Source organism: Runella sp. R5_40 (assembly GCF_057652295.1).
The window spans coordinates 57,672-114,685 of record NZ_JBYFCH010000021.1 but is presented as its reverse complement, the minus strand read 5'-3'; the positions used below and the strand labels follow the sequence as shown (position 1 = coordinate 114,685).

Below are 57,014 nucleotides of genomic sequence, written 5' to 3'. Positions count from 1 at the left end.
AACAGTGAGTTTAACAAGTCTTTGGTATCGAAAAGGGTATCCAAATGAGCTGTATAGAGTAGATTTTGCTCGTCATTAGACAGTGATTCCCATAGTTCAGGGTCATTGATAGAAGCATTTATCACATATTTACTTGGGTCGAGCGGTTCTTCACCGTCAGCAATGTAAAGCGGCTGAATAGCTACGTTGATTCGTTCGGCCCCGTACCTTTTTGTTAGGTCATTAAGAGATAACATCATCAATTGTTATGGATTAGCAGTTGAAAAATGGCTCAACTTATTTTTCAATCACAAAGTAAGTTAAGTCATTTTAATAAAACAAATTATTTATTTTTACCTTTATGATTAAATATATATTGAAAATAATCTTATTTTTATTTCCAATAATAACCAACGCCCAAGCAGTGTTAGATAGTATTCTGCACTCAGAAAGGTCATTAATAATCAAATTACAGCAATTATCTCATGCCGAGATTATTCGTCAATTTCCTTATTTTTTTGAATCAAATCCAGTTGTGGCTTTTACCATTCCTTGCCTACCACCTGTTGGTTTTTGGGAGGGAAACCGAATTTCTTCGGGATTCGGCTGGCGTAAACACCCATTGAAGGGCAAGTTTCAGCACCATAGCGGAATTGACATTGCAGGAAACTATCAATATGTCCGAACGACAGCAACAGGTTTAGTAGAGCAAGTGGGCTATGATAACGCCCTCGGTTTATTCGTTATTGTTAATCATGGTAACTCATATCAGACCATTTACGGCCATCTGGCTGATATTCAGGTGAAAAAAAATCAATTTTTAAACGTTGGCGAAAAGATTGGAATATTAGGGAATACAGGTCATTCCACGGGGAAACACTTACATTATGCCATCAAGAAAAACAGTATTTATGTAAATCCCGCTGAATACTTGACACTCGGGATTCGATTTTTGGAAGGTTATTTTCGAAAACAATAATCTATCTCTCTTTTAGGTTATCACAAATCTCGGTAAAGCAATTTTGATTTGCTTACACCGAGATTTGTAAGCAAATCAGAAAAACAAATCCTTCAATTCTTCGCTCGTATATTTATCACTTTGCAGCAATTGATAATAAGAATACGCCTTATTGATGAGCGTATCGGTATATTGTAGCGAAATAAAATTGACTCCATTTTCGTACAAAAATGACTGATATTGCAACAAATTCTTGGCATTCCCCCGACCTGAGTACATGTTTTTAAAATTATGATACTCAATTCCCACAGTCTCCGCTAACTGCTTTAGGTTCATTTTTTTGATTGACTCAAGGGTAGTAGTATCAGCTCTGTCAAAAATAGCATCTGTCATTTTACGATTTTTATACACAAAAAAAGAATACGTAAAAACCAGCTTCCAATAATACTCACTTGCTTCCGTATTTTCCTTGATAGTTGCTAATTTGGCTTGTAACTCGGCCTGTTCTTCAGGCTGTTCTGAAGAAATCTGTAACGTTTTTAGCACATCTTCGCCAACCAAAATCGGATTGTAGTTTCCTTTTTCGTCGGCAGCTAACTTAGGTCTTCCTCTTGGATTCATTGTATTTTACTTTTTCAAGGTAAACCGCTTGAGCGGTGGTTAGATTAGTTACTTTTTAGTGGGTATGGTTATTTGGTATTCCGCCATTTCGTACTCTATGAGTAGCGAAATATCTTGTTTCACTCGATGATAATGTTCTTGTAGGAGTTTATTCTTATAAGAAACCTTTTCAGGCTCGGTAAGGGCATAGTAATCTATCTCGTACTTCTTCTCTACCAACCTCCCTAAATCGTTGATTTTAGGTAACTTCTCCGATTTTTGAAGTTGGTCTTTTTCTACGCTCACAAATGCTTTGAACGTCTTCAAATCAAACTCTTCGCCAAAATTATCCACAAACTGCCCCACAAACTCTCCTTGTTTTAAGGTAGAAATTTTTGAGGCAGGTATTACATCCGCTTGCTGTGTCGATACATTGATGGTAGTATCATTTTTAGAGTACGTTATCGACTCTTTCTCTTGGTTTGTTTTACCAAATCGACGAGCCAACTTTTCGGCAGTTTCAAAAACTACCGTCCCTGAGAAAATATTACCTACAATATTGATAATTACTTTAGCCTCCCTTTCGCCATAGTCGCGAACTAGCTGTTCAAAATCTTGCAATCCTAACCATGTCGCTACTTTATTACTCCGTGCAGTAGCAATGAGCATGTCTATTCCTTTGATAAACATCGTCGGCAACTCATCCCAAAAAAGTGCTGATTTTAGTTTACCCTTCTTGTTCACCAATTTCATCATGCGAGACGTGTAAAGCGAAAAGGCGGTTCCATACACGCTGACACGCTCAGGATTATTTCCCGTACATAGTATTTTAGGTTCGTCGGGGTTATTAATATCTAAGCTAAAATCATTGCCTGTCATCACCCAGTACAACGTTGGCGACGAAAGCCGCGCCATCGGAATACGAACTGATGAAATCTGTCCTTCCAACTGTTCCATTGCCCCTCCTGCTTTAGCATCAATAAAAGGACGTACATAAATCTCGACTTCGGGGTACTGTTCCATTACTTGGAATGTTTCATCATAACGTCGATTTGTAAATTCCAGCGTATGGGGGAACGTACAAATTTGTCCCAGTCGCTTAAAGTCTTGTAACAATTTGGGACTTTGTTCACCTTCCCCCTTCTGCTTCTCTTGTTCGTACAATTCCTGATATTTCATACTTACAGTGCGTAGATACCAGATAACAGAGGTCAAAAAATTAATCGCTGACTCGGGAAAAAACTCACCTTGTTTCTGCGCCCAAGTACGGTTCAAGTTCAACATGATTGTTTGAGCAGACTCATAGGCGTCCATAACATCGGTCATCAACTCGGGTAAAAGCGGATTGCAACGATGTGAGTACTCTATATCATCAAAATTAATGACATAGAATTGGGGAATGAGCGGATCGCCATTGGCTTTCTTTCCCCATGCAAAGCTGTTTTCCCTTAGTGTTTTTAGGTAGGCATTGTAGGCTTCTTCGGTTAAGTCAGGAAACTTAAAGTCATAAATGTAAGCAGTATATCCTTTATATATAGACTGCCAAAGCGCAGGTATCAAAATTGCATACGATTTACCCGACCCAGGTACTCCCAATACCATTGTGGAACGGAACGGGTTAACAATATTTATCAGCCCTTCTCTCCATTTACCTCGAAAATGGTACGTTGTTTTAAAATGGACAGAAAACTCATTTGTTACCAGTGCTTCGTTTTGGGGAAACTCTTCATTCGTTTCATTAAAGATGTCATTTTCAGGCTGAACAAAAAGCAAACGAGAAAGATATTGGCCTGATTTGACCAAAAACAACGTACCTACCAATGTTACGATAATATAAAGCGTATCAATCAAGATAGGAGAAAAGGCTGTTTTGAGGTAGAGCAAAAAAATTGAACCCATGAATAAAGTAGTCCCCATTGCAGCATCAATCATTATTTTCTGCCTTTTCACGTTGGGGTCAATCTTTCCTTTTGAGCCAAGTGAATATAAAAAAATCAAAAAGTAAGTCAGAATTTTGGACAGAATAGGTGTGTCAAACAATCCAAATTGTCGATGAAACTTAGTCAAAAACGTATAAATAAAGCCTCGAATAGGCAGACTTTCAGCTAAAATTTCATGGCAAAACCACAAAAAATGAAATACTAACAACAGTATGGCAATAATCAATAGTAGCTCAACCCCCTGAGCATATCCCTCTTTTTCCTTGCTCGAAAGCCCCGACATTGAACAATCAATTTAATTTGGGGCTTAAAATAATAAAAATATTTAATTTAATACACTAATCGGTATTTTAGTGTATTAAATTGACAAAGGTATAGGTATACTAATTATGCTACTTTTCAAATTTTCGCCGAAGCTCGGCTGCTTTAAAACTCTTTTCTTCGTCTTCAATCATTCGTTCTTTCAACTGTTGATAATAGAGATACACTTTGTAGTCGTTGGTGTGTTTGTAGTAAATCAACGATCCGACCAATGAGCCAGCCACAATTCCCATGAAATTATCCACTGAGTCTTGTACCATGTAGTAGGTCAAAAACCCAATGATGAGCGTCAAGCTCCAAATTAAGATTAGACGAACAAACCTCACCTGAATCAATGCCCAAAAGGTCACCGCAGCAACGAAGAATGTCAGTAAACCGTACGACCAATGCAAATCATATACCTTACAGACTTTGTACCCTGCATAAATACCAATAGCCAGTGCTTCATAATCTAAAATACCAATCGGGTACTCAATTTCTGAGTGATGTTTTTCGTATTCCCACCTCATCCTCTACATGTTCTTAAAATGCTCAATTAAGATTTGAGCTACCATATCTTTAATATTAATATCTTGCTCAACCGCTTTAAGTTTAATTTTCTTCATCAAGGAAGAAGGTATCTTGACATTAAATTGGGTAATTTCATCCTCTGGCTCTTTTACCGTTTTAGGAGTTACAGCCTGAACAGGCTCCACTTTTTGCATCGGCAACTCAGCTGGCTCTTTTTTGAGTTTTGTCTCCAATTTACCAAGCCGCTCTTTAAATTTGTCATCTACTGCCATTTTGTATTACTCTTTTAAAGTTGTTCAACTATCTCCTCCGCTAACGCCATCATTTCTTCACGGGCTTTTTCATCCTCAATGTTCCCTACCCCATTTGCTACAACTGAACGTATGTAACTCACTCGTTCCATTACCTTTGTTTTTAGGGTTGGAATAGAATAGCTATCCAAAATTCCCTTTATATCAGCATTCACACTTGTTCGATATTTAACCATATTTAAGACAATACCTGCTTTCATATCGGGGTTTTTCTTTTGCGCTTCTGCAATCAAGGCAATGGTTGCTTTAATTGCCATCACGTCTAAGTAACTCACTTTCGTTGGTACCAAAACAAAGTCTGAAACTTCAAACAAAGTGGAAAGTTGATCAGTCAAATAAGGTGGCGTATCAATTATCAGAATATCTAATTCGGGTACTTCTCCCGTTTCCAAAGCTTCCCTCGGTACAAGTGTTACTCCCTCCAGTAACTCACCCAAGCCAACGACACTCCCTTGTAAATCGGTATCAAGAATACCTACCTTGAGTGTATCCTTAAACAAAAAAGAAAGATTGAGTGCCAATGTCGTCTTGCCAACTCCTCCTTTTTGATGCGCTACGGTGATTACTTTCATTGCGATTATGTGCTTTTTTCTGCCACAAATGAATCAATAAATAGGAAAATATCAAAATAAAGATATACTAGAATATAAAAATATTAAAATATCTTTATATAAACTACGCACTTGTATTTGTACATTTCTACCCTAAATCAACACATGAATAATGATACATTTTGAGTTTTAAATAAATAATATTTTTTATTTTAATTGACATTATAATTATTTTGTCATTTACTTTGCACATCAAATTAGTAACAAGCCCAAATAATTCATGTATTTATGAAAAGGAAAAATTGCTACTTGTACACGCTTCTGTTATCGACAGTAGTCCTAAAACAAGTCAATGCACAAAACGCAGGTGTTCAAAGAGGAGCCCAAGTGATAGAGCAACAAGCAGCTGCTTTACAAGCTTATTTTACACCAGTAACTACCATTATTTACGTCATTGCAGCTATTGTTGGCTTAGTCGGAGGGTTCAGGATATACAGCAAATGGCAAAACGGAGACCAAGATACCCAAAAAGCCGCAGTTGGTTGGATGGGTGCCATTTTGTTCATTTTGGCCATTGCAGCTACGCTACAAGCTGTGTTCTTTTAAGCCAATGAAACGACTTCAATATATCGTTTCTTCATTTTTGCTGGCTACACTAATGAATGAATATACATTTGCTCAATCAGTAGATTTGACTAAAAAAGGTGGATTTTCGAGGGTGGGAATTGGTGAACAGTTTACCGAACCACTACACAATAATCTTTCTATGTTCATCACTTTTACGTATTTGGTTTGTGGATTCATGGGTTTGATTGGAGGGCTTCGGATTTATACCCGCTGGCAATTAGGTGAAAGCGACCGCATTACCACTGAAATTTGGCGGTGGGCAGCCGCAATACTTGCTGTGATTGCTATCACTACGGGTCTGAGTGCTTATGTTTCAGAAATGGAAGTTGGTTCTCCGCGGGTTACTCAACAAGATTTTGGCATTAACCCTTAATTATGGATTCATTCTACGCCATAGCCCGAAATACCTGCCTATCACTGGCGGCAGCCGCTGCGGTCATTGCAGGATTACGGCTCTTTCAAAAATGGAACCGAGGTGAAGAAGTAGAAGGTATGATTTTTATTTGGCTAATCGGAATCTTATTTGCTGGTGGCATCGTAGTCATGGTGGATAATTTCATAGTAGGTGGCGCTTATGTCTTTTTTACGGGAATTTCAGGAACGGCAGAAGGTCTTTCCATTGAAATCTACCAAGCTTCATTGCTACTCGGTATCGTCATTACAATTGTAGGAGTCATCAAAATCTACCGAAAATTTCAAAATGGAGAAGAGGACATTTACGAGTATATGCTCAAATGGTTCGGCTCATTGTTGTTTTTATTCAGTATGGGTTATTTAATCAGTGCAATTCTATGAAGTCTTTTCCTGTATTTAGGGGCGTTGACAATGAAATTGAGTTTCGAGGACTACGAGGCAAACATTTCTACTACGCTGCCGTCGGCATCATTGCGAGTATTTTCCTAACGCTGTTTTTGTATATCATCGGTTTGAACACCCTGATTGCTATTTCGGTATTGCTGATTAGCGCAGGAAGTACGCTTTTTTATACTTATGATGCCAATAAACGGCACGGACGCTGGGGCGAAATCAAATTGGCTGTCAAAAATCATAAGCCTTTTTTTGTTTACCAAAACCGTTCTTTTGCCCGATTGATTGAAATACGAACTTTATCCAAACGCAAGTGAAAAATATCAACCAAAATAAGGCAAAAAACCTTGAAACGATATTCCCTATTTTGGCAGTGGATGCTGAAACGGACATTATCGTTTCCAAAAATGCTGATTTGACGGTAGCTTTTGAAATGAAAGTCCCCGAAATATTCGCCATCTCAGATAGCGAATACGATACGCTACACGACGTGTTGGTTCGAGCAATCAAGATTCTGCCCATTGGCTACATGATTCACAAGCAGGACATGTTTATTGAGGACGAATACAACCCAAATTTTGAGAGTGTCTATCTACAATCCAACAATTATGTGGCTTGGGAAAATGAACGACACTTTGCAGAACGTCCCTATCTACGGCATCGTTGCTATTTGTACATTACTCGGCCTGCTTCTTCGCCTTTGAAACGAACGAGTCAACAATCCTCGCTACTCAAACGTCATTTGGTACCAAAGGAAATCCAAGATCCGAAAACATGGATTGAGTTTACGGACATTGTGAATCAATTCGAGGCAACTTTCAACGATTCCGGAAAGGTAAAGCTGAATAGGTTAAACAAAGATGAAATTCTCGGTACAAAAACTGAAACGGGGCTTTTTCAAAAATACTTTTCGCTTTCATTTGATGACGAAGCGTTGTATGATCTCGAAACAAAAGACGGTTTGAAAGTGGCAGGTAATACTACTTATACCTACGCTATTACCGAACTCAACGATTTTCCGAACGATTTACAAAATTCCGCTCGGCTCGAACAGTTTTCCACCGACAGCAGCCACTTCCCCATTTCAACGGGTTCGACACTGGGAATGATGCTCTCCTGCAATCACGTATATAATCAAGCGTTAGTGGTTTGCGACGGTGATGCCATGGTAAACGACATGGTCGGAGAAGTTCGCCGACATTATTCTTTTTCGGCATGGTCGAAGGAAAACGAAGTAAGTATTTCAGCCAAAGATGCCTTTATGGCAGAAGTGAAAGCCAACAATAGAAAGGTCGTAAAAGCACACTTCAATGTAATGGTTTTTCACCGAGATTCTGAAATTGCTGATAACTACCGTTCATTGGCTGCGGCGGCAATTTCTAAGTTAGGCTTCAAACCAAAGTTAGCCACTTGGGATGCTGAAACGTTGTTCTGGGCTTGTATCCCTGGAAATATTTCTGAAATCGGAACGGATAACTTGGCTACCTGTTTTTTGGAAGAAGCTACGAGCATTTGGAACTTAGAAACCAACTACCAAGACGGTTTTTTCAACAAAAATGGAATTCTACTGACCGATCGCTTTGGGCGTCCATGTATGGTTGACCCATTCTTTGCCCCGTTGGAAAAAGGGTTGATTTCCAACCGAAATTTTATGGTCATTGGCCCATCAGGGTCGGGTAAGTCGTTTACAATGAACAACATCATTTACTACTTACTTTCCCATGGCGTACACATCAGCATGGTGGACGTCGGACACTCGTACAAACGACTGTGCAAACTCATGGGAGGAAGGTACATTACCTACGAAACAGATAACCCCATTAATTTCAATCCCTTCTACATGAAGGACTTGAACCCTGATGAAGAGACCAAAGATGCTTTGGCGAATCTGTTGATGGCTCTTTGGAAAAAAGACGGGGAACGCTCATCCAAATCCGAAGAAGTAACAATTTCGAGTATTGTTCACGAATACTACGTGGCTCTGCGTCGCAATCGAAATGACGGGAATGATATTTTTCCATGTTTCGATAGCTTTTATGAGTTCACTCAAAATGACTATCCTGACATCTTTAAGCAAAACCAGGGGCGTTCAGAAAAGGAATTTGACTTACAAAACTTTCTATACGTTTTACGTCCCTACTACAAAGGAGGGCAATATGACTACTTGCTCAATTCTCGGCAAAACATTGACCTCATGGATTTACCTTTCGTAATCTATGAGTTAGATAATATCAAAGACCACCCAGTACTTTTTCCCGTGACAACCATTATGATTATGAACACCTACGTTCGTAAACTATTCAGTGTCAAAGGGGTGTTGAAAATGTTGGTCATCGAAGAAGCGTGGAAAGCTTTGGCAAAAGACAGTTTTTCTGACTTCTTACGCTGGTGTTCAAAGACCGTTAGGAAGCATTACGGCTCATTGGGGGTTGTTACACAGGAAGTAGATGATTTGGTTGGAAATGCCATCGTCAAAGATGCTATTATCAACAATTCGCCGATTAAGTTTCTGCTTGACCAAAGCAATTATGAGAAACGTTTTGGCGAAATCATGCAGACACTGGCACTCTCCGAAAAGCAAGCGAACATCATTTTAAGTATCAATAAAGGCAAAGACCCAAATCGCCCACCGTACAAAGAATTGGCGTTGTTACTGGGGGACTATTGCAAAGTTTATGGGGTTGAAGTTTCCAAAACGGCCTATGGAACTTTTACCACTGAACGACGAGAGGTGGAGGAAATTCAAGATTTAGCCCAAAACAACTACAACGGCAACCTTGAAAGTGCCGTAAAAGCGTGGGCAAACGGTGAACGCACAACTGTTTTTCAACCTTAATACTTACTCCCATGTTACGTTTAAAACCCTTAAAATTACTCACTCTGATAGGTTTCTTGACCTTTTTTCAATTGAAAGCCAATGCACAGTTTGTGGTATCTGACCCTCTGCATACGGCAGTTACACAGCTCATCAAACTGCTGCAAGACCCTTCATTTAAAACCTTGGTCAAAAATGTCGAAAAGTTGAAAAAAGTAGCCAGTGGAGTACAACAATTTCACAGGGGAACCCAGTTGGTTTCAACCATTACCCAAACGACTTCGATGCTCAATCAAATGGCTAATTCAATTGGAAAGGATGGGCATATTTATCCTGCCGAGTACCAGCTAATTATTCAGGATTTTCAAGGTTTAACCAAAGCAGGAACAGATATTTTGAAAGATATGAGGCAATCTACCTCACAAAATATCCTTGAAATGAATGATTCCGAACGAATGAACTGGCTCAACATGGCGCACGAACGAGCGGGAAAATTTCAAAATCTGGTACAAGCATACTACAATCGAATCCGAGCTATGTCCATGAGGAGAGCTGGAAATTTACGAGATCGACAGGCTACGGCCAAGCTCTATGACATTGCCTTAGCAAACGTTACAAGCAACCCATTAGGGGGGAATTTTAACTTTAACAATGGCAACGAACAAGCTTATGATGCTTTTTACCCAGAAGGAACTTCTGTTTTGGACAACTACACCGAAACCGAGGATGCTGTCAAAATGCGTCAGGCACAAGAGGATTTTAACAAACGTCTTTTAAATTATCAAGATGAATTACAAATCGCCGAAATGAAGGCACAGCGCATAGCTTTATCCATGAAAATTGCAGAAGGATACCGACCGATTGAAAACTGGGCTGGGACAAAAACGGTAGGTTGGGCAACCCCTGACGGTAAAGAGATTTCTAAAGAAGAATTTGAGGTGATTGTCAAGATACTCGGACGGGAATTACTGGTTCCGATGCGAGAAGAACTGACCAAAAAATACCGAATTGACGAAGGTATCAAACTGAAATAGCATGAATTTCGATATTCTAAAAACGCTCGAATACGTCTATCAAAGTACCCTCACCAGTTCTAATGGTGCAGCGGAAAAAATAGAGGTCAGCATACGGGCAGTGGCGGGGATTGGTGCGTTGGTCTATATATTTTCGAGATTGATTGGGCAAATTTCCCGTAACGAACCGATTGACTTTTTCCCGTATCTACGTCCGTTTCTCATGGTGTTACTTATTGCTTCCGCTCCCAAAATGTGTGACGTGATGGACGCTTTTGGCAAGAAAACAGTAAGTTTGGTCAACGCATCAAACGGAGATTTGTACGAAAAGGTCAAGAAGAACACCGAAATGGTACAAAAGAAAATTCGGGAGAAGTGGGACGAAATTGGTACCAATCCTCAACGATACAAAGAAATTTTTGGTGGTGACTTAAACGAAGACCGTGAAGCATTCATGGGTTTGGGTAGTGTAGGCGTTGATTTCAAAATTGGATTCCAACGTTTTTCAGAGGAATTTAAGTTTCAGATTTTGTCTGCCCTTCAAGATATTTTAATGGCAATCATGCACTTGGCCGAAGCCATTTTATTCTTGATTTCCATCTGTTACCGCCTCGTACTAAGAATGGGCGCCCCCATTGCGTTTGTATTAGCGATATTTCCTGGCTTTACTCAAAATATAGCCAGTTGGTTTGGTAGTTACATCAACTACACACTTATGCCCACCGTTGCGGCTTTGTACAGCAGCATTGCCTTTGCCGCTTCTGATGCCTACCTGAATGCCTATGACCCTGCGGTTGCCGTACAGTCGGGAGGAGCTGAAGCTCAGCAACCTGAGTATTTAGGATTAGCCTACATCGCCTTACTCGTCATGTTTCTGATTGGCTATTTTCAAGTTCCTTCTATGACCAATATGCTCGTAACCGTAGGCGGGGTCGGGGCAATGGTACAAGGAGCTACTCGCATGGTTAATCAAACGCTTGGTAGTGCAGCCTCATCAGTGGCCAAAGGAACGGCTGGTGCTGGTACTCGAATATTGAGAGATACGAGCAAAGCTTCACTTGATGGTTTAGTAAACATTCCCAAGAACGTTTCAACAGGTGTCCAACAAGGTTCTAACAAAGGTGCAAGCTATGGTTCACAAGGGAAAGTAGTTGGTGGGGTAATTGGCGGAGTGGGTGGCTTGGCAAAATCTACGGTTGGAGCAACAGCCCTCGGAGCCTTAAATGCGACAAAACAGGAAGGTAAACGCCAAAAGAATCGCTTGAATCGTAAAATTAACCGTCTGTAAACACATGCTTTTAAAATCATTTCAATACCGAAATAACCTACTGTACCGCCACCGAAAAACTCTCAATTTCAATCTTGGAGCGTTGGGACTATTGGCCTTCATGACGATTGCAATAGTAATTTGGTCATTCAAAAAATACCAACGCAACACAGCTAAAACCTATGTTTTTCATCAAAAAGGGGCATCCATTGAAATTTACGACGACAAAAAATGAAAGAATTATTGCAATTAGAAAAGGACTTCCAGCGAGGTAGGCTGCTGGTCATCGTGGCATTTGCCTGTTCATTTCTCATCTCTATTACGGCAGTGGTACTGGCGTTCAAATACAGTAATGATTTCTCAAAACGCATCTATCTGGTCAATCGAGGTGAAGCCATCGAAGTAACCTGCGGAGACGTAACCGACAATCGCCCAGCCGAAGCCCGTCACCATGTAAGTCGTTTTCACGAACTATTCTTCAATGTTTCGCCTGACCCGAAATCCATTGACGACAACATGAAAAAAGCGTTATTTCTCTGTGATGAGTCTGCAAAGAAGCTACATGATAACCTCAGCGAGCAGAATTTTTATCGTGAAATGATTCAAGGGAACGTAACCCAACGAGTTAAAGTAGATTCTGTTTTAACGGATTTACGAATGTATCCTTACCGAACCATCACGTACGCAACACTTATTCAAGAACGAGCTACTGCTATTTCAGAAAGGCAACTTATTACGCAAACGTATTTGGTGGACATCAATCGTTCTGATAATTCACCCAACGGTTTTTTGATGCGTGATTTCCAAATTCTTACTTCCAAAATCGTGCGGGAACGTTCAAAATAACCATGCGCTCATTATTCAGAAAAACCCAAAAAGAGGAAGAACATCCTGCCTTTCAGGTGGGCGAACAAGTAGGAAAATGGTTTTCGGAACTGACTATTAAAATAGCAAACTACCTAAATAGCTGGCAACACCGAGTAGGCTTTCGGCTAAGAAACGTACTGATTTTAAGCGTTTTGCTTTTACTTTTCGCATGGTTCATTTGGCAAATAAGGAATGTTTTTAATTAAATTTTTCACTACCAATGCACATGAATAACAACTCAAATCCGCACCATGTGCCCATGACGGCAGGGGCTGAAACGGCTAAAAAATTGAGTTTTAATAAAAAACAGTTAGCCATGTTTCTAATCCCAATTGCTTGTTTAATCGGAATAGGAATTTTTGGAGTGATGGGTGGATTTATCTCAACTGGTCAAAGTAATTCTGCTGATAGTACTCACCTCGACTTAGCCCCACCCGAAGCAAAACTAAAAAATGTGAAGGATGACGACAAGTATGACAAAGACTTTACCCCTTCCGACCTTAGCCCTAATCGTTCAGGTACAAATGCCCTCGATCAACACGCTGCTCAAAATACCGAAATGCTCACGGGGCAGAACCCGACGCAACGCCTGGGCACGAATGAATACTTGACTGAAAATGATTTGCAAGCAATTGAACGGAGGAATAATCAACTACAATACGCTTCACCTACTGAGCAAAAAGCATTTCAAAAGCGTCAGTTTACCCAGCAAAACCAACGACAACTAAGGGAGCAGCAACGGGTGTTGAAGACGATGTACCGCAGCCCAAAAAGTAAGGAGCAATTAAGCGAGGAAAGTCAAGACCGAGCCGACCGTGATTTTAATCGTCGTGCGACCGAAACTGTTTTACGGCAAATAGAAATGGCGAATCAAAGGAATATGGGTGGCCAAACCGAAGGTGGAACCTCCCCTACCCTATCTGCCGATCCATTAATGACCAAAGAATACTTGACCCTCAAAAAAGCCTACGGTGGCCAATTACCCGCTGAGTACCGCACATTGTTCAAAAAGGAAATAGAAGCGGAGAACAAGGGGCTACTCAAAAATGAAGCCGAAGAGCCTAATACTATGATTTTGACGGAAACTGAAAAGAGAACGACTAACGGTTTCTACGGCGCTAACAGTGCAAAAACCAACTCCAAATCAACCCGCACTAACAACACCGCCATCGAAGCAGTAATACACGGCGACGGTGACAAAGTGGTAGTAGAAAATGGAAGTACCCTAAAAATTCGATTGACTGAAACCGTACAATTGCTGTTAAATAGTGAACGAGTAACTTTACCTGTTCACACACTTCTGGCAGGAACTTGTCAGATTAACGGAGAAAGGATTAGTGTTACAATCATTAGCATTAGACTCGGCGTCACCCTCTATCAAACCAATCTCACGGTATATGACTTGGATGGCCGTGCAGGGCTTTATGTTCCTAAAATTCGAGAGAAAAACATCATCGCCAATAGTTTGGGGCAATCAGCACAAACAGCAGTAGCTTCACCTTCTTTCTTTATTCAGCAAGGCAGTTTAGGACAACAGGTAGGTACACAAATGGCCTTACAAGCTGGGAATTCGATTTTTTCGGGCGTGAGAGCATACGCCCAAGCGAAAATTGCGAATGTGAAAGTAACCGTAAAACCCAATTACAAAATCTTACTCAAACCCACCGAACGGGGTAGTTCGTTCGGAACAATCAACGAATAACAAACTATCTTGATATGAAAATATTTTTCTATCCGACAGTATTTGTCGGTCTCAGCTTGTCACTTTCAAGTTATGCCCAGAAAGAAGGTGTTTCAATCGCCAATCCAATACTGACGCAATCAGTGAATAGCACGCCTTATATTTTACCAATTGATAAAGGCTCAGTAAAAGGAAGTTACCCAATTGGAGTTTCCAATCGAAAAACAATACACATCATTTTCCCTGCCAAAATCAGAGAATTTGACGCTGGTACAGGCGATGTAATTGCCCAAATTCCCGAAACAGTACCGAATATACTGCGTGTAAAAGCCAAAGAAAAAGCCGATTTCTGCGAAACTAATATGACGGTTATTACGGAAGAAGGCGGTTTTTACAGTTTCTTGGTTCGTTTTCAAGAAGACCCCGAAATCTTAAACATCAACATAGCCAATAATTTGTTAGCCGACAATTTTACGTCTGACCAAAAAGGAATGAACCACAGTCCTATTATTTCATTCGTGGATAAACCCAATGAGAAAAACGAAAACGAGATACTAACCGAATGTCAGAAGGTTCAGAAGCTGACTTCGTACATTAGAAACATCGGTGCTTCTAAGATGAAACTGACCTGCTTGCTCACGAGCCTGTACGTGAAAAATAAAACGATTTACTTTCAATTGAACGTTAGAAACGATTCTGAGATTGATTACGAAATTGATTTTTTTAAGTTTTATCTGAGAGACAAAGACGTACTCAAACGCATGGCAGCCCAAGAAGTAGAAATAAAACCTTTCGCCAATTATCCTAAAACTTTGACTACCATCCGCAGTAATACCGAGTACACCACAGTGTATGCCCTCCCCTTGCGAACTTTCCCAGAAGATAAAGTAATTGAAGTAGAGCTGTACGAAAAAGACGGCGGTCGCCACTTGCGTTTCCAAGTAGAAAGCGACATCATGCTACAAGCTAAGAATCTATAATCCTTTGATTTTGAGTTAAAAATGAAGAATACTAAACTATCAAAATATCTTTCTATTCAAATAGTTGCTGTTTGGCTCGTCTTTGGGCTTGCAGCAAATGCTCAAAACCACTTAAAAGGGCAACGGTTTTTTGAAGGTTATTTGGGAACAGTGGACGGTTTTCGCCCCCTTAGTGGTGCCCAAATACTGCTTTCAACTGGAAAATACAACCGCCATTACAACGCCTGGAAATCCACTGCAAGTTACCAACGTAAAACCTCCGCATTAGTTGATTCAACCAATATCCCACAAGAACAATTTATCTTGGGATATGGCTACGAATTCATCTTACACCGCAATGCCACCCGTACCTTTTTTGTGCGGGGATTGGCTCAACCCTTTGCAGGTTATGAGTCCATCAACCATGACCAAGTTATTTCTGAAACCGCAATGCAGCGTTCCACGTTTCTGGTAGGCTTGGACGCTGGCCTCGAAGTGGAAATAAATCCCGTTGTTTTCGGTTTCCGCCAACGATGGAACCCTACATCATCAGTACAAGCGTTTCACTCAACGGTGTTTGTGGGAGTGAGGTGGCATGGGAGGTGAGCAACTTCACCCTGTTCTATGGGTAGTGTTTTGTGAAATTTAATTGTGCCGAATTCCTATTTAAACAACTAAATATTAAAATATCTTTCTATCTAAATACTTAACTATTATATCCTTTCAATCCTCCCCATCAACACCTTAGCATATTCCGCCTTCATCTCATCCGGCAAAAAACTCTGCCCAATCAGCTCTAACATGGCAGTTTGTTTCTTTACAAACTTAGCATAAACCCGTTCGGAAGATTTGGCAGGAATACCCAACTTTGCAGCTAATTCATCAAAATCGGCTCGTTTGAGTCGGTTTTTCTTGCCGTTTATGGTTAAAGCTGATTCTTCCAGGTCTTCGGGCATAGCCAATTTAGTAGAAACCAAATCGTAGGCGGGAGATAGAGCCACCTCTCCATCGTCAAACCGAATCAGCGAGAAGTTTTTCAGGTGCATATCAGCATTACCCGTGAGAAAACAAAAAACGACCAACTCAAATAGAGCCAACGCATCCAAACCTTTATTGGTAGCATAGGTACGAATCGTCTTACCCACTTTTTCAATGGAGCCTCGGTATTTATGTTCGGTGAGGGTTTCGGTCAGTTGGCATAAATCCTCTATGTGGATTTTTTTGTCCTTTTGTCGGTCAAAGCGTTTGGTCAAATATGCCAATTTACCCGATTGCAATCGAATTAGTGTATGTTCTGCTGTTTTGATGCCGCATAGAGCTGCCAATTTCATGGTCAAATCTTCGTTTTCGGGTAGAGCTTCAAAGTGGTCAGTTGGTGGTTTGAGGATATAATTTCCCCACAACCCCACCACCGTCAGGCGACTTGTTTGGGCATCTACTCTTTCTAAATCTAACGAGAGTTTGGGCTGCACACCAGTTACAGCTACGCTACGAATGATGAGTCGTCGGGCCATTTCTCGCAAATCATCAGGAGTCAAATGGAGAATCGGCGGCATAGGTGTCCCAAAGAATTTCTTGCAGCATTTGACGTGGAAGTCTTGCTCAGGCTCACTCAAAGGCTGATAACAATAAAGGCAGCATTGGTTCATGGCTCACTATTTTCTATTTTCTTCACACTTACTGCCCCAAGGCAATCTTGACAAACTGTCAGTAATAGTCCCATTCGGTCTCGTGGGTTGAGCTTCCAATTTTGAATGGCAATCTCCAACAACCAACCCTCGGGAATCAATCCGTCAAAAAATGGAAATAGCATCTTGCTTTTATAGGGTGCTTCCCTCAGCGGTAAAGTTAAGCTCACAGGCAGGTAATTATTTTTCAAATAGGCTGCTTCATACGTGAATACATACCCATCTTCTTCTTCGCTAATGATTCCTGCCAATTGGTCTTGGTAATAAACCGCTCCACTCCTATTCATGACTTACCTCCTTTCTGACGGGTCCTACTTCACACCCAAACAAATCCAAAACTTGATTTATTTTGTCAAGCCGTAAGGTTTGTTTTCCTTGTTCGAGTTCTCGTACAAAGCGAAGCCCTACGCCTGATTTTTCAGCTAAATCCACTTGGGTCAGTTTTAAAGACTTGCGTTTGTCCTTTACAAATTGGGCAATAAGACTTTTCATTTATACCTGTTCGGGGTTATTTCATTAGTATTCAATTGTTTTATACCTGTTCGGGTACGAATATAGGAAATAATACTTGATTTATACCCGAATGGGTGCAAAATATTTTTAATCCTATTCTACACAAGGCATAATTCCCAAGCCCCCGCCCTCTTCCCAACAAGGTGAGCCGTAGTATTCATCCATCGCCAAGGTGAACAAGGCATCTTTTTCGGCCTCGCTCCTAAGCTGCCAACTTGGTAGTTCGTCCCATTCATCACAAAGTCTTATTTGCCACAAATACCCTGTTGTATCAAAAATCTGATACACATCTGCCGATTGCTGTTGTACTCTAACCAATCGAAACCCCAATGCTTCGGCTCGTCTTTTGGGGGATTGTTCAATGGGTAAAGTTGTTGTTTCCATTAGAAATAGTTAGCTATTTTAATATCTAAATATACAGATAGTAAGCTATTTTGTCAAAAATAGAGGATTTAATAGGTGATTTTTTTATCCAATGGATTAGCATTTTTGATTTGAAAATGACTGAGTTACGACAATAATGTTTATTTTTGTTCGCATATCGCAATTTGCGAACAACGAACATGAAAAAGCACAATGGGATGCGACCGCTTGATATAGTGGTTCTATCAAAAATTATTGCTTACGGGCATCACGAGTGGAAAATTCGTAATTTGTCAAATGATTTAGGGATTAGTTTGTCCGAAATCAGTGAATCACTCAATCGCTCCATGATTGGTGGTTTGATTGATAATGAGAAAAGGCAGGTTTTTAGAAATAACCTGTTGGATTTTTTGCAACATGGCGTAAAATATGTGTTTCCCGCCGTACCTGGTCCCTTATCAATAGGTACGCCAACGGCACACTCTGCCCCGTTTTTCCAAGCCCAGTTTATCTCAAATGAAGCGTTTGTTTGGCCTAATCCTGATGGAAATATTCGAGGTCAAGTTATTGAACCATTGTACGTTTCAGTAGCTAATGCGGTTAAAAATGACCTTATTTTATACGAAATATTAGCGGCCATTGATATATTGAGAATTGGAAGACCCCGTGAAATCAAATTAGCAAATCAAGCACTTAAAACCCTTTTCGATGCATCCGTACAATCAGCATATTAACATACTGCGGATTAAAGCCGTAGCCACGGCTTTACAAGAACTCAATGAAAATGTAGTCTTTGTCGGTGGCGCCACTGTTGCCCTCTACGCTGATGTACAAAAATCAGTAGAAATTAGGCCAACAAACGACGTTGATGTGGTTATTGAACTCGCTTCTTACAAAAATTATGGAGATCTGGATGAACGACTTCGTTCAATCGGCTTCCAAAATGATGTTGAATCAGGTGTAATTTGTCGGTACAAAGTCCAAGGAATCATTGTTGATGTGATGCCAACTACAACCAATATACTTGGGTTTAGTAACCGTTGGTATGTAGATGGTTTCAAAAATGCGATTGATCATGAGCTTTTTGATGGCTTCTCTGTGAAAATTTTTAATTCCGCTTACTTCATTGCCACAAAATTAGAAGCACACAAGATGCGAGGTGGGAATGACTTTCGGACCAGTACTGATTTTGAGGATATCGTCTTTATCCTTGACAATTGCTCCACAATAAGTAATGATTTATACAGTATTTCTGACGATTTGAGCCAATATTTAAAAGTAGAATTCACAAGACTTCTAAAACATCCAGACATTAAAGAAGGCATCTATGCTCATATTGAACCTCGGTTTGCAGCCCACCGCAGTATGAAAATTTTAGAAATGCTGGAATCTTTCGTGAACAGCTTTGGGTGAAACCCTAACCTACTCGAATCTGTCTTTTTGTTATCACCTCTGGCGCATCCTCTGTCTTTTGCTGTTCCTTCCAAATTACCCGCTTCATTTGAGTGGTTGATGTAAGCTCATACAATTGTTCTACTTCCTGACAAAAACGACCCATTTCTAAAAAATTGAAGCGAGTTTTTGCCGTATTTTTCCCATCTAAACTGATTCTGTTAGCAATGATGTGAAAATGGTCATGGTCTTTGTCAGCATGGCGAAAAGCAACGAGTTGGTTGTTTTCCATGCCAAAACGCTGCGCAAACAACTGACAAATCTCAGCCATCGTTTCGGTATTGATTTTCTCGCCAACGGGAAACGAAAAAACTTGGTGCCAAACGGGTTTCTCAATACGATGATTTAAGTTAGCGGTACGCTGCATCCGTTCTGCCATTTTTTCAAGATTCAGAAGAGTCTTATTAGCTCCTTTTTCCTGTCTTAAATTATTAACCGTTGAAACAGGTACTTGCTGAAAATAGACCAATTCACCCCTTACTTGTGAACGGTCAAGGCTTAGATTGGGACGGGTGGCGTAATAACAGTATTCCAATGTCCCCAAGAAGCTCGTTCCGATAGAGGCTACTTTTCCAATCATAAGGTTTCTTCCAGATAGTCATAAGTACGCTGAACGATATTAGATACCTGCAAAGTCGTCTGTTTTATCTCAGCCGAAATAGCCTTTTCATGGCTGACTTTGTGACTCAATTGCAACATCGTTCCTGATAACTTTTCAAGGTTTTTAAGCAAAGCAAGTACGTCCGTTGGTAACGATTGTTGCACAGGTAAGTACGCCTTACTTTGCATACTGCATTGCCTCAAAAAGTCAGCCTTATTCAGGTTACTTGCTTTACTTTGTTTACTCAATAAGTCCCATTCAGCCTCCGTAAATCGCACGGTTAGTCGCCTGTTCCTTACTTTTGTTTCATCTTTTTTAGGGCGACCATTGGATGGTATTTTTGATTTTTTGTGCTTGGATTTTACCCCTTCGTCTATTATCTCTACCCTTTTTTTGTCTGCCAAAAACATAACTTGCTTATTCTGATTTTAACCTTTAAAGTTTCCCCTTCATTCCTAAGTTCTTTCCTCTCTATCGAACCTATTTTCGAGGTATTCCAATTCAAAAACAATATTAAATAAACTATTTTATTTATTTTAGCAACTTTAATATAATTTACTAAATTTATGTCAGCCCAAATCATTTGTGTACATACCTCCAAAGGCGGAACGGGCAAATCTACCATCACGACTATTTTATCGTCTTACTTAACTTACGAATTGAGTAAACGAGTCTTGGTGATTGATGCTGATGCTCCACAATTTTCAATTGACAGCTTGCGCCATCGGGAACAAACCATTTACCAAAATATCAGCCAAAAATGTCAGGATTTTGATGAGGTAAAAAAAGCTCTTTTTGCCTCTCAGCTTTCAGTAGCCGACCAAGCCATTTATGAACGGTATCGCCACAATCAACAACGCAGCATTACTGATTTTTATCCGATTTACACTGTTGAACAATCGGAATTAGATGAATTGAACATTGAGAAAATCAGTGATTCCTACGACTATGTTTTCTTTGATTTAGGGGGTAGGTTTGATGAAAGTATTGTTCGTACACTCCGTTTCGCCGATTTGGTTCTTGTTCCCTTTACCACGCAAAACATTGACGTGATGGCCTCACTGGAATATTGTCTGACCTTGGCCGACCACGTAAAGCAAGGTCATCTTTCCGATTCAACCCAGTTTTGCTGTTTTTGGAATAAATATAAGTTCACGTTTCAGAAAAAAGCGGCACTCATTGAATCGCAATTGAAAACCAAGTTTGCTGCTAAGGGCATTTCTTTTGACTTTCTCGAAACTCGACTGAATGATGCTGATTCTGGCTTCGACCGTGCCAAGATGTGGACAACCATTTCGTCTCCTATTCTATTCAAAGGTGGCCAGTACCTCAATGGCATAGCACGGTTTACCGAAGAAGTTATTAAGCTATCTAATTATCAAAATAATTAAATATCCATGCCACAACTACCCGAAACACTCAAAATAGGATTGCCCAAACAAAAGGTTGCAGAAAGCCAAATCCCTTCTTCCATCTCAGAAATGGACTTCGACGACGAAACCCTCAATCGGCGAGTATCTACTTACCAAACGAGTATAAAACCAAAACCTCAGCTCGCAGTAAAGGTAAAAACCGAAAAGGTATTTCACATCGGACTAAAATTGGATGAGCAATTTCGTTCAGAGTGGTTACAACTCAAATACTCGTTGGCTCTGCGGCACGGTGTGGAGATTTCGATGCAGAAATATATTGAATTCCTTCATGCCAAGGCTGTTGAAAAAAGCAGATCTGATGATTTTTTGGCAGAAATGGCAGGTTATTTTCAAGCCAAAACCCAATGATGTTACAAATCTCGTTGAGTTTATACTTAGTCAGTGCCATATTAGTTATCGTAATCTGGGCGGCTCTGCTCTTGGGCTTTTTCAAAGTATCAAAACGGACTAAGGAAAAAAGACCCATTCCCGAAACCTTCACATTCTTTCAACCCAAACAAGGCGGTTCGTTCAAAAATACGGGAGATTTAATCGTTAGCTCACGGTTAGATGACTTAGATACTAAAATAGTTTCCTATCAAAATAGCTTAATGGGCGATAAATTAAAAACAGCACCTTTGCCTATCGAAGAACATTCCGAGTTCGCAAGTGATGATTCAGAACAGCATTTTGCGCTATTTTCTAATGAGGAGATTCAAGCCTCGGTAAGCCAAGCGCAACAAACCTTGGAAGAAATTATTACCAAGCGTAAAGAACGAAAAGCTGAGTTATTTGAATTTGAGCAGCTATTGGAAGCCATCGAAGAGGAGGATAAAATAGTTGAGTAGTTTTCTATTTAGATATTTTATTATTCGGTTATTAGCATTTACCCCCTGATTCCCGCTGCAAAGAGCCTCTTTTTCAGAGGCTCAACCAAATCGCTTGGGGCTTCGATTTGGCTTATTTTTTCAATCGAAATAACCGAGCGTCGAAACGATACCCCAACGAAACAAGCGCATAACTTTTCTGAGCCAGTGATAAGGGACTAACTCGGTAACGAAAACCAACAACAATTGGCCCTTTTTCGGCTTCTGCATTTCCTTCGATACCAGCAACAAAACGGGATTGCTTCCCTTCGACTACAAACCCTAATACCTGGTACTCGCTCAATTTTTTCTCATGTCCACCAAAAACGGACAAACCCCAAAAGCCAGACACGCCACTTTGCAATTCAAGGACTTTTTTCCTTATCCCTACACCAGCTAATACTTGACGGGTCGTATTGTCGCCAATCAATTTGGTCGAGTTGAACCATACCCGTATATCTCGATTAGGGTTTAGGTTATCTTTCAATCCTAATCGAAAGCCATACATATTGCCAGTAGGGTGAAGTCCCAAGCCCATGGTGGCCTCTACATTTGATATAGTAAAGCGCTTAGTTGAATCTGTTTGAGCCAGAATCGGAAAAGAAAAGACGAGAGAAATAAGCGAAATTTTGAGTAGTAAATTTTTCATTTTACGATTGATTAAAGATGAAACAAAGTGCTAATCACTGCCCCATTTTGAGTGATTAGCTTACTATAAAGATACTTTAATATTTAGATATTTTTATATTTAACCTGACAATCAACATATTAACTAAAACTTATTACTACCATTTGTTTTACATTCGCTTTTACCCCTTGATTCCCAACCAACGAAGGTCAAAGCTGTTAAGCCTTGCCTTCGTGTTAGTTTACTTTCTTGACAATTTCTTAGTATTGGATTTTGAAACGGTTTGTACTTCCTCAACAGGTATTGTCTCAACTACTGATACAGGTTCGTTTGTAGCTCCCTCTTTGGGCGGCTCAACGAGAGGTAGGCCATAGATAAGGTGCTTTGGAAACCAATCAGATAGGAAGGTAGTCACGGTATTTTGCAGGGTAACAGCCCCATACACGTTGTAAGCTCGTGCCACGTCTCGCCCCAACTTCCGAAAAGCTAAATCACCTTCTTCAAATTGAAAAGTAGCGGCAAAGTAGTTACCCTTTTGCGTTTTACCATCAGGTAGGGTTATCTCATAATCCTTCTTTTCGGCTTTGAGAACAAATTTCAAGTCTTCAAATTTCTTACGCTGATAGACTATTTTTTCACGGGCTTCTTTGAAATTAATGGCACTCGTGTTATTGAACATGATCGTGCTTACACACAAGTCAGCGTCCAAAAAGAAGAACTCAACCCACTGTGTGCTTTCTTTACGGTCGAATAACCCACCGTTAAAAAGTCGCCATGCAAAAGGCTGAAAAGTAAAATCAGTGCCTAAATCTTCTTTCCCGTCCAGATTGAAACGCCCTGTTTTTCCATCAAAGCGGTATATCTTGGGTCTTCCTTCAATGTAAACGATTTTTGGTTCGAGGGTTTCCTCGCCTGTGTCTTCATCAACTAATGTTTCAAATAAGTTAGGGAACAATTCTTGAAGGGATCTTTGAGTTCCGTTTACAGTTAAAGCCGTTGAAACTGTGGTAGTTTCGGGAGAAATTACGGTTGCTGACATGGTAAAATTGATTAAAGTGAAAGAATAATTTGTATTTGATTACTTATCAAAAATACGTTTTTTAAAGCATAAGAAAAATAATTTACTACTGATAATCAATTAGTTACCAAACTTCTAACTACCATTCGATTAGGCGGTTATAGTTTTCCCCATGATTGCGCTTAGGTCAAAGACTTTCGAGCCCAACAACTGCGTTAAGTAGAGGCTGTGTGCGTGTTTGGCTTGAATGTCTTTGGTGCGTTTTGCCTTCAAAATGTGTTCAAAGCGAAGCTGAACTTATTTTGAAGGCTTTCCCCTTGCTTATGCTTGGGTCAAAGGTTTTCAAATCAGACAATTGGCTTGTGTAGGAGCTTCGTGTATGTCTGATTTGGAGGGCTTTGTCGTGATTTTTCCCCCTGATTGCGCTTGGGTCAAAGATTTTCAAGCCAGACAACTGCGTTGAGTAGGGGCTATGTGCGTGTTTGGCTTGAATGTCTTTGGTGCGTTTTGCCTTCAAAATGCGTTCAAAGCGAAGCTGAACTTATTTTAAAGGCTTCCCCTTGATTCCTTGACTGGGCAGCGTATGAAGTTGGCGAACCCATGCCTTTATACGTTACCGAGGAGTAACCCAGTATTTTGGTATTAAAATATAAAAATATCTAAATAGGAAACTACAAAAACTCAATCTCAGATTCAAAAACCAAAAAGGATAAATCAGGATTGATGTCTGGTACGAATTCAAAATCGGGTGTGGCTCTCTGGTTATCAATCAGGATTTGTTTTTGATTGGTAATCACCTTTCCAATAAGTCCTTTTCTGAGAATCATATCAATGGTATGACAAATAACAGCCCGACGGTATCGGGCTGTTTGTGAGATTGAGCAAGATGCTTTAATCAACGATTTCACGGCTATACCCAAATTTTTGAATCTTACTGGCTGGATGAATGGTGAATCGAAAAGTCCCGTCTTCGTCATAGAGCTGTACAGGCGTTTTAGATTTCTCGGCTTTCTGGGCGTATTGTTCAATCAACGCCACGTCATCCTTCAAGCGTTTATAATCAGGCGTTGCCGAGTAATCGTAGCGGGTCGAAGTAGCTTTTCGAGTAAAAGCCAATCCATAAGCAGCGGGAATTTTTTCGGGATAACGATCTAATTCGTCTTGTAAAGTTTGAGCAATTTTTTCACGGGCTTGCTTGGCAATGTATTCAATTCGGTAGAGCCATGACTCAGCAAGTACAGGATTAACTTCACCGCTTTCAACCTTTTCAGCAATAGCAGTGGCAAATTCTTCCAGCTTACTTTTGCCGAAATGAATCAATTCTAATTGGAATTCCTTTTTCAAAAGGGTAGGTACACGTTTTGTCTTTCTCATTGGATTGTAGTTTATTATCTTGATATAAAGATACTTAAATACTAAAATATCTACCTTATTATCAAGAAGTTAGCATCAACTTCTAATCACCTATTGTTTTGTATTGTCAATTTCCCCATGATTCCCGATTTTAGTAGCTTGATTTTACAAGCTACTGTTTTGAAGTGTTAGAGAACCGAAAAAAATGCAATTATTTTCATATCAAGATAGGTAAATATTAAAATATCTTATTAGTTAAGATACGTTGTTAGCAAACCATGAAAAACCCTTTCATCAGCATAGAATCTGTCTTGAACGCTCATAGAAGTAGCTTGATTAAAGAGCGAATGATTAACCGCATTGTAGAGCAGCCAAACGTTGGAGGAACTTTGCAACATTCCTTGCTCTAATTCCATTCGTTCTAAGGCTGCCGAAATTAATTTCTTAGGAATTCCAACCTTTCGAACTATTTCGGTCGCTTCTTCCAAGTTTGTTACTTGCAAATCTGTCATTAAGTTGTACACTTGTGAAGTACTACTTTCTTTTTTGATTTGGGAAAAGTCGCCGACCAAGCCCACCAAAAACTGTTGGAACTTGTCTAAGTTAATGCCTTTGTGCGAGAAAATCCGAAGGAATTGTTCTTCATCTTTCTGCTCAAACCGTTCTTCCAAACCTTTTACCTTGGCATTAGCTGGCATCCCGTTTGTGAGCCAATGCAAATACTCATCCAACGAAATAAACTCATCAGCCCAACCCATCATTCCATTTGAGCAAATTTGACGATAATAAGAGACCCTCATAACAGCACTTTTTATACCTCGCATCTCATGCCCTTGGATAGTAAACGGCGTTTTCCCGTTGTAGGAGTTTGTAAAGGTCAATTGCTTGCGAATCGTGTCGTTACCAATTTTGCCAATCACCAGCGAATCGGGCAGTACAATTCCAATCGAAAACTCACCTTGTGAGCTGTACCGAATGCTAAGTTCATAGTCAACGCCTAAACACTCGTCAGCAACAGATTTAATCAGAGAATTAGGAATCAAAGAATAGCTTTTGCTCTGAATAGCGAAAACTTGGTTACTACCGTCTGTTTTTTGGCCTACAATCGCTCGTTGGCGGTCAGTCGCTACAACATGATAGTTTTCGGGCAAAAGTCCTTCTAAGGCTACGGTTTCAACTGGAAAGCAGATTTTGTCCCAAGTTGAAGTGTGGGACAATAGGTTTTTACTGGCATTTTTTGATGCTGTTTTCATTGTGATAAGCGTTTAAGTGTTTGTTTACGATTCAAAAATACGAACGAACTCTGATTGAAAAAAGCACTTAAATAACTGTAAATCACTTATTTATCCCTTTGTTTGTGGTTCAAAATTACCCCTTTGGTTCTCTTTTAGAGAATGTATATTCATTCATGTCGAGCAATAAATAATTTTGTTTATTATATCAAATTGAAGCGTTGTTGTCTTTAAAGTCAATTAAAAGTAACTAAATGCTTAGTTTATATGACATCCTTTTAAGAAATTTTTCTTTTCCCCATTGATTCAAAAAAATAAAAGAACAAAAAAATCAAAATACCTTTTTTATATAGTTTTTTAAAGAAGGTTTTTAAATGCTTTTATATAATAGTTTTTTAGAAGCCCCCAAAATGAATGTAACTATTTGATTTTAAACATTTTGTGAAATAGTAAATGTATATTCATTCATGTAAAAATGTATATTGAGTCATGTATAAATGTATATCCATTCATGTATAAATGTATATTGAGTCATGTATACATGTATATCCATTCATGTATAAACTCCAAACTGATAAAATGTATATTCATTCATGTGTGGATAAGTATTTATTGTACTGATAAACAAAGAGTTAAATGATTTTTATTGTTGATAACTCAGCATAAAATGTATATCCATTCATGTAAAACCATGGTAGCCAATTCTAAAAAATGAATACTGATGTAAGTTAATATACATTTTTGGCAATAATGTATAGCTATTCATTACTGAATAATGGTTAATTACTTGATAATCAATATACTTAAAAAATGATAATGTAAATGAATTTTGAGTACATTTACTTTTTTCCTATGTTTGCTTGAATTCTAAACCTTGACTGACCCCTAATGGCAAAGAAGACCAATTCAGAATACATTGAAGACTTGCAGAATAATTCTGATGTGGTCATTCTGAATAATCCCATAGCAACTCCTACCTTTATACGTCAGTTATCAAAAAGTAAAAAAGCTGAAATCAACGAAGTATATACTCCCAAGTTATTCTACGAAATTGCTTCTCGCTTAAAACCCTCTGACTTGGAGAATCTGAGTCGTAATACAAACATTGTATTAACACTTGAAATTAAAGACTTTTTAAAGAGCATCCAAACCACCAACACATCGGGCTATTCGTACTTGATTGACTCCATCAAGATGTTACAGACTACGCTTGTGGAATGGATAGAAGGCCGAGAGACCATCATAGTACCCATTATTTCACAGAGTGTACATAAGCACGACTCGGGGAAAATAGATCTATACATCTCGCATGACTTAGCGAAGCAGATTTTGCAGGTAAAGGAAACCGAGAATTTTAGCTTCTTCAAGAAAAATGTATTTGCCCTACAAACGACTCGCTCTATTAAGTTATTCCCTTTTTTTAGTAGTTGGAAAAATTATGGTCGTCCCATCGACGTAGATTTGAAATCATTCAAGGAAAAATTGGGCTTCAATAAAGCGGTATATTCCCGTTTTTCGTCCTTAAAGAAGCATGTAATCGACCCAGCCATTCACGAGATAAACGAAAAAACCGACTTGTTTGTAAAATATGAATTGTTGGGTAACAACTTGGAATCTAAAAAACCACGAGTAACGGGCATACGGTTTTGGGTATGGGAAAAGAAAAACGTGAAGGCCCTGGAAGAAAAGAAAGCCAAGCAGGGTAGGGGAGACGTAATCACGGACGTGGATAAGTACATAGAACAAGTAACAACCGACTATAAAACTCGATTACGCAAACATGCAGACGAATTTTATGACCGCCTCTTGGGTAATGCAGCTAATAAGACTCATTATGGAGAATTGGTTGCCAAATTTCAAGGCACGGCCTTAATCAATCAGTTTAATATGGTAACAGATGTGGAATGGATGATGAAAGAATTCTTTCGCATGTTTCCTTACCACGCTGAATCAATGCGTTCGCTAACAGGTATCCGTTCTTACCTTGAAAATACGGAGCAAGAATCTAAACAGCGAGGATTTTTACTCTATTTTGAATTGGATGAAGGGTTTGGATTGAAAGTTACAAAGGCTGTTTAGCTTTTTCCGAAAATCATATAAACCATTCCGAAAATCTTGTAACAGCTCACTCACTGGTGAGCTTTACTTTTGCAGTATCAAATCTGTAAGATGATGGAAATAATAACTGAAAAGAAAGAACGGCAAATTATAGTGCCCGTCATAGGAATGACCTGTGCTGCCTGTGCGAGTAGCGTTGAAAGTGTGTTGAGCCAACAGCAGGGTGTGTTGGAATGTGTCGTAAATTTTGCCAACGAATCAGTTCAAATAGCTTTTGACCCTTACCAAACAACACCTGAGAATCTCAAAAAATCGCTCCAAGCGGTTGGCTATGACTTAATTCTGGACATTGAAAAAGCCTCAGAAAAACAAGAAGAAATCAAAGCCAATCAGTATGAAAAGCTCAAAACAAACGTAATTTGGGCAGGAACACTGACTTTGCCCGTGGTTGTCATTGGAATGTTTTTCATGGATATGCCTTATGCCAATTGGCTAATGATGCTGTTGACTACACCTGTCTTGGTGGTATTCGGACGAAGTTTTTTTATCAACGCTTTGAAACAAGCCCGCTATCGGAAAGCGAACATGGACACGCTTGTAGCGCTGAGTACGGGTATTGCTTTTCTGTTTAGCCTTTTCAATACTATATATCCTGATTTTTGGCATAGACAGGGCTTACATGCTCACGTATATTACGAGGCGGCAGCGGTAGTGATTGTGTTTATTATGTTGGGTAAATTATTGGAGGAAAGAGCCAAAGCCAACACCTCCTCTACCATTAAAAAGCTTATGGGATTGCAACCCCGTACAGTTTGGGTCATCGAAAACGGCGAAGAACGAGAAATCCAGATTAGTGAAGTACGGGTGGGAGACCGAATCATTGTGAAGCCAGGTGATAAGGTAGCCGTGGACGGAAAAGTAATATTGGGTAAGTCATTTGTGGATGAGAGTATGATTTCGGGAGAACCGATTCCTGTTGAAAAAAGTAAAGGACATCGAGTCTATGCAGGCACCATCAATCAGCAGGGAAGTTTTCGTGTTATTGCCGAAAAAGTTGGGAGCGAAACATTGCTGGCGCAAATCATAATCATGGTACAGCACGCTCAGGGCAGCAAAGCACCGATCCAAAAACTTACCGATAAAATTGCAGGTATTTTTGTACCAGTAGTGATAAGTATTGCGTTGGTAACGCTACTGGTTTGGATTCTATTAGGTGGAGATAATGCCACTACACAAGGACTTTTAGCCGCTGTCACAGTACTGGTCATTGCTTGCCCCTGTGCCTTGGGTTTGGCCACACCTACGGCCATTATGGTGGGGGTAGGCAAAGGGGCAGAAAACGGGATTTTGATAAAAGATGCTGAAAGTTTGGAATTGGCACATCGCATCAATGCGGTGGTCTTAGACAAAACAGGAACAATTACAGAAGGCAAACCAACGGTAAGTAACAGTATTTGGACAATAGAAAGCCTGTTGCTAAAAGAAATTGCCTACTCAATAGAGAGTCAATCATCTCATCCATTAGCCGAAGCTGTTGTCAAACACATGAAGTTGGAAGGTGTAAAAGCTGTCCCTGTACAACACTTCGAGAGCATAACGGGTAAAGGTGTTAAAGCGCTTGTAGAGGGTCAAACATACTACATGGGTAGCCCCGTTTGGATGAATGAACTCAGTATTCTTTCGCATGATTTACCTATTATTCAGTGGCAATCGGAGGCCAAAACGGTAATTGTTTTTGCCGATAAACGGCAAATTTTGGCAGTATTTGGCATTACTGACCCCATAAAATCTACCTCATTGCAAGCCGTTGAGTCACTTCAATCAGCAGGAATAGAGGTGTTTATGCTCACGGGTGACAACGTTTTTACGGCTCAGAAAGTAGCAGAATCAGTGGGTATTCAGCATTTCAAAGCACAAGTATTACCCTTCGATAAAGCAGCTTTTGTAGCAGAATTACAACAACAAGGCAAGATAGTAGCCATGGTTGGCGATGGTATCAACGACTCTCATGCCCTTGCCCAAGCGGATGTGAGTATCGCTATGGGAAAAGGATCTGATATTGCGATGGACGTAGCAAAAATGACGCTTATTTCGAGTGATTTGCAGAAAATCCCCCAAGCCATTCGGCTTTCTAAATGGACGGTAGCGGCTATTCACCAAAACCTCTTTTGGGCGTTTATCTATAACCTCATTGGCATACCACTGGCAGCGGGGATACTGTACCCCATCAATGGATTTTTGCTTAATCCGATGATTGCAGGAGGGGCGATGGCACTGAGTTCAGTATCGGTGGTGGCCAATAGTTTACGATTAAAAATGAAAAAAATGTAGTTTAACATAAACCAAATCCTTAAAATGGAAACCTTGCAATTCAAAACCAATATCAACTGCGGCGGCTGTGTAGCCAAAGTAACACCTTTTCTGAACCAGTTGGAAGAAGTAGAAAGCTGGAAAGTAGATACCAACAATCCCGACAAAATCCTGACCGTTTCGGGCGAAGAAGTTAGCTGTGAACTTATTCAGCGAACGGTGGAACAGGCAGGTTTTAAGATTGAACAGATATGAAAAAGGGGCGAGTAACCGCCCCTTTGATTTAGAAATAACTCGAAATTCCTAACTGAAATGCCCCAGTTTTGGCGGGAGGGTTTCCCAGAATATCCCATTGACGTTGGATACGATAATTGAACCGAATTACGGTAGAGGGAATAGGTCGCCAACTGATGGCGGGCATTACAGAAAAAAGTTCATCATAGATTTTTGTGCCTGTTTCGGCAAACGTACCAACGTTCCAATCCACTCGTTCTACCCTACAGGCTACATTGAATGTAGAGTTCGGAAAGCCCCACAGTGGTTTTTTAAAAACGGGTTGTACAATGTCCACAAATCCACCGCTTTGTTTACTTCCGAATTGGGTGGCGTGGGTAGAGGGTACGTTTACGTTAATCCACGCCCATTCTGCTGTAATAAAGGTTTTGAGTTTGGGGAGTGTGGTATTGACGTCAATAGCAAATGCGCCCAACGCTCGTTTTTCGTCCAATATCAACCCATCGTCTTGAAATTTGTTATACACACCTGTCATGTACGAGAGACCGATTTCACCGATTTTTCGATTGCGAATAGCGACTTTACCCGTAAAAAGTGGTTGTCCATTGCTACTTTCTTCAAAACGGTCACGATTGGCCTTGACAGCGGGTAGTGAGGTTCGTCCGTCTTCGTTGGCGATGATGTCGTCGTTGAAACCATTGGTAAGATAGGCTTCGTAGGCGAAGACCCACTGTTTGGAGTATTTTTTGCCATAAATGCCCATACCGACATTGCTAAACGTAGCTGGAAGCATTTGCGTTGCCGAAATAGGTCGGTCGTTGAACTCCCAACGAGGACCATCGTGATTTTGGTTAAAAGCTCCGATGGGATTCATAATAATACCCCCCCGCAGGTTGAACAAGTTAGCAAATTGAAAATCGACGGCCGCAAACTCAATGTTGATTTCTTTGGTACCGTCTTCAAATTCAAGTTCGGACATAAACTTGATTTTGCGGTGCAGACTACCGCCAAAAAACAAGGTCATACGCCGCATCTGGAACGATAGACCCTCGCTTATGCCGTCAGTAGCGGCATAATTTGTGTTTAATTCTGCATAGCCACCCACGCCCAGCGGGGTACGACCTACTTGTAAAAACGGGCGATTATAGACTGCATCCATGTTCATTTTGGTCGAATCTACCTTTGTGTTTCGCCGCAATAAGGTGGTGTCAATCTGGGCTGTTGCACTCAAAAACCCGCTCAGCATGACTAATAGTATTAAGTATTGTTTTTGCATGGTTTAGCTCAGTAAAATGTAAATATTATCTTTGTCAGATTTCACCGAAAAAGTTCGCAACGGGTCTTCGGCTGGCCCTTGAGTTACGTTGCCTTTGCTGTCAAACTCACTACCGTGGCCTTCACACACCAAGTAGTTACCTTGGGGTTGTACTTCGTTACCTTGGTGGGTACATTCCAAATACACGGCACTGTATTGGTCTTCTGCAAGTCGAAAAATAGCAACTGGAAAGGCTAATTTCTCGTACTTGGCTACCACGACATTGCGCATATTCGACGTAGCTTGCCCTTTTTTCATTTCGATAAACTCACTTTTTTTGACAACTAAGCTGTTCTGTTGCAATTGAACTTGTTGGGCATAATACGTTGAACTACACCCTTGTAGTAACGTAGCTACTGCACTACCGCCGAGGCAAGCCAAACAGCTTGTGCGGATAAAATTTCTTCTTTGCATGGTGAGGTGATTATAGGCTTTCTAAAAATGTGATGAGTTGTTGTTGTTCAGTAGTGTTGAGGGCTTTGTACTTTTCACGACTTTTTTGGGCTTCACCCCCATGGTATGAAATAGCCTCTTCGATGCTTTTGGCTCGCCCGTCGTGGAGCAAAAATAGGTTGCCTCCTTGAGAGTTTTTGGCTAATCCCAAGCCCCAAAGTGGTGTAGTGCGCCATTCGGAAGTTTTGGCAGTTCCTTCTGTATAGTTATCATCGAGTTCTTTTCCCATGTCGTGCATCAAGAGGTCGGTATAAGGAAAAAACTCTTTGTAGGCAAGTGCCTTGATGTATGAATTACCCGTTTTTAAACTTGGACGATGGCAAGTTCCACATTGGATATTGACAAACAGTTGCTTACCTGCTTTTACATCAGCAGCATCAGTATTACGCTGAATGGGAGCTTTGAGTGTATGAAGGTAAAACACCAAATCTTCCACCTCTACGTTAGGCACTTCGGGGTCTAATTCCTTGCCAGTGTACGTGTCGTGGGGAGAATAGGTAGTCACCACACCCATGTCTTGGTTGTAGGCATTGACGGTCTGGTTGAGCAAGTTATGCGCTCCTGCTTTCCGCCCAAATCGCCCTATGTACCTACCCTCTTTGCTGATAGCATTGGTGGCAGGTTTAACAAAATCGGGTAGTTCAATCCAATTCGGAACACCCGAAATACCGTCACCGTCTTTGTCGTCAGGGTCTGCCATTTTCAGAATATCGGCATCGGGTACGGCTTCCAAAAAGCCCAAACCTGTGTTGGCAGGAGCCATAAAAGTAGCATGAGAAGCCCCTGACGGAATGTTTTCAGGCGAAAAGCCAGGAATAGCTTTGTTTTGGAGTTGAGGACCGCCGTGTGCTATGAATTTATTGCCTGTTTCATCGGTTTGCCCAAAACGTACCAAGTTGGTAAAAGGGTGGCCTTTGCCGTCACCAGCGTGGCAACTAATACAAGAATTTGAAACAAAGAGCGGTCCTAGCCCCGTAGCAGGCGTAAAATTTCGGGTAAAGGCAAGGTCTCCCCGTAAGAATTGGGCATTTTCGGTACCCGTCAGCCCTTCAATGGTTCCGTCCAGCACTTCATGTTCTTCGGGCGCAGCGGGCAATAATTTTTCGCAGGCGGTAATAGCAAAAGCGCCAAATGCCAGCAGGCATAAGTAATAAATTGGTTTCATCAGTTTGCGTATTTTTTGTTGAAAATAAAAAGGTATTCCAACCAGAACTGTACAGTACATATACTTGCTCTGGTTAGAGATAGATAGCATTTCAACAAAAAATGGGCGGGCCTCGTAGTGAGGGTGTAGCAAAAAAGGTAGTTACGAAGAGCGTTTGGTAGAAAAAAACTAAGTCGTTGATAAAACAAAATATCAACGACTTAAACGTAAAAGCTGTCAATCCTACAAAAATGGCGTTGCAAATCGTATCTAAAAGGTACAGCTCGTTAGTCGAGTGATTATTAGGCTGAAACGGGCTATTACCAACGGGCTTGTAAGGGTGAGCGTGCGAAATAATCTTCCCGTTTGCCAAGCGGTGGGCATGACGAAACAGCACATTGTTGAGTTGAATCAACAGCATAAAAACCACAAAAAAGGTGGCGATTCGTTGCCGTATGTGTACCGTGAAGAACAAGGTAGTCAGGCGATTAGAGATTTATATAAAATTGAGTATTCTTTTTAAGAAATCCAAGACTACTGTCATTAAGGTAATCATTTTAGATTGGATTCTAAAATTTGTTTCAAGTCTGGCGAAATGTCCATTGGGCGAAGGGAAGGAACATTGGCCCCACCCGTATTACCCACTGGAATCTTCCCTACAAAAGATTTAACTCCTCCTACCAATAACCTCGGAATTTGCCCCAATACTTCTTTGGTACTTTTGATATAAATACCAAATCTGAGCATCAACCAATGCACATAGGAATGTTCGAGTGGCCAAGCCTGTCCCAAAATGTGTGCTCTTTCGAGCCGATGCCATGCTTCTGATAAATTTCCTGTAGCAAAAGCGTTTTGGTAATGTTGTAATTCTTGCTGATAGTGCTGCCGCAACGATGGGGGCATACTCCAATAAAGTTTCATAGAAATGCGGCGATAAATGAGTGATAAAATATGTTGATTTTGGTATTCTATGGTGAGGTCAAACCTTTTTGCCTTGAATTCGATAAGCATTCAAAATAGCCAACAAAGCCACACCCACATCGGCAAAAACGGCTTCCCACAAAGTGGCGATACCTCCTGCCCCCAACAACATAACGGCCACTTTTACACCCATCGCCAGCAAAATATTTTGCCAAACAATTGATTTGGTGATTTTTCCGACTTTAATAGCTGAAACAATCTTGTGTGGCTGGTCATTCTGAATCACAATGTCGGCAGTTTCGATAGTGGCATCTGACCCCATACCCCCCATGGCAATGCCCGCATCGGCAAGGGCTACTACGGGAGCATCGTTCACACCATCGCCAACGAAAGCAAGTTTTTTACCCTGATTTTTAAGTTCTTGTACTTTTTCTACCTTACCCTCAGGTAGTAAATCACCGTAGGATTTCGAGATATCCAGTTTGTGGGCTACTTCTTGCACCACTGCCGACTTATCGCCCGATAGCATAACTGTTTCAATACCTAACGCTTTCAAATCAGCAACGGTTTGGGCGGCATCGTCTTTTACCTCGTCGGCAATGGTGATATAGCCAGCGTATTGATTATCAATGGCTATGACCACAACCGTTTCAACGATTTGCACCAATTCAGCGGGGTATGAAATAACGAACTTTTGCAATAGTTTCAAATTCCCCGCCAGTACTACGTTGCCATCTACCATTCCCTTCAAGCCATGACCCGATATTTCTTCTACGGCTTCGACTTTGCTATTTTGCCAATTTACCTTCTGTTCATTAGAATACTCCACCACCGCCTTCGCCACGGGGTGCGTAGAATTACTTTCAAGAGCGGCGGTTAGTTTGATAAATTCTCCTTCGGAAACTCCCCCATCGGGGGGTGGGGGGCTAACTGTTTGCACCTTAAAAACGCCCTTTGTCAGCGTTCCTGTTTTATCTGAAACGACTGTATTAATTTCGGTTAATACGTCCAAAAAATTAGAGCCTTTGACTAAAATGCCGTGGCGAGAAGCCAAGCCAATACCGCCAAAATAGCCCAAAGGAATTGAAACAGTAAGCGCACAAGGACAGGCAATGACCAAAAATACCATACCCCGATACAACCAGTCATTGAAAATATAAGGCGATACAAAAAGGAAAGGAATCAAGGTAATTGCCAATGCCAATCCAAATACAATGGGGGTATAAATTTTTGCCATACGGCTGATAAACAACTGGGTAGGAGCTTTGCGAGCGGTGGCCTCTTGTACCATTTCCAAGATACGAGAAAGTTTAGAGTCCTTGAAAGCCGTCGTTACTGTCAGTTCAATTACTTTATCTAAGTTAATCATCCCTGCCAACACTACCTCGCCAATGCGTTTGGTGTCGGGGCGAGATTCACCCGTGAGCGCTGCTGTATTGAAACTGGCGTTATCAGTCAATAAAGTACTGTCTAAGGCGACTTTTTCGCCAGGCTTCACCAAAATAGTTTCACCAATTTGCACCAATGATGGGTTAATGCTCTGCTGATTACCATTGCGTAATACTGTTACGGTTTCAGGGCGCACATCTAATAGGGATTTGATGGAACGCTTGGAGCGATTGACTGCCAAATCCTGAAACAATTCGCCAATTTCATAGAAAATCATCACGGCTACACCCTCGCTGTATTCGCCAATGTAAAATGCCCCCAACGTAGCAATGGACATGAGTGTAAACTCGTTGAAAAAATCGCCTCGGCGTAGCGAACGAAAAGCCCTTTCGAGGGTATTGTAACCAGCCAATAGGTAGGCAAGTGTCATTAAAGTAATTTCAACGGATTTGGCTACTTCTACTTTGAAAAACTGCGTGACGGCAATGAAACCCAGTAGGATTGTTAAACTCAACCACAACCGCCAGCGGCTTTGAAATAGGCTTGCTTCACCTGATTCTTCGTCGTGGTCGTGTCCGTCGTTATCGCTATGTATTGGCATTTTAACTTTTGGCGACGTGTCGCAGCAATTATCTGTTGTATGATTTTTATGACTTTGCATTTTCTTTTCCATGAAAAACGATCAGTTAGAATTCGATAAAGAAATTGAGGATGGCTAATCCAATGAGGGTTAGCCCCGTTATGAGATTTTCGTTATGTTCAAACCAGTGGGTATTGATGAGCCGAAGCCCACGCCCTGCTACCCAGACCATGATTAGCATTCCTCCGAGTGTGACCACATTATAGATAAATGCCACCAAACTCAATGCTTGCCAGCCCAATGCCCCTGCACTTAGAAAGTAAGCATTGATTTCCATACAAGGTGACAGAAACATGCCGATACAAAGCGAAAACAAAAGACCTTTGAATGATTTGCCTTTTTGTTTTTGGGTATCAATGTGTTCGTGGGCATGTTGATGTCGTAGGTGTTGCATTAGGTACCATAACCCCAACATCAGAAGCACAGCAGGAATCACGCTTTCAGCAAGTTCATGGTATTTTTCGGCTAATTCATAGCCAGCCAAACCCACAATAGTTCCTAAAATGGTAGTGCTTATGGTGTGGGCAAGACCTGACAATGCCGTTACGGTAAGGGTGCGACCTTCTGACCAGCGTTCAGTTTTGCCAATGGTAACAAAGGGTAGCCAATGGCTGGGAATCAGCGCATGTAAAATGCTCAATATCAGCGAGCCGAAAAGAATTTGGTTCATATTGTATATATTCTTAGCTTTTCAATATTTTAAAATTATGCCACCATCCCTACTAAAAGAAAGATAAGGAAACCTACAAAAAACATACTGGTTTGTAAAAGGGTTTCTTTTTCTTCGTGGGCTTCAATGAGTAGTTCTTCTGTTACTAAAAACAACAAGGCGGCTAATCCAAACGATAAAACCAATTCAAGCATTTCTTGTGATAAACGTGATAGTAGCGTAATTCCCAAAACGGCCCCCACGAAGAAAACTAAACCCAGAAGGAATAAGATAAGTAGGCTCTTTTGGTTGGAAATATTGCTTTTACTGCAAGCTAATACAACGGCCAATCCCAACGAAAAAACCTCCAATGCCAATGCCACTGATAGCAAAATACCTTCGGTATTACCTGCGGCAAAGCCTACCCCCAACAACAAACCGTCTATCACCATATCTATTCCCAATGCCACTAACAGCCCTATTGGTAAGTTATTTTTATTGCTGTTCTCTGCGCTGTTAGATTCAAGTTTTTCGGCAAAATATTTTATCAGAAGCATAGTAGCAATCCCCAATCCAAAGCCAATACCTACTTCTATGGGCTTATGTTCTTTAATAATATCAGGGAGCAACTCTACGGCAACCACCGAAAAAACTACGCCAGCAGCAAAATGCAACACCGAACTTCTAAACGCTCCACTGGGCGTTCGGAATAAGCCTGTCATTCCTCCTATTAGGATAGAAATGACAGGGATTAGGGCATACAGAAAAACTTCTGAAAACTGTGCCATCCTCTCGTTTGATATTTAAGCTACTCAATGTCCATGCTCATCTCCACCTTCGGCATTAGCAATGGACGATTGTAAATAATATGCTCCTTTTATGACGATTTTTGCACCTGTTGGAATCGTTTCCAAGGGGGTAACCTGTATATATCCTAATTGAGAGGTACCTGTTTTGACCTCTATTCGTTTGAAATGCACACCTGTATCTTCTTCATGGTTTTTCTCACTTGTACTATGTTCGTGTTTTTCTTCGGCCTCACGAATAAAAATAAACTCTTTGCCTTCGGCTTTTACAATGGCTTCGGCTGGCAGGGTATTCACATCACTATTGCCAATATCAACTAAGGCATTGACATACATTCCTGGTATTAAACCGATAGTCTTATTGTTGATGTTAGCACGAATGGCCACCGATTTGGTTTGTTTCTGAAAGGCTTTGCCAATGCTAAAAATATTGCCGATAATCTCCTTATTCCCCTGATTGGTAAGCACAAAGCGTAAATTTTGGCCAACTTGTATTTTATAAAGGTCTTTTTCGTAAACCAATAACTCAACGTACATTGCCGAATTATCTACAATCGAAAATAATGACGTATTAGCCGAAATGTTACTCCCGATTTTTACATTGATGGCGGTGATATAACCCGAAATTGGGGCGGTAATCAAAATCGTGGCAGCATTGCCATTACCATTAAGGAGTAAGTTTTGCTCTAAGATTTCAATTTGCTGTTGGGTTATTTTGATTTTGTTATTCACCAAATCAAGTTCTGAGCTGACTTTTTGAAACGTTTTTTTAGCCGTAACGTTTTCATCACTCAGTTCTTTTTGTCGGGCAAAATCTAAATCCAAAAACTCTTTGTTGACTTTGGCTTGTTGCAACTCCTCCATCAATTTTGCTTTTTCAAGGCGAAGGTTATTAAACTCCATACTCTGAAATGTGGCTATGGTTTGACCTTTCTTTACATACTGTCCTTCTATTACAGTAATGGTCTTGACTATTCCACTCATAAAAACCGACACATCTGCTTGGCTTTGGGGGGGCAGTTGAGTGTAGCCGTTAGTCGTAATGACTTCGCTGAGGTTTTTCTTCTCAAAATCCCCAAAGATAATTTGCGCTGCTTTTACTTGGGCTGGTGTAAGCTCTACCACTCCTTTTTCACCGTGGTGGTCTTCGGTTTCGGCAGTTTCCGCTTTTTTGTTGCAAGAGAAAATAATCAAAAAGGAAAGGGCAAAAGCCGTGCTTACTGAAAAAACATTTTTTATATGGAATTGCATGGTTTCAAAATTTAGTTGTTCAACAAATACTGAATATTGATGAGGTTCTGGTTCAGATTATGAATGGCTTGCAAGTAATTGCGTTGAATACTCAAAACCGTTTCTAAACCTTGTAGGTATTCCACATAACCCGCTTCGCCACTCTGGTAGGCTTTTGTAGCATTTTTGGTGATGATTTCAGCATTAGGCAAAGCCGTTTGGATATAATAATCAAGTAACGACTGATTAACTCTTTGCTCTTGAAGTTGCTGAAAAAGCTGACTACTGAGTTGATTTTTAAGGTATTCAGCATTTTTTTGTTGTAGCTGAATATCCGTTTCTGATGCTTTGATGCGTGCTTTGTAAGCCCCCCCGAAAATCGGGACACTTATACCCAATGTTAGACCGTGAAAACGGGGTACGCCATTATAATAAACCGTTTTGTCGTCAACTTGCTGACTCCCCGTGAGTGACTGTAAAAAATAGCCTGCCGAAAAATCAGGTTTTCGCAGGGCTTTCTCTACTTTATTGCTGGCCGATGCTATTTCAATTTGTTGCAATGCCATTTTTAGCATTGGATTTTGATTGATAAGCATCGAATCGCTACTGAGGAGTTTTGAGGGCAAAAACTCATTTTCGACAAGCGTAAAATCGGTATTCAGATTCAAAATGCTTTTCAATTTGATTTTTTCACCCGAAATCAAGCCTTCGTTTTGATTTTTAATTTGCACTAACTCTTGTTGCTTGGTTTCGGCAGTAGTTTTTTCCAATAAATTACTGTCGCCTGTTTTGAATTTAAGGTTTGCTGCTTTAACGAATGTTTGTAGGTAGTCGCCTTGTTTTTGGAGCAATTGATTCAAGGCAGTCAGATACAAAATGGTATTCCAAGATTGTCGAATCTGAAAAGCAATGTCATATTTGGTAGCAAACAATTTCAGTTCACTACCTTTAATATTCTCATTAATTAAGCCTCGTTTAGCTTGAAATAGAAATGGGCTAAATCCTTGTGAAATGCTAAAATTTTGGTCGAAACTGCGAGTATTATATTGCCCCAGCATGGCGTTAATGTTGGTTTTGGGCAATTCGATAGCCGTAGGTTTTAACTGATTTTGTAGTTTGATAGCTAACTCGCTGGCTTGTACAAGACCATTATTTTTAGTACCCAACTCAATGGCTTGTTGGAGATTGAGAGAAGTTTGAGCTTGCGCCTTGCCGCCCAGCAATAATCCAACTAAGACTATAAGAGGTGTGATATTTGATTTTTTAGGGACTTTTATCCCTTTTTCAAGTAGTAAGTACAAAATCGGTAAAACAATAAGGGTAAGTAAAGAGGCTGTTAATAAGCCTCCAATGACGACCGTTGCCAAAGGTTTTTGAACTTCTGCCCCTGAGCCGTTGCTTAAAGCCATAGGCAAAAAACCCATAGAGGCTACTGCCGCCGTCATCACCACAGGGCGTAGCCGCACTTTTGTGCCTTCTTTGATTCTTTCCAACACATTGTCCCAACCTTCGGCTTTGAGTTGGTTGAAATAACCAATGAGTACAATTCCGTTCAAAACAGCTACGCCAAACAAGGCAATGAAGCCAATCCCTGCCGAAATACTAAATGGCATTCCACGCAGCCAAAGCGCAAACACGCCACCAATTGCTGAAAGTGGAATAGCCGTAAAAATCAATAAGGATTGCTTGACTGAGTTGAATGTGAAGAAAAGTAATACAAAAATGAGGAGTAATGCCACTGGAACAGCCACAGAAAGGCGCTTGTTTGCTTCGACTAAATTCTCAAATTGTCCGCCATAAGTTACATAATAGCCTTCGGGTAGTTTGAGTTTAGCGTCTAATTTCGCCTGAATTTCGTTTACCACACTTTTTACATCACGACCACGAACATTCAGCCCAATTACGATTCTTCTTCTACCATTTTCTCGACTGATTTGGGCAGGACCTTGCTCAATACCTACCTCTGCTACCTGTTCCAGTGGAATTTGGTTGCCATTCGGTAGGCTCACAAAAATACTTTTTACGTTAGAAATATCTTGACGAAAATCTTTGTCTAATCGCACTACCAATTCATATCGCCTTTCGCCTTCATATACTTTGCCAGTGACTTCGCCAGCAAAACCTGTTCTAATAACTTTGTTTAAGTCGCCGACATTTAAGCCATATAAAGCCAATTTGTCAGGATTATACCGCACGGTGATTTGAGGCATCCCTGTTATCCGCTCGTCTTTTATATCCGCTACTCCTTCTATACTTCCAATTAAGCCAATGGCATTTGTAGATGTAGCAGCCAGTTTTTCTAAATCTTCTCCGAAAATCTTAATGGCAATATCGCTTCTAACACCCGTCATCAACTCATTAAAACGCATTTGTATGGGTTGTGACACTTCAAAACCTACGCCAGGAATTTGCTCCAATTCTTCTTTCATCAGATCGGCCAATTCGTAGAAATCTTTGGTAGTTGTCCATTCTTTTTTAGGTTTGAGAATGATAATCATATCCGCTGATTCGATGGGCATTGGGTCGGTGGGAATTTCGGCTGAACCAATTTTTGTAACAACTTCCACCACTTCGGGAAATTTTGTTTTCAGAATTTTCTCTAATTTGGTGGACGTTTCAATACTCATGCTCAACGAACTTCCGTTGGCGTTGCGAAAATTGATAGCAAAATCGCCTTCTTCTAAGGTTGGAATAAATTCGCCACCCATGTTACTAAAAACCAACAAAGCAATCAAAAACATCGTGACCGATACACCCAAAATTAAAGCCTTCATTTGTAGAGCTTTGTCCAGAACGGGTTTGTAGAAACGGTAAATGGTGTCAATGATTTTGTCGGAAATGTTCTTTTTATGGCTAATTGTTTTGCTCAAAAACAAAGCCGAAGCCATTGGAACGTAGGTAAGAGACAAGATAAAAGCTCCCAAAATAGCAAATGAGACCGTTTGAGCCATAGGTTTAAACATCTTTCCCTCGGTGCCAACCAATGCCAAAATGGGTAAATAAACGATGAGGATGATGATTTCGCCAAAAGCTGCACTACTCCTAATTTTGCTTGATGCGCCCAAAACTTCTTCATCCATCTGTTGGGCAGTTAATCGCCCTTCTTTATTGAGATGTAGCCGATGAATAACCGCCTCAACAATAATGACAGCACCATCTACAATCAACCCAAAATCTATTGCTCCCAAACTCATCAGGTTGCCACTTACGCCAAATAGATTCATCATAATGACGGCAAAAAGCAGTGCCAAAGGTATCACAGAGGCTACTACCAAACCTGCACGCCAGTTGCCAAGTAACAAAACCAAGACAAAAATGACAATCAAAGCTCCTTCGAGTAGGTTTGTCTGGACTGTTCCGATGGCATTATTTACTAATTTGGTACGGTCTATAAATGGTTCTAAGGCAATGCCTTCGGGCAATGATTTTCGAATTTGCTCAACTTTCTCTTTGGTACGATTTACAATAGCGGAAGAATTTTCGCCTTTGAGCATCAATACCATTCCGCCTACTACCTCTCCTTTGCCATCTTTGGTAACTGCGCCATATCGCAAAGCCGAACCTTCCTGCACTTTTGCCACATCTCGAATCAAAATAGGAATACCATCGTTGTTTTTTACTACTATTTTTTCAATATCAGGGATAGATTTCACCATTCCCAAAGCCCGGATAAAATAGACGTATGGTTGTTTATCTATATAAGCACCACCAGTATTTTCGTTGTTTTTTTCAAGGGCATCAAAAACATCAGTAATGGTAATGTTCATGCTTTTTAGGCGGTCAGGATCAACTGCAATTTCGTATTGTTTGAGGCTACCGCCCAAGGTGGTAACTTCGGCAATGCCTGACGTACCCAACAATTGAGGTTTTACAATCCAGTCTTGAATACTTCGTAGTTTGGACGCACTATACTGCTTTTCAAAGCCTTTTTTTGCGTAAATCACATATTGGTAAATCTCACCTAAACCGGTACTGATAGGTGCTAATTCTGGTGTGCCTATACCTTTCGGAATTTGCCTTTCGGCCTCTTTTAGTCTTTCACTTATTTGAGTTCTTGCCCAATAAATGTCCACACTTTCCTCAAAAACTAAGGTAATCACACTTAGTCCAAAACGACTAAGTGAACGCATTTCTACAATGCGTGGGACGGTTTTCATGGTTTGCTCAATGGGATAGGTAATAAACTGTTCTACCTCTTGCGTAGCTAAGGTAGGGGCATTAGTAATGACCTGAACTTGATTATTGGTAATATCAGGCAGGGCATCAATTGGTAGTCGGCTGAGGTTGTAAATACCTACTAAGACCAGTGCCATCGTAAATAAGCCTATGATAAACTTATTTTTGATTGAGAATTGAATGATTTTATCTAACATTTCTAATGAATCTAATTTTGAAAAATTCATACAGGCGGTGTTCCGCAAGTGCCATAAACAAATACCCCTATTGATAGGTAGCTATCAACAGGAAGAAATGGCCATAAGACTTTCAAAATTAGATTTTGGGCGGTTGCCAGATATTTCCGTAGAAATTAGAAAAGAAAGAATCGTTGTGGAAGGCGATTTTTACTTTTTGGGTAAAAAAGGAGGTTCGATTTTCAGGAACTAATACAGGAAAGTGAAAGCTAAATGCAATGTTTGAGCCACAACAAGTACAGAAAGGAGAACAACATTTTGTGTCTCCCTGATGGTCAGCGTGGTTGCTTTGTGAAGATGATGCTTTTCCATTATTCATTCCATGGCAGGCATCATCTTCACAAGGGAGACCTGACAGCACCAATACATAAATGGATAATATGACAGCTAAAATTTTCACATGACAAATGTACGTTAAAATATTGTGCAACAAGGTTTCATATATAATTCATATTCTAAAAAAGTATTAGAGTTGTGTTAAATTGATAATCAGGGTTTTAGGTTATAGTAAAATTCCAAAGAGCGGCACAAACACCAACAATTACGTTTCGAGTGTTTTCGGATTTTAAAGTACAGCGGTAAACGAGAATTTTATATCTTTTCATACCTCCAATGCTATGTTCTATGTAAATTCTCTCTTTACCCACTTGTTTATTATATCGAATTTGTTCCTGCGAGAGTTGATTGGATTCCCCTTTTTTTACTCGTTTCTTTTTGTGAGGGATAACCAACTCTGAAAATGTATATAAATCAGCTATTGCTTGGAAACCTAAATCCAAACGAGTACGAAATTTGGCAAACCATTTTTGTTGATAAGGAAACTCTTGTTTCAAAATTGTAAAATCATGTACTTTTCCTTTATATGTTTTACTAACATAATGAATTATTTTGTTTTTACCGCTGATTATCAATTCTTTATAGGGGTGTTTCTTTTTTTTGCACTGTACGACTCTTTTTGATTCTCGTTGCCTTGTGGGCGATTAATAGCTTGCTCAGAAGCATCAATCAAAAGACTTTCGATACCTAAAAAGTAAGATTCAAACTCTTCAACACTGGAAAAAGAATGTTTGGGCATAGCACCTAAATCGGTGAGAATGTCGCTCAAATAAGAAAGATATTTCTCAAAATTTAACCTCGCATTGCTGGCATCAGTGTGAATCAATAACCCTAAACTATCATAATTGAGGCTATTTTTGAGTTGAAAAAGTACATAAAAAACACAATCTTCATAGGTTGGAAGCAGCAAAGTTGTTGCTAAGTTTGAGGCATTTTCCCGTAGGCTTATGCCGTTTTTTTTTTGATAGGCTTGTGAAAACTTGCTTACCAAAATATGAAATTTGGCTTCTGTTAAGCCAATTGTGCCTCGCCATTGGCGGTCACTGCGGATATGTTTGTAGCTAATCATGGCTCAAATATAACTCTATTCATCTAAAATATTGATAATCAATTGACTACAACTCTATTATACATAGACTTTTTTCTGGTGTAAAATTACTTATCCAGAATTTCTACAAATTTCAATCGCATTATTGCAGTTCTTACCCAACCTTTCCTTGCTCAAATGCAACTAACATAATAGAACTACCTCAAATGCTATTGACCGAAGAACAGCAACTTATTCGTGCCTGTTTAAATGGCAACGGGTCTGCTTTTGAAGCCTTGTATCGCCGTTTTGCTGCCAAAATGTTGGCGGTTTGCCAGCGCTATGCCCACGACAAAGACGAAGCTAAGGATTTGTTGCAGGAAGGCTTTATCCAAGTTTTTGAATCATTGCATAAATTTAGAAACGAAGGGTCGTTTGAAGGATGGATTAGACGAATTATGGTTCTAACAGCCCTTGAACAGTACCGAAAAGATACTAGACAGCGAGAAAGTTATGGGGGTAGTATTGAAAATATTCATGAAGAATATCATCCTATTTCTGCGGATGATATTTATTCTCAAATGAGTTTTGATGAATTGATCGCCATGATACAGGAATTGCCCCCTGCATATAAAATAGTATTTAATCTGTACGTTTTTGAAGGAATGAAGCATGAAGAAATTGCGCAAAAACTGAATATTTCGGTTGGAACGTCCAAATCGAATCTATCAGATGCGCGACGAATTTTGCAGAAAAAGATAGAAAGAGTAATGCTTAATCTAAATTAGCGAACATTTGTTGAATTTTTTATTGGACTTTTAATTATTGATTAGCTATGGCTGATTTCAATGAAGACGAAATAGACAAGGGTTTCCGCCGAGTAATTGAAGGTAAAAATGTGGAACCTCCTGGGTCGCTGTGGGCGAATATCCGAATTTCGGTACTCGAACGTCAACTGATTCGCTATCAGTGTGTAAATCTATGGCTTAAAGGTACTGTAGGTGTGTTAGCGACTCTTTTAAGTGGAACGGCCTTTTTGTACTTGACTCAAAACGACTCTCCTTTGGCGCAGAAAGAGGTGGTGACTACCAGAAAGACAGATACAGTTTATTTGACGAGAACTGAAAGGGTTTTCGTGAATCGCCCCGTAGTTGTATATGCTGAAAATTTGCATGCTAAAACAAACGAAATCAATCCTAATTTTAATAAAAAGGAACAGAATTACGAAATCATTACACCTGACAATAACCCAGCCGAAGACGACAAACACGGCTTAGATAAAGAACAAATTACTCAAAATGACTTGATAATAAGTACAAAGCAGAATAACCAAGGAAGAATCAAAAATAAATTAGGCATTACGCATAGTAAAAAGTCAAATCATTTTGAACAAGATAATCAAACCAAAAACCAAGTTGGCAATGAGCAAAACAATACGTCATTACTCCAGGAGAGTTCGCTCAGTAGTCGTGAAAATGAAGAAAAGGCTGCTCTTGATTTTAAGACTTTTACAGTAAACTATTTAGAACCACTACCCATAACTCCAAACGCCCCATTAGGCATACCTTCAATAAAATATCACCCAAACATTAAAACTGCACTAAAACTACCCAAAGTCAGAACGCCATTATTAGATAGGCTTTCGTTATCAAGTTATGTGTCGCCGGAATGGAATGGAATTGATGTGCGGCGAAATGAGCCAAAGGCATTTAATTATGGTGACGAAGAGTTACAGGCAGGCATAACGGCTGGATTACGAGCTGGAATACGGCTTTCTGAAAAATGGCAGTTGCTGGCGGGAGTAGAATTTAGCGGGGCAAGTTTTGATGACCGAAATCTTCGACAAATATTGACTGCCGAAGCTATCAATGACAGATTTGGCTATATATATCGAACGGCCTTGGGTAAGGTGGAAATTCCAGCAGAAAAACTTTCTGTCCTTGCCCAATCGGGCAGTGTAGTTGGGATAGAGATACATGAGCCAATTCAAAGATACGTGATTAACGTGCCGTTATTGGTTCGCTACAATGTATGGGATAAACAGTTTAGATTCTTGAATCAAGTGCCTATTAAACTCCAATTTTATGGGCTATTGGGAGGATACTCGCAACTACCTATTCTGCAAGAAGGTAAAATAGAGGTTTTTGAAAATTCGGGACGGGAGTTTACAGCCGAGCTGACGAATTTTCAAAATTTACGTAATTCTTATGGCGTAAATTTAGGGGCTGGGGTTGAATTGGGAATAGGGAAACATTTTAATCTATTTGCTGAACCCAACTACTCACAAGGTATATCGAGCTTGGTGAGAGAGATGCCCATACGCTCAGTCGTGAGTAGTTTTGGCGTAAAAATGGGAGCTAAGTGGAATTTTGGGAAATGACAAAAAAAATGTTTTTTTGACCACTTACCCAACCTTTCTTTTACAGTTTACAACTTACTAATAGAAGGCATTTAAAACACAGCTACTTTTTCAATTTAAGACAAATAAGTAAAATGGAAATCAATAAAAAATTAAACTGTAACAAGTTTTTAAAAAGTATTGGTCTGAAAGGGACGTTACTGTTAGCGGTGTATTGTGCCGGTGAAACGTTAACTTCATGCAGCAGTGGAGGCGTTACCCCAAGCAAGTAGCCCAGTTGATTTTATCATTGACTTAAGTAGCTTTAATAATGCTGCTTTGTCTAAAGTGGGCGGTTATCTCATTCAAAACACGACGGTAGTTGCGCAGGTGAGTCAGGGGGGATATACGTAGCAGTTACGCAGATTTGCAGTCATGAAGGACAGCGACAGGTTATTTACCGAAACGGAGAACTTTACTGCACAGCTCATGGTGCCAGATTTACGACCACAGGTAAGGGCTTAAACAGTGAAGGTGAAATCAATTGAATAATACTTCATTACGTATCTTTTCTTAATTTTTATTTTTAAAACAAACATCATGAAAACAAACAATTTGCTTGTGGCTACTGTCGTAGGGTTGCTTTTTACGTCCTTTTCGTTTGGACAGACCACCCCACAAATACTGCCCGAAAATCCAACCCCAAAGGTAGAAGCCAAACAATCAGAAAAAATGAGTACGCTTTTTTCGGGGGTAAAAAATCCGCTTAAAAAACTCCATCATTTAGGATTGTCGGTGGGTTCAGAAATTATCTATGGTGGTTTGGCGGGTCAATTTACGCCCATGGCGGGAGTATTGGGAATGTTGCACCTCAACAAAAAATGGGGTATTGGTTTGGCAGGGTACAGCACCATTGACGACGGTTTTGCTCCTACTAAATTGAACAGTACCAAAGCCCTCAGCCTGAGTAATATGTATGGCGGCCTCAAACTCGAATATACCCCCAAACCCGATGGCGTTGTTCATGTTTCGTTTCCTTTGTTGATAGGGGGCGGCATGGCCAAAATAGATTCCATTGGCAACGAAAAAGGTCAAGATATCGACAACAATAGTGGAAGGCACAACGAAAATGAAGCCAACCGGAGAGATAAAAACTACGGTGGCGATGTGTCTTATTTCGTTATTCAACCAGGTATTAATGTAGAGGCTAATATGTTCAGATATGCCAAAGTATTCTTAGGATTGAGTTATCGTATAGTACCTACCGTCATGGCAAAAACGATGACCATGACCATGACAACTTCCATGACTATGTTGCCTACCCCTACTGCAGCGCAGTTGAGTGGCCTTAATGTTACGGCTGGGGTTCGAATAGGTTTGTTTGACTACGCCCTGCACCAGCCACGGAAATCAAAAATTAAAAAATACAGACAATCTAAAAATTAATTCATATTTAAACCCGCTATTAAAACAATGAAATATGCAATTTTGGCAACCTTTAGCGGGTTGCTCATGCTATCATCATGCTCAAAAAATGATGCACTGACCCCACAGGTGGCTAATACTGTGAGTGTAGCTAACGTTCCGCAAATAGTGCTTTCGTCTATGTCTAAAAATTTCCCATCGGCCACCCAAACCACTTGGACACAGACAGCACCAACGGCCTATATGGCTTCATTTAGTCAGGGTAATGCACGAAAAACGGCTACCTTTCAAAACAACGGTGTTTTCTTGAAAACGGGCGATGTCATAGACCCTGCTATCCTGCCAACAGCTATTACCGACTACCTCAAAGCCAATTATGCAGGTTATGCCATTGTGCAAGCCGATGTCAAAAAAGATGCTTCTGGTTTGGTAAAAGGCTACGAAGCACTCATTACCGTTGGCACAGCCCAGTACGAATTAGAATTTGATGCGGCTGGTAAATTTACCAAACTCGAAACCCCTAATGGCCACGATCAAGGAACGGGTATTGCCGAATCAACATTGTTAGCAGCAATAACATCCTACCTCAAAGCCAATTATGTAAGTTATACTTTCAAAGAGGCTGAAAGCAGAATGGCTAACGGGGTATTGTCGGGCTACAAAGTTGAGATTGTGCAGAACAATACTCAATATCACCTTAATTTCGATGTCGCTGGTGCATTTGTTAGTGTAAATACAGGTGGCAAAGGTGATAGTGAAGGAAAAGGGTCAGCCGACTCTGACAATAACCATAACGACACGGTCATTGCCCAAAAAGACCTGCCAGCCTCAGTTACTGCCTATTTAGATGCCACTTATAAAGGCTACGCTTTTGTGAGTGCTGTTGTAGAGAAAGACAAAGTAGGGGTTATCACGGGCTATGAAGTGAAATTCACACTTATAGCCAAAAATTACGAAGCTGAGTTTGATGCCTCAGGTAAGTTATTAAAATTAGACTAAGATGGTTTTCGACCTCGTGGCCTTGCGACAGTTCATGCACCGTAGATTCAGAATTGCCCCCGCTAAGATAAATCTTGGCGCTGGATTAGTGGATGACCTTGGTTTAGATGAATTAGACCGTATGGAGCTTTTGATGTATTTGGAACAACGCTACGAGGTCGAATTTCCAGAAGAGTCATTGAACCGTTACGAAAGTATTATCGAATTGATAATTTATGTGGTATTGAAGAAAATGGAGCAAGCAATACCCCAATAAATCCCCCTTTTTATGGCTGTTTAATTAAGTCAGAAAGATAGCGGGCAAAGTCTGCTATCTTTTTAAATCGTTCAAATCAATTAAATATGACGCAAATTGTGTAATTGATTCTCTTTTTTTAAATATTGATAATCAGTGAAACTTGTTGTTAGTTAGACTTAGCTCTGAGATTTTTAGGGGTATGTAAAAATAAATCGACTATTCTCTTTTCTTACTACAGTAGTGACCACTGATATTCAAATTTCGTTGTATATCCGGTGTTTTCGCCAAAAATTTTTGGATAAAAGGGAGAGATATCCCGTTCTTACTTTATCGAAAATAACCAAAGAACTATGATAAAGACTTATCTACAACTTCTGGGTTTTGTATGCTTTTATTTAAGCGTACAGTCTGTGCTTATGGCTCAAAGTATTACGCTTAGCGGCTATGTGAGAGATACTCGAACGGGTGAGTCGCTTATTGGGGCTACCATTTTTAATACCAACCAAAAAATAGGCACAACCACCAATACTTACGGTTTTTATTCGCTCACTATGCAGAAGGCCGACACGCTTGGGTTTGTTTTTTCGATGGTGGGCTATGAGCCTCAACTCAAAAAAATAACAGGCCAAAACAGCCTTTCGCTGACTATTGCCTTAGCGGAATCGGCACGGCAGCTTGATGAGGTACGGATAAGTGCCACTCGAAACTACCAAAACGTATCGGCCCCACAAATGGGTGTGATAGACGTGCCAATGAAGCAAATCAAAACCTTGCCTGCTGTTTTGGGCGAAAGAGACGTACTCAAAATTATTCAACTTTTGCCCGGTGTACAGGCTGGTCAAGAGGGTACAACAGGGTTCTTTGTGAGAGGGGGCAATACCGACCAAAATTTGGTTCAGTTAGACGAGGCCACGGTCTATAATCCCAATCACTTGTTTGGTTTGTTTAGTACGTTCAATACCAATGCCCTCAAAAACGTGTCGCTTATCAAAGGGGGCTTTCCGGCTCAGTATGGTGGGCGTTTGAGTTCAATTTTAGATATTTCAATGAAAGATGGAAACAACCAAAAATCGGCTGTTTCGGGCGGCATTGGGCTGCTAACCTCGAATCTGACCATTGAAGGGCCGCTAAAAAAAGACAAGTCTTCGTACATTGTATCGGCTCGCCGTACTTATGTGGACTTGCTCGCAAAGCCTTTTTTGGGGGGCACAAACTATTATTTTTATGACCTCAATGCCAAATTCAATTTTTGGTTGAGCAAAAAAGATCGCCTTTTTATTAGCGGCTTCACAGGCTTAGACAATGCCGCCTACACAGGGGCCAATAGCCTTAATTATGGTATCAATTTTGGGAATAATACCGCTACGATTCGTTGGAATCGGCAATTTTCGAGTAAGTTGTTTACCAATACATCGGTCATTCTGAATGACTACCACCTCAACCTTTCAACGATTCAGAACAACTACTACGCTCAGGTCTATTCGGGAATACGAGACCTCAATGCCAAATTTGACCTTGAATATTACCCAAACCATCGGCACAAAATCAATGCAGGGGTCAATTATTCTGACAATACCTTTTTTCCTTCTTCTACTTCTACCAAAATTCCTAAGTCGGGTATATTCAAAGTCGTAAAATCAGACAGTATTCCCCGACAATATTCAACGGTTTGGGCTTTTTATGCTAACGATGAAATAAAAGCCAGCGACAACCTAAGCCTCAATATCGGTTTGCGACTGCCTACTTTTACTCGTAGTGGTACTTCTTATTCGTTTATTGAACCACGGCTTAATATTAAATACAGCCTAAATCCTACTACATCGATTAAGGCGGCTTATACCGAAATGAACCAATTTGTGCATTTAGTACCGAGCAGTACGGCATCGTTGCCAACCGACATTTGGATAAGTAGTGGCCCTACTGTGAAGCCCCAAAACAGCCGACAGATAGCATTGGGACTTTTCAAAAATTTTGAGAATAATGCCTACGAAACCAGTGTAGAAGCCTATTACAAAACGATGCAAAACCAAGTGCTTTTTCGAGAAGGCACACAGCCATTATTGTCCAACCAATTAGAAAAACTATTGGTATTTGGCAATGGCAATAGTTATGGCATTGAGTTTTTTGTGAAGAAAAATGTAGGAAAACTCACAGGGTGGGTGTCTTATACGCTTTCTAAAACCACCCAACAGTTCGACTCACTCAATTTCAGCAATCCGTTTCCGTTTACTTATGACAAACGCCATAACCTTAGCGTTGCGGCTACTTATGAGTTTAATAAAAAATGGACTTTTGCGGCTAATTTTGTGTTTACAAGCGGTGGGGCTTTTACGATGCCGACAGGCCGTATTCCAGTCTTTCAAGATGGCTCGCTCTACGATGGCACTTACTCAGACTATACCACTCGCAACAATTACCGTTTTAGGCCTTATCATCGCCTCGATGTAAGTGCTATTTTGCATAAGCCCAATCGTAAATTTTTCAAGAAAAATTATGACGGAGAATGGGTATTTGGTATTTATAACTTATACAGCCGCCGAAATCCCTATTTTGTTTACTTAGCCACCGACCCTATCACCAAAGTCCCACAGGCCAAAGAGGTTTCGCTGTTGCCCATTATTCCGAGTGTGAGCTACAATTTTAAATTTTAATCGAAATGAACAAATTATCAACTACATATATTCGTTTTAAGGTTTTGTTTTTTGCGTCCATTGTGGCTGTCATCGCATTGAGTTTGGCCTCGTGCGAAAAAAATCTGGGCGTTACGCCCTTGCCCTATACAGGTACTGTTTCGATACAATGCCTACTCAGCCCAAACGAAGTGCCGCAGCTCTATCTGGACCGAACCGTACCTTATTTTGACCCAAAACAAACCAATGCCCAGCTTTTTATTAGAGATGCCGTAGTAAAAATAACGAGCGGTGGCCAAACCGATGTACTTCGCCCTGATTCAACCTACAACGGTTTTAGGTGTGGATTTGAATATTTTTATAGAGGCAAAATCGCTATTAAAACCAACAGCATATACCAACTGGATATTCAATGGCAATGGCAAAACTATACGGCTACGGCTACTACCGACTTGCCCGTTACGCCTGTCGAAAATTCAAGCTATATTCAAGCGTTCAACGACTTGTATGGCGAACACGAGGGCGTAGTTATAAATTTCAAAGATCAGAACAAACCCAATCTGTATTATCGCTATACGATGGCCCGAATGATAGACAGCACCGCCCGTGATGCAGGCGGAACAAAAAGCCCTTGCCTTACTGACAAAAAAGTGAGAATCTTGGAAATAGGCCGCACGACTTATGCCAGCAAAGGCAGTAGCGGGCTGACGATTGTAGCCGAACCGACATTTAAACATAAAAACGGGGACGTAGGCTATATTCGTTTGCAGACAATGGACAAAAACGCCTATGATTTTTATGACCAGTTAGACCGCCAGAAACTCTCACAGTTCAACCCTTTTGTAGAGCCGGTTTTTCTCAAACCTACCCAATTCAAAAATGCTTTTGGGGTTTTTGGGGCCATTGCCGTGTCTGATTCAGTCAAATTTGTATATCCAGAATGATAAAGATAAAACTTTAACTCTTACAAAATAAATCAAGACATTTCTCTTCTGAGAATAAAAGCCATAAATAATATAACCAATGCAGAGTTTACAAGCCTATTTCGAGTATCAACCTGATTCACACCGCATTGCGGTTCTGACGCTATCAATTATTATTTTCTGGAATGTTGAAAACATTGCTTCGCTTAATTTTAACTACAAAAAATGGAATCATGCCATTACAAATAGTCTTTTTTCCTTGACCGATGCCCCTATACAGTTTATTTTGGGAATTGCACTTACCTACACTTCTACTTGGGTGACGAGTCATGAGTGGGGTCTGATTCATGAATTGCCATTAAGGTCTTCTATGTCTCAATTTGTGGTGGTTTTTATTTTGTTGGATTTGCTGGAATATATCTATCATATCTTGATGCACAAGGTAAAAATTTTATGGATGTTTCATCTTGTGCATCATAGCGACAGGGTCGTTGATACTTCAACTGTACTAAGGGAACATCCTTTTGAGACGGCGATTAGACTGTCTTTTTTAATATTTTGGGTATTGATAACAGGGGCAGGGTTTTGGATGATTCTGGCAAGACAATTTATTCAGGTTATTTCAAATGTATTTGCTCATGCTAATTTTCGGCTACCTGAAAGAGTTGATAAAATAGTAAGTTGGGTGTTTATCACGCCCAACGCCCACCACGTTCATCACCATTTTCAATTGCCCTATACAGACAGTAACTATGGCGATGTATTAAGCGTTTGGGATAGGCTTTTTGGCACTTTCCGTAGAATGGATGCTGCAAAAGTAGTGTTTGGGGTTGATACGCACCTGGAAAGCAAAGAAAATGCTGTTTTTCAGAAATTGCTTACTATGCCCTTCTCAGCTCATAGTTCCTCCCACACCATACCTGAACAGTCTATCGTTCGTAATGACGATGAGTTATTGGTCATTTAAACATATCATCACGATGAAAAAAATATTGCTCCAATTGAAGTGGAGTATGCTCTTGGTAGCTACAAGTTTGTGGGGACAAAAGCCAACAAATACGTCTATCATACTAAAAGGTAAGGTAGTTGAACAAGCCACGGGAAATGCCATAGCTTTTGCAAGTGTATATCTCAAAGTCGGCAAAAATGGAATGACCACCGATGAAAATGGTTTTTTTGCACTTACGGTCAAATCATTACCCGATACTATGCTGGTGTCGGAGGTGGGCTACGAGTCTCAGCATCATGTCATTTCGCAGGCTCCCGTGGGTGAGCTAAAAATCGAACTACTCACTACTCCCAACCAGTTGCAAGAGGTGGTCGTAACGGCATACAAAGATCCAGGCAAAGCGTTGATGAAAATGGTGATTGCCCACAAAAAATCCAATGACCCCGCCCGACTAAAAAACTATATTCGTAATAATTATCTTAAAACGGAAATTGATATAGAAAATCTAACGGCCAATCAGAAACGCTCTCTACTGGCCAATATCATGTCGGTTTACCAAAAATATAACCAAGACAGTATAAATGCCCATTCTCTACCTATTTTCTTTCAAGAACGATACTATAAGGAATTTCACGCCAAAGCTGCCCAAACCGATGCTCAATATCTCATAGCCGAAAAAAACTTAGGTTTAAAAACAGACGAATTGGGGGCTAAGTTTGACAAATTTAGCATTCGACCTAATGCGTATGATGGCGTGATTCCGATTCTGAAAACATCGTTTCTCGGGCCAATTTCTGACCTTGGGCTTTCATTTTACGACTACGACAAACCCGACACCTTGGTAGAAGGCAATGTTTACACCTATTCGCTTCATTTTAAGCCCAAATACAAAAATGAAAACACGTTTGAGGGTACATTATGGATAGATTCGGATACCTATGCTGTGGCAAAAATAGAAATGAAGACCAGTCCGACAGTTAACCTCAATTTTGTGCAGCAATTATCTATCGGCCAAAATTTTGTTCCAATTTATGACGCTGACAAAGGCAAGGTCTGGGTACCTTCCGAGAGTCGAATTGTATATGTTTTTGAAAACGGGTTGGGACTGTTAGGACTTCCCAGCCGAATTGATTCCACGGGTCGCGCCGTGAAGCTAAAATCCAATAGTATTTACAGTAATTATCAGAGTAATGTCAAGGGAGTCAATGCCGATAATTTTATGAGCAGTGAAAAAAACGGTAATAACAACGCACAATTCAAAGATTCATATAGATTAACCGCACTAACGTCTCGTGAACAAGCTATTTATCAAACCGCAGACTCGCTCAAACATAATTCACGATTTATCAACACGACTCATTTTTCTTCGTTTGTCTTTAGTGGTTATTGGGACATTGGAAACCGCTGGCGACTGGGTCCGTACAGTTCATTGGTAAGTGCCAATCCTACTGAAGGAGTCCGAATTCGAACGGGGGTTTGGTCAATGGAAGATATTAGTAAAAATTGGTGTTTTTGGGGGTATGCCGCCTACGGGACTAAAGAGGGCCGGTTTAAAGAAGCATTGGGCGTGAAGTATGTACCCAACCGAGCAAATTACCGAAAGTACGAGGTCTTGTTCAAGAATGATTACGACGCACTCACCGAATTTGATGACCAGTTAGACCACGACAATTTATTTACGCTTGCCTTGCGAAAGCCGATTCCTGTATATCAAAATTTCCTGCGCCAAGTGAAGTTTTCTCACGAACGAGACCTTAATCACAACTGGTCAGCAAAGGCATATTATTCGTATGGCTCAATTACACCTACTTTTCAATTTAGCTATTTACCTTCCGACGACATCATTGACTTAACAGATACAACTTTACGTCGGCTCAATGCTTTGTACAATTCAGAACTTGGATTGACGCTTCGGTATGCTCACAATGAACGGACAACCATTTTTAACTACGATAAAATACGCATATTTACCCGGCATCCTGTCTTACAGTTACATATCAGCACGGGCATACCCATTTTTAACAACACCTATTTTGAATACCTGAAAACCAACATAAGTCTTTCACAAGACCTGCCTATGCCACTCAAAGGTAATTTTTACTACAATATCGGCGTAGGCAAGATATTTGGGACACTACCACTTTTGCTATTGCACATTCCGAGGGGAAATCCATTTTACATCGCTGACCGCTACGCTTTTTATGGCATGAGCCCTTACGAATTTGCGGCTGATGGATATGTCAGTTTGCTGACCCG

General features: G+C 40.3%; 61 protein-coding genes and 1 pseudogene (2 of these 62 cut by a window edge). 32 read left to right on the top strand and 30 right to left on the bottom strand.

Annotated features, from left to right (window positions below; all coding sequences use genetic code 11):
* On the bottom strand, positions 1-239 hold the 5' portion of the coding sequence (locus AC23N5_RS25575) for a hypothetical protein (RefSeq protein WP_013931285.1). It extends 43 nt beyond the left edge of the window; the window shows 239 of its 282 coding nt (coding positions 1-239); its start codon is at positions 237-239; the stop codon falls past the left edge of the window.
* 101 nt (positions 240-340) lie between these two features.
* Between AC23N5_RS25575 and AC23N5_RS25570 the strand changes: the two genes are divergently transcribed.
* Positions 341-958 (top strand): M23 family metallopeptidase, encoded by a 618-nt coding sequence (locus AC23N5_RS25570; protein WP_277341142.1) that lies wholly within the window; start codon positions 341-343, stop codon positions 956-958.
* Between the two features lie 75 nt (positions 959-1,033).
* Here AC23N5_RS25570 and AC23N5_RS25565 read toward each other — a convergent pair whose 3' ends face one another.
* The 5 genes from AC23N5_RS25565 to AC23N5_RS25545 all read right to left on the bottom strand — a co-directional run bounded on the left by AC23N5_RS25565 (position 1,034) and on the right by AC23N5_RS25545 (position 5,191).
* Positions 1,034-1,558: a hypothetical protein gene (locus tag AC23N5_RS25565; RefSeq protein ID WP_277341141.1), complete on the bottom strand. Its 525-nt coding sequence runs from the start codon at positions 1,556-1,558 to the stop codon at positions 1,034-1,036.
* A 48-nt stretch (positions 1,559-1,606) separates the two neighbouring features.
* Positions 1,607-3,760, bottom strand: coding sequence for a YWFCY domain-containing protein (locus tag AC23N5_RS25560; RefSeq protein WP_277341140.1), 2,154 nt, complete (start codon positions 3,758-3,760; stop codon positions 1,607-1,609).
* 109 nt (positions 3,761-3,869) lie between these two features.
* Positions 3,870-4,307 (bottom strand): hypothetical protein, encoded by a 438-nt coding sequence (locus AC23N5_RS25555; protein ID WP_277341139.1) that lies wholly within the window; start codon positions 4,305-4,307, stop codon positions 3,870-3,872.
* 3 nt (positions 4,308-4,310) lie between these two features.
* Positions 4,311-4,580: a hypothetical protein gene (locus tag AC23N5_RS25550; protein ID WP_277341138.1), complete on the bottom strand. Its 270-nt coding sequence runs from the start codon at positions 4,578-4,580 to the stop codon at positions 4,311-4,313.
* A gap of 14 nt (positions 4,581-4,594) precedes the next feature.
* Positions 4,595-5,191: a ParA family protein gene (locus AC23N5_RS25545; protein WP_277341137.1), complete on the bottom strand. Its 597-nt coding sequence runs from the start codon at positions 5,189-5,191 to the stop codon at positions 4,595-4,597.
* Between the two features lie 267 nt (positions 5,192-5,458).
* Here AC23N5_RS25545 and AC23N5_RS25540 point away from each other — a divergent pair, with 267 nt between their 5' ends.
* From AC23N5_RS25540 to AC23N5_RS25480, 13 genes are read left to right on the top strand one after another with little or no spacing between them, the layout of a single operon-like run.
* Positions 5,459-5,776, top strand: a complete 318-nt coding sequence (locus AC23N5_RS25540; protein ID WP_277341136.1) for a DUF4134 family protein — start codon at positions 5,459-5,461, stop codon at positions 5,774-5,776.
* 4 nt (positions 5,777-5,780) lie between these two features.
* Positions 5,781-6,170, top strand: a complete 390-nt coding sequence (locus AC23N5_RS25535; RefSeq protein ID WP_277341135.1) for a DUF4134 family protein — start codon at positions 5,781-5,783, stop codon at positions 6,168-6,170.
* 2 nt (positions 6,171-6,172) lie between these two features.
* A complete protein-coding gene (locus tag AC23N5_RS25530; protein WP_013931209.1) occupies positions 6,173-6,592 on the top strand; it encodes a DUF4134 family protein in 420 nt (139 codons plus the stop codon).
* Positions 6,589-6,921, top strand: a complete 333-nt coding sequence (locus AC23N5_RS25525; protein WP_277341134.1) for a DUF4133 domain-containing protein — start codon at positions 6,589-6,591, stop codon at positions 6,919-6,921. The genes AC23N5_RS25530 and AC23N5_RS25525 overlap by 4 nt, the downstream gene beginning before the upstream one ends.
* Complete coding sequence (locus AC23N5_RS25520; protein ID WP_277341133.1) at positions 6,918-9,440, top strand: TraG family conjugative transposon ATPase; 2,523 nt, start codon at positions 6,918-6,920, stop codon at positions 9,438-9,440. The genes AC23N5_RS25525 and AC23N5_RS25520 overlap by 4 nt, the downstream gene beginning before the upstream one ends.
* An 11-nt stretch (positions 9,441-9,451) precedes the next feature.
* Positions 9,452-10,453: a hypothetical protein gene (locus AC23N5_RS25515; RefSeq protein WP_277341132.1), complete on the top strand. Its 1,002-nt coding sequence runs from the start codon at positions 9,452-9,454 to the stop codon at positions 10,451-10,453.
* A 1-nt stretch (position 10,454) separates the two neighbouring features.
* A complete protein-coding gene (locus AC23N5_RS25510; protein ID WP_277341131.1) occupies positions 10,455-11,720 on the top strand; it encodes a TraJ family protein in 1,266 nt (421 codons plus the stop codon).
* A gap of 4 nt (positions 11,721-11,724) precedes the next feature.
* A complete protein-coding gene (locus AC23N5_RS25505; RefSeq protein WP_277341130.1) occupies positions 11,725-11,934 on the top strand; it encodes a hypothetical protein in 210 nt (69 codons plus the stop codon).
* Entirely contained in the window at positions 11,931-12,545 is a 615-nt protein-coding gene (gene traK / locus AC23N5_RS25500; RefSeq protein WP_277341129.1) for a conjugative transposon protein TraK, read from the top strand. Before AC23N5_RS25505 ends, traK begins: the two co-directional genes overlap by 4 nt.
* Positions 12,546-12,547: 2 nt before the next feature.
* Positions 12,548-12,772 carry a hypothetical protein gene (locus tag AC23N5_RS25495; protein ID WP_277341128.1) on the top strand — a complete coding sequence of 75 codons (225 nt, stop codon included), beginning with the start codon at positions 12,548-12,550 and terminating at the stop codon, positions 12,770-12,772.
* 20 nt (positions 12,773-12,792) lie between these two features.
* On the top strand, positions 12,793-14,268 hold the full coding sequence (gene traM / locus AC23N5_RS25490) for a conjugative transposon protein TraM (protein ID WP_472490365.1): 1,476 nt from the start codon (positions 12,793-12,795) through the stop codon (positions 14,266-14,268).
* Between the two features lie 14 nt (positions 14,269-14,282).
* On the top strand, positions 14,283-15,227 hold the full coding sequence (gene traN, locus AC23N5_RS25485) for a conjugative transposon protein TraN (RefSeq protein ID WP_277341236.1): 945 nt from the start codon (positions 14,283-14,285) through the stop codon (positions 15,225-15,227).
* Between the two features lie 21 nt (positions 15,228-15,248).
* Complete coding sequence (locus AC23N5_RS25480) at positions 15,249-15,812, top strand: conjugal transfer protein TraO (protein ID WP_277341235.1); 564 nt, start codon at positions 15,249-15,251, stop codon at positions 15,810-15,812.
* Positions 15,813-15,919: 107 nt separating this feature from the next.
* Here AC23N5_RS25480 and AC23N5_RS25475 read toward each other — a convergent pair whose 3' ends face one another.
* The 4 genes from AC23N5_RS25475 to AC23N5_RS25460 form a co-directional block, all read right to left on the bottom strand.
* On the bottom strand, positions 15,920-16,855 hold the full coding sequence (locus AC23N5_RS25475) for a HipA domain-containing protein (protein ID WP_472490364.1): 936 nt from the start codon (positions 16,853-16,855) through the stop codon (positions 15,920-15,922).
* Entirely contained in the window at positions 16,852-17,181 is a 330-nt protein-coding gene (locus AC23N5_RS25470) for a HipA N-terminal domain-containing protein (RefSeq protein ID WP_277341233.1), read from the bottom strand. The genes AC23N5_RS25475 and AC23N5_RS25470 overlap by 4 nt, the downstream gene beginning before the upstream one ends.
* Positions 17,174-17,386 (bottom strand): helix-turn-helix transcriptional regulator, encoded by a 213-nt coding sequence (locus tag AC23N5_RS25465; RefSeq protein WP_277341232.1) that lies wholly within the window; start codon positions 17,384-17,386, stop codon positions 17,174-17,176. The genes AC23N5_RS25470 and AC23N5_RS25465 overlap by 8 nt, the downstream gene beginning before the upstream one ends.
* Positions 17,387-17,500: 114 nt before the next feature.
* Entirely contained in the window at positions 17,501-17,791 is a 291-nt protein-coding gene (locus AC23N5_RS25460) for a hypothetical protein (RefSeq protein WP_277341231.1), read from the bottom strand.
* Between the two features lie 179 nt (positions 17,792-17,970).
* On the opposite strand from AC23N5_RS25460, the gene AC23N5_RS25455 reads away from it, so the two are divergent.
* Both AC23N5_RS25455 and AC23N5_RS25450 read left to right on the top strand, forming a co-directional pair.
* The gene (locus AC23N5_RS25455; protein ID WP_277341230.1) at positions 17,971-18,504 is read left to right on the top strand and encodes a hypothetical protein; all 534 of its coding nucleotides are present in this window, start codon (positions 17,971-17,973) and stop codon (positions 18,502-18,504) included.
* The gene (locus tag AC23N5_RS25450; RefSeq protein WP_277341229.1) at positions 18,479-19,183 is read left to right on the top strand and encodes a hypothetical protein; all 705 of its coding nucleotides are present in this window, start codon (positions 18,479-18,481) and stop codon (positions 19,181-19,183) included. Before AC23N5_RS25455 ends, AC23N5_RS25450 begins: the two co-directional genes overlap by 26 nt.
* Positions 19,184-19,187: 4 nt before the next feature.
* Here AC23N5_RS25450 and AC23N5_RS25445 read toward each other — a convergent pair whose 3' ends face one another.
* Both AC23N5_RS25445 and AC23N5_RS25440 read right to left on the bottom strand, forming a co-directional pair.
* Positions 19,188-19,802 (bottom strand): relaxase/mobilization nuclease domain-containing protein, encoded by a 615-nt coding sequence (locus tag AC23N5_RS25445; RefSeq protein ID WP_277341228.1) that lies wholly within the window; start codon positions 19,800-19,802, stop codon positions 19,188-19,190.
* Complete coding sequence (locus tag AC23N5_RS25440; RefSeq protein ID WP_277341227.1) at positions 19,799-20,233, bottom strand: plasmid mobilization protein; 435 nt, start codon at positions 20,231-20,233, stop codon at positions 19,799-19,801. The genes AC23N5_RS25445 and AC23N5_RS25440 overlap by 4 nt, the downstream gene beginning before the upstream one ends.
* A gap of 156 nt (positions 20,234-20,389) precedes the next feature.
* Between AC23N5_RS25440 and AC23N5_RS25435 the strand changes: the two genes are divergently transcribed.
* The 3 genes from AC23N5_RS25435 to AC23N5_RS25425 are packed head-to-tail and all read left to right on the top strand — an operon-like array spanning position 20,390 to position 22,083.
* The gene (locus tag AC23N5_RS25435; RefSeq protein ID WP_277341226.1) at positions 20,390-21,214 is read left to right on the top strand and encodes a ParA family protein; all 825 of its coding nucleotides are present in this window, start codon (positions 20,390-20,392) and stop codon (positions 21,212-21,214) included.
* A gap of 6 nt (positions 21,215-21,220) precedes the next feature.
* Positions 21,221-21,604, top strand: coding sequence for a hypothetical protein (locus AC23N5_RS25430; protein ID WP_277341225.1), 384 nt, complete (start codon positions 21,221-21,223; stop codon positions 21,602-21,604).
* On the top strand, positions 21,601-22,083 hold the full coding sequence (locus AC23N5_RS25425) for a hypothetical protein (RefSeq protein ID WP_277341224.1): 483 nt from the start codon (positions 21,601-21,603) through the stop codon (positions 22,081-22,083). The genes AC23N5_RS25430 and AC23N5_RS25425 overlap by 4 nt, the downstream gene beginning before the upstream one ends.
* A 112-nt stretch (positions 22,084-22,195) precedes the next feature.
* On the opposite strand, the gene AC23N5_RS25420 is transcribed toward AC23N5_RS25425, so the two are convergent.
* From AC23N5_RS25420 to AC23N5_RS25400, 5 genes are all read right to left on the bottom strand, one after another.
* Positions 22,196-22,750, bottom strand: a complete 555-nt coding sequence (locus tag AC23N5_RS25420) for a hypothetical protein (protein ID WP_277341223.1) — start codon at positions 22,748-22,750, stop codon at positions 22,196-22,198.
* 220 nt (positions 22,751-22,970) lie between these two features.
* On the bottom strand, positions 22,971-23,768 hold the full coding sequence (locus AC23N5_RS25415; RefSeq protein WP_277341222.1) for a hypothetical protein: 798 nt from the start codon (positions 23,766-23,768) through the stop codon (positions 22,971-22,973).
* A 650-nt stretch (positions 23,769-24,418) separates the two neighbouring features.
* The gene (locus tag AC23N5_RS25410; protein WP_277341221.1) at positions 24,419-24,574 is read right to left on the bottom strand and encodes a hypothetical protein; all 156 of its coding nucleotides are present in this window, start codon (positions 24,572-24,574) and stop codon (positions 24,419-24,421) included.
* A gap of 64 nt (positions 24,575-24,638) precedes the next feature.
* Positions 24,639-25,121, bottom strand: a complete 483-nt coding sequence (locus tag AC23N5_RS25405; protein ID WP_183979889.1) for a hypothetical protein — start codon at positions 25,119-25,121, stop codon at positions 24,639-24,641.
* 230 nt (positions 25,122-25,351) lie between these two features.
* The gene (locus AC23N5_RS25400; RefSeq protein WP_277341220.1) at positions 25,352-26,353 is read right to left on the bottom strand and encodes a hypothetical protein; all 1,002 of its coding nucleotides are present in this window, start codon (positions 26,351-26,353) and stop codon (positions 25,352-25,354) included.
* A gap of 867 nt (positions 26,354-27,220) precedes the next feature.
* Here AC23N5_RS25400 and AC23N5_RS25395 point away from each other — a divergent pair.
* The 3 genes from AC23N5_RS25395 to AC23N5_RS25385 all read left to right on the top strand — a co-directional run bounded on the left by AC23N5_RS25395 (position 27,221) and on the right by AC23N5_RS25385 (position 30,955).
* Positions 27,221-28,411, top strand: a complete 1,191-nt coding sequence (locus tag AC23N5_RS25395; RefSeq protein WP_277341219.1) for a replication initiation protein — start codon at positions 27,221-27,223, stop codon at positions 28,409-28,411.
* A 93-nt stretch (positions 28,412-28,504) separates the two neighbouring features.
* A complete protein-coding gene (locus AC23N5_RS25390) occupies positions 28,505-30,721 on the top strand; it encodes a heavy metal translocating P-type ATPase (RefSeq protein WP_277341239.1) in 2,217 nt (738 codons plus the stop codon).
* A gap of 24 nt (positions 30,722-30,745) precedes the next feature.
* Entirely contained in the window at positions 30,746-30,955 is a 210-nt protein-coding gene (locus AC23N5_RS25385; protein ID WP_277341218.1) for a heavy-metal-associated domain-containing protein, read from the top strand.
* Between the two features lie 28 nt (positions 30,956-30,983).
* Here the strand turns inward: AC23N5_RS25385 and AC23N5_RS25380 are convergent, their stop codons facing one another.
* From AC23N5_RS25380 to AC23N5_RS25320, 13 genes and pseudogenes are all read right to left on the bottom strand, one after another.
* Positions 30,984-32,210, bottom strand: coding sequence for a porin (locus AC23N5_RS25380; RefSeq protein WP_277341217.1), 1,227 nt, complete (start codon positions 32,208-32,210; stop codon positions 30,984-30,986).
* Between the two features lie 3 nt (positions 32,211-32,213).
* Positions 32,214-32,663 carry a QcrA and Rieske domain-containing protein gene (locus tag AC23N5_RS25375; protein WP_277341216.1) on the bottom strand — a complete coding sequence of 150 codons (450 nt, stop codon included), beginning with the start codon at positions 32,661-32,663 and terminating at the stop codon, positions 32,214-32,216.
* A gap of 10 nt (positions 32,664-32,673) precedes the next feature.
* Complete coding sequence (locus tag AC23N5_RS25370) at positions 32,674-33,867, bottom strand: di-heme oxidoredictase family protein (RefSeq protein ID WP_277341215.1); 1,194 nt, start codon at positions 33,865-33,867, stop codon at positions 32,674-32,676.
* Between the two features lie 91 nt (positions 33,868-33,958).
* Positions 33,959-34,321 (bottom strand): hypothetical protein, encoded by a 363-nt coding sequence (locus AC23N5_RS25365; protein ID WP_277341214.1) that lies wholly within the window; start codon positions 34,319-34,321, stop codon positions 33,959-33,961.
* Between the two features lie 77 nt (positions 34,322-34,398).
* A complete protein-coding gene (locus AC23N5_RS25360; RefSeq protein WP_472490363.1) occupies positions 34,399-34,767 on the bottom strand; it encodes a DUF3703 domain-containing protein in 369 nt (122 codons plus the stop codon).
* 58 nt (positions 34,768-34,825) lie between these two features.
* A complete protein-coding gene (locus AC23N5_RS25355) occupies positions 34,826-36,757 on the bottom strand; it encodes a heavy metal translocating P-type ATPase (RefSeq protein WP_277341212.1) in 1,932 nt (643 codons plus the stop codon).
* 85 nt (positions 36,758-36,842) lie between these two features.
* Positions 36,843-37,466: a hypothetical protein gene (locus AC23N5_RS25350; protein WP_277341211.1), complete on the bottom strand. Its 624-nt coding sequence runs from the start codon at positions 37,464-37,466 to the stop codon at positions 36,843-36,845.
* A 35-nt stretch (positions 37,467-37,501) separates the two neighbouring features.
* Entirely contained in the window at positions 37,502-38,233 is a 732-nt protein-coding gene (locus tag AC23N5_RS25345) for a ZIP family metal transporter (RefSeq protein ID WP_277341210.1), read from the bottom strand.
* A 24-nt stretch (positions 38,234-38,257) separates the two neighbouring features.
* Entirely contained in the window at positions 38,258-39,502 is a 1,245-nt protein-coding gene (locus AC23N5_RS25340; protein ID WP_277341209.1) for an efflux RND transporter periplasmic adaptor subunit, read from the bottom strand.
* Positions 39,503-39,513: 11 nt separating this feature from the next.
* Entirely contained in the window at positions 39,514-43,854 is a 4,341-nt protein-coding gene (locus tag AC23N5_RS25335; protein ID WP_277341208.1) for a CusA/CzcA family heavy metal efflux RND transporter, read from the bottom strand.
* Positions 43,855-43,972: 118 nt separating this feature from the next.
* Complete coding sequence (locus AC23N5_RS25330; protein WP_310586047.1) at positions 43,973-44,293, bottom strand: DUF6660 family protein; 321 nt, start codon at positions 44,291-44,293, stop codon at positions 43,973-43,975.
* 97 nt (positions 44,294-44,390) lie between these two features.
* Positions 44,391-44,810 (bottom strand): annotated as a pseudogene (locus AC23N5_RS25325) (transposase family protein); the annotation flags it as partial.
* A complete protein-coding gene (locus AC23N5_RS25320; protein WP_277341207.1) occupies positions 44,801-45,298 on the bottom strand; it encodes a hypothetical protein in 498 nt (165 codons plus the stop codon). The pseudogene AC23N5_RS25325 and the gene AC23N5_RS25320, both read right to left, overlap by 10 nt.
* Positions 45,299-45,489: 191 nt before the next feature.
* On the opposite strand from AC23N5_RS25320, the gene AC23N5_RS25315 reads away from it, so the two are divergent.
* The 10 genes from AC23N5_RS25315 to AC23N5_RS25270 all read left to right on the top strand — a co-directional run.
* On the top strand, positions 45,490-46,044 hold the full coding sequence (locus tag AC23N5_RS25315) for an RNA polymerase sigma factor (RefSeq protein WP_472490398.1): 555 nt from the start codon (positions 45,490-45,492) through the stop codon (positions 46,042-46,044).
* Positions 46,045-46,091: 47 nt separating this feature from the next.
* Positions 46,092-47,636, top strand: a complete 1,545-nt coding sequence (locus AC23N5_RS25310) for a hypothetical protein (RefSeq protein WP_277341205.1) — start codon at positions 46,092-46,094, stop codon at positions 47,634-47,636.
* Between the two features lie 362 nt (positions 47,637-47,998).
* A complete protein-coding gene (locus AC23N5_RS25305) occupies positions 47,999-48,142 on the top strand; it encodes a Rieske 2Fe-2S domain-containing protein (protein ID WP_409049710.1) in 144 nt (47 codons plus the stop codon).
* Between the two features lie 52 nt (positions 48,143-48,194).
* The gene (locus tag AC23N5_RS25300) at positions 48,195-49,040 is read left to right on the top strand and encodes a hypothetical protein (protein ID WP_277341204.1); all 846 of its coding nucleotides are present in this window, start codon (positions 48,195-48,197) and stop codon (positions 49,038-49,040) included.
* A gap of 27 nt (positions 49,041-49,067) precedes the next feature.
* Positions 49,068-50,018, top strand: a complete 951-nt coding sequence (locus AC23N5_RS25295; RefSeq protein ID WP_277341203.1) for a PepSY-like domain-containing protein — start codon at positions 49,068-49,070, stop codon at positions 50,016-50,018.
* Between the two features lies 1 nt (position 50,019).
* Positions 50,020-50,274 carry an acyl carrier protein gene (locus AC23N5_RS25290; protein ID WP_277341202.1) on the top strand — a complete coding sequence of 85 codons (255 nt, stop codon included), beginning with the start codon at positions 50,020-50,022 and terminating at the stop codon, positions 50,272-50,274.
* Between the two features lie 398 nt (positions 50,275-50,672).
* Positions 50,673-52,907 (top strand): TonB-dependent receptor, encoded by a 2,235-nt coding sequence (locus tag AC23N5_RS25285; RefSeq protein WP_472490393.1) that lies wholly within the window; start codon positions 50,673-50,675, stop codon positions 52,905-52,907.
* 5 nt (positions 52,908-52,912) lie between these two features.
* Positions 52,913-53,830: a DUF4249 family protein gene (locus tag AC23N5_RS25280; protein ID WP_277341200.1), complete on the top strand. Its 918-nt coding sequence runs from the start codon at positions 52,913-52,915 to the stop codon at positions 53,828-53,830.
* Between the two features lie 79 nt (positions 53,831-53,909).
* Complete coding sequence (locus tag AC23N5_RS25275; protein WP_277341199.1) at positions 53,910-54,776, top strand: sterol desaturase family protein; 867 nt, start codon at positions 53,910-53,912, stop codon at positions 54,774-54,776.
* A gap of 13 nt (positions 54,777-54,789) precedes the next feature.
* Positions 54,790-57,014 carry the 5' portion of a DUF5686 and carboxypeptidase-like regulatory domain-containing protein gene (locus AC23N5_RS25270; protein WP_277341198.1) on the top strand. 301 nt of this gene lie beyond the right edge of the window, so the window shows 2,225 of its 2,526 coding nt (coding positions 1-2,225); its start codon is at positions 54,790-54,792; the stop codon falls past the right edge of the window.

Excerpts from the sequence above, each read along its gene's own strand:
- AC23N5_RS25570 (WP_277341142.1), top strand. The coding sequence starts at position 341 with ATGATTAAATATATATTGAAAATAATCTTATTTTTATTTCCAATAATA.
- AC23N5_RS25565 (WP_277341141.1), bottom strand. The coding sequence starts at position 1,558 with ATGAATCCAAGAGGAAGACCTAAGTTAGCTGCCGACGAAAAAGGAAAC.
- AC23N5_RS25560 (WP_277341140.1), bottom strand. The coding sequence starts at position 3,760 with ATGTCGGGGCTTTCGAGCAAGGAAAAAGAGGGATATGCTCAGGGGGTT.
- AC23N5_RS25555 (WP_277341139.1), bottom strand. The coding sequence starts at position 4,307 with ATGAGGTGGGAATACGAAAAACATCACTCAGAAATTGAGTACCCGATT.
- AC23N5_RS25550 (WP_277341138.1), bottom strand. The coding sequence starts at position 4,580 with ATGGCAGTAGATGACAAATTTAAAGAGCGGCTTGGTAAATTGGAGACA.
- AC23N5_RS25545 (WP_277341137.1), bottom strand. The coding sequence starts at position 5,191 with ATGAAAGTAATCACCGTAGCGCATCAAAAAGGAGGAGTTGGCAAGACG.
- AC23N5_RS25540 (WP_277341136.1), top strand. The coding sequence starts at position 5,459 with ATGAAAAGGAAAAATTGCTACTTGTACACGCTTCTGTTATCGACAGTA.
- AC23N5_RS25535 (WP_277341135.1), top strand. The coding sequence starts at position 5,781 with ATGAAACGACTTCAATATATCGTTTCTTCATTTTTGCTGGCTACACTA.
- AC23N5_RS25530 (WP_013931209.1), top strand. The coding sequence starts at position 6,173 with ATGGATTCATTCTACGCCATAGCCCGAAATACCTGCCTATCACTGGCG.
- AC23N5_RS25525 (WP_277341134.1), top strand. The coding sequence starts at position 6,589 with ATGAAGTCTTTTCCTGTATTTAGGGGCGTTGACAATGAAATTGAGTTT.
- AC23N5_RS25515 (WP_277341132.1), top strand. The coding sequence starts at position 9,452 with ATGTTACGTTTAAAACCCTTAAAATTACTCACTCTGATAGGTTTCTTG.
- AC23N5_RS25510 (WP_277341131.1), top strand. The coding sequence starts at position 10,455 with ATGAATTTCGATATTCTAAAAACGCTCGAATACGTCTATCAAAGTACC.
- AC23N5_RS25505 (WP_277341130.1), top strand. The coding sequence starts at position 11,725 with ATGCTTTTAAAATCATTTCAATACCGAAATAACCTACTGTACCGCCAC.
- traK (WP_277341129.1), top strand. The coding sequence starts at position 11,931 with ATGAAAGAATTATTGCAATTAGAAAAGGACTTCCAGCGAGGTAGGCTG.
- AC23N5_RS25495 (WP_277341128.1), top strand. The coding sequence starts at position 12,548 with ATGCGCTCATTATTCAGAAAAACCCAAAAAGAGGAAGAACATCCTGCC.
- traM (WP_472490365.1), top strand. The coding sequence starts at position 12,793 with ATGAATAACAACTCAAATCCGCACCATGTGCCCATGACGGCAGGGGCT.
- traN (WP_277341236.1), top strand. The coding sequence starts at position 14,283 with ATGAAAATATTTTTCTATCCGACAGTATTTGTCGGTCTCAGCTTGTCA.
- AC23N5_RS25480 (WP_277341235.1), top strand. The coding sequence starts at position 15,249 with ATGAAGAATACTAAACTATCAAAATATCTTTCTATTCAAATAGTTGCT.
- AC23N5_RS25475 (WP_472490364.1), bottom strand. The coding sequence starts at position 16,855 with ATGAACCAATGCTGCCTTTATTGTTATCAGCCTTTGAGTGAGCCTGAG.
- AC23N5_RS25470 (WP_277341233.1), bottom strand. The coding sequence starts at position 17,181 with ATGAATAGGAGTGGAGCGGTTTATTACCAAGACCAATTGGCAGGAATC.
- AC23N5_RS25465 (WP_277341232.1), bottom strand. The coding sequence starts at position 17,386 with ATGAAAAGTCTTATTGCCCAATTTGTAAAGGACAAACGCAAGTCTTTA.
- AC23N5_RS25460 (WP_277341231.1), bottom strand. The coding sequence starts at position 17,791 with ATGGAAACAACAACTTTACCCATTGAACAATCCCCCAAAAGACGAGCC.
- AC23N5_RS25455 (WP_277341230.1), top strand. The coding sequence starts at position 17,971 with ATGAAAAAGCACAATGGGATGCGACCGCTTGATATAGTGGTTCTATCA.
- AC23N5_RS25450 (WP_277341229.1), top strand. The coding sequence starts at position 18,479 with ATGCATCCGTACAATCAGCATATTAACATACTGCGGATTAAAGCCGTA.
- AC23N5_RS25445 (WP_277341228.1), bottom strand. The coding sequence starts at position 19,802 with ATGATTGGAAAAGTAGCCTCTATCGGAACGAGCTTCTTGGGGACATTG.
- AC23N5_RS25440 (WP_277341227.1), bottom strand. The coding sequence starts at position 20,233 with ATGTTTTTGGCAGACAAAAAAAGGGTAGAGATAATAGACGAAGGGGTA.
- AC23N5_RS25435 (WP_277341226.1), top strand. The coding sequence starts at position 20,390 with ATGTCAGCCCAAATCATTTGTGTACATACCTCCAAAGGCGGAACGGGC.
- AC23N5_RS25430 (WP_277341225.1), top strand. The coding sequence starts at position 21,221 with ATGCCACAACTACCCGAAACACTCAAAATAGGATTGCCCAAACAAAAG.
- AC23N5_RS25425 (WP_277341224.1), top strand. The coding sequence starts at position 21,601 with ATGATGTTACAAATCTCGTTGAGTTTATACTTAGTCAGTGCCATATTA.
- AC23N5_RS25420 (WP_277341223.1), bottom strand. The coding sequence starts at position 22,750 with ATGAAAAATTTACTACTCAAAATTTCGCTTATTTCTCTCGTCTTTTCT.
- AC23N5_RS25415 (WP_277341222.1), bottom strand. The coding sequence starts at position 23,768 with ATGTCAGCAACCGTAATTTCTCCCGAAACTACCACAGTTTCAACGGCT.
- AC23N5_RS25410 (WP_277341221.1), bottom strand. The coding sequence starts at position 24,574 with ATGATTCTCAGAAAAGGACTTATTGGAAAGGTGATTACCAATCAAAAA.
- AC23N5_RS25405 (WP_183979889.1), bottom strand. The coding sequence starts at position 25,121 with ATGAGAAAGACAAAACGTGTACCTACCCTTTTGAAAAAGGAATTCCAA.
- AC23N5_RS25400 (WP_277341220.1), bottom strand. The coding sequence starts at position 26,353 with ATGAAAACAGCATCAAAAAATGCCAGTAAAAACCTATTGTCCCACACT.
- AC23N5_RS25395 (WP_277341219.1), top strand. The coding sequence starts at position 27,221 with ATGGCAAAGAAGACCAATTCAGAATACATTGAAGACTTGCAGAATAAT.
- AC23N5_RS25390 (WP_277341239.1), top strand. The coding sequence starts at position 28,505 with ATGGAAATAATAACTGAAAAGAAAGAACGGCAAATTATAGTGCCCGTC.
- AC23N5_RS25385 (WP_277341218.1), top strand. The coding sequence starts at position 30,746 with ATGGAAACCTTGCAATTCAAAACCAATATCAACTGCGGCGGCTGTGTA.
- AC23N5_RS25380 (WP_277341217.1), bottom strand. The coding sequence starts at position 32,210 with ATGCAAAAACAATACTTAATACTATTAGTCATGCTGAGCGGGTTTTTG.
- AC23N5_RS25375 (WP_277341216.1), bottom strand. The coding sequence starts at position 32,663 with ATGCAAAGAAGAAATTTTATCCGCACAAGCTGTTTGGCTTGCCTCGGC.
- AC23N5_RS25370 (WP_277341215.1), bottom strand. The coding sequence starts at position 33,867 with ATGAAACCAATTTATTACTTATGCCTGCTGGCATTTGGCGCTTTTGCT.
- AC23N5_RS25360 (WP_472490363.1), bottom strand. The coding sequence starts at position 34,767 with ATGAAACTTTATTGGAGTATGCCCCCATCGTTGCGGCAGCACTATCAG.
- AC23N5_RS25355 (WP_277341212.1), bottom strand. The coding sequence starts at position 36,757 with ATGCCAATACATAGCGATAACGACGGACACGACCACGACGAAGAATCA.
- AC23N5_RS25350 (WP_277341211.1), bottom strand. The coding sequence starts at position 37,466 with ATGAACCAAATTCTTTTCGGCTCGCTGATATTGAGCATTTTACATGCG.
- AC23N5_RS25345 (WP_277341210.1), bottom strand. The coding sequence starts at position 38,233 with ATGGCACAGTTTTCAGAAGTTTTTCTGTATGCCCTAATCCCTGTCATT.
- AC23N5_RS25340 (WP_277341209.1), bottom strand. The coding sequence starts at position 39,502 with ATGCAATTCCATATAAAAAATGTTTTTTCAGTAAGCACGGCTTTTGCC.
- AC23N5_RS25335 (WP_277341208.1), bottom strand. The coding sequence starts at position 43,854 with ATGTTAGATAAAATCATTCAATTCTCAATCAAAAATAAGTTTATCATA.
- AC23N5_RS25320 (WP_277341207.1), bottom strand. The coding sequence starts at position 45,298 with ATGATTAGCTACAAACATATCCGCAGTGACCGCCAATGGCGAGGCACA.
- AC23N5_RS25310 (WP_277341205.1), top strand. The coding sequence starts at position 46,092 with ATGGCTGATTTCAATGAAGACGAAATAGACAAGGGTTTCCGCCGAGTA.
- AC23N5_RS25300 (WP_277341204.1), top strand. The coding sequence starts at position 48,195 with ATGAAAACAAACAATTTGCTTGTGGCTACTGTCGTAGGGTTGCTTTTT.
- AC23N5_RS25295 (WP_277341203.1), top strand. The coding sequence starts at position 49,068 with ATGAAATATGCAATTTTGGCAACCTTTAGCGGGTTGCTCATGCTATCA.
- AC23N5_RS25290 (WP_277341202.1), top strand. The coding sequence starts at position 50,020 with ATGGTTTTCGACCTCGTGGCCTTGCGACAGTTCATGCACCGTAGATTC.
- AC23N5_RS25285 (WP_472490393.1), top strand. The coding sequence starts at position 50,673 with ATGGCTCAAAGTATTACGCTTAGCGGCTATGTGAGAGATACTCGAACG.
- AC23N5_RS25280 (WP_277341200.1), top strand. The coding sequence starts at position 52,913 with ATGAACAAATTATCAACTACATATATTCGTTTTAAGGTTTTGTTTTTT.
- AC23N5_RS25275 (WP_277341199.1), top strand. The coding sequence starts at position 53,910 with ATGCAGAGTTTACAAGCCTATTTCGAGTATCAACCTGATTCACACCGC.